Annotated in this window: 38 protein-coding genes and 3 rRNA genes (1 of these 41 only partly in view); 23 read left to right on the top strand and 18 right to left on the bottom strand. The window is 63.9% G+C overall.

Annotated features, from left to right (window positions below):
- The first annotated feature begins 35 nt into the window (after positions 1-35).
- The 10 genes from ACP3TD_RS19640 to ACP3TD_RS19595 all read left to right on the top strand — a co-directional run bounded on the left by ACP3TD_RS19640 (position 36) and on the right by ACP3TD_RS19595 (position 16,215).
- Positions 36-1,043: a LacI family DNA-binding transcriptional regulator gene (locus tag ACP3TD_RS19640; protein ID WP_426764725.1), complete on the top strand. Its 1,008-nt coding sequence runs from the start codon at positions 36-38 to the stop codon at positions 1,041-1,043.
- A 117-nt stretch (positions 1,044-1,160) separates the two neighbouring features.
- The gene (locus ACP3TD_RS19635) at positions 1,161-4,175 is read left to right on the top strand and encodes a glycoside hydrolase family 2 TIM barrel-domain containing protein (RefSeq protein ID WP_426764724.1); all 3,015 of its coding nucleotides are present in this window, start codon (positions 1,161-1,163) and stop codon (positions 4,173-4,175) included.
- A 562-nt stretch (positions 4,176-4,737) separates the two neighbouring features.
- Positions 4,738-6,258: ribosomal RNA gene (locus tag ACP3TD_RS19630) — 16S ribosomal RNA — on the top strand.
- A gap of 502 nt (positions 6,259-6,760) precedes the next feature.
- Positions 6,761-9,886, top strand: a 23S ribosomal RNA gene (locus ACP3TD_RS19625).
- Positions 9,887-10,040: 154 nt separating this feature from the next.
- Positions 10,041-10,157, top strand: a 5S ribosomal RNA gene (rrf, locus tag ACP3TD_RS19620).
- Together the 16S, 23S and 5S rRNA genes form the textbook arrangement of a ribosomal RNA operon.
- 410 nt (positions 10,158-10,567) lie before the next feature.
- Positions 10,568-10,855, top strand: a complete 288-nt coding sequence (locus ACP3TD_RS19615) for an HU family DNA-binding protein (protein WP_015938867.1) — start codon at positions 10,568-10,570, stop codon at positions 10,853-10,855.
- A gap of 131 nt (positions 10,856-10,986) precedes the next feature.
- Entirely contained in the window at positions 10,987-13,149 is a 2,163-nt protein-coding gene (locus tag ACP3TD_RS19610; protein WP_426767314.1) for a cytochrome c oxidase assembly protein, read from the top strand.
- Positions 13,149-15,173 (top strand): NHL domain-containing thioredoxin family protein, encoded by a 2,025-nt coding sequence (locus ACP3TD_RS19605; RefSeq protein WP_426764723.1) that lies wholly within the window; start codon positions 13,149-13,151, stop codon positions 15,171-15,173. The genes ACP3TD_RS19610 and ACP3TD_RS19605 overlap by 1 nt, the downstream gene beginning before the upstream one ends.
- 173 nt (positions 15,174-15,346) lie before the next feature.
- Complete coding sequence (locus ACP3TD_RS19600; protein ID WP_426764722.1) at positions 15,347-15,541, top strand: type IV toxin-antitoxin system AbiEi family antitoxin domain-containing protein; 195 nt, start codon at positions 15,347-15,349, stop codon at positions 15,539-15,541.
- Between the two features lie 185 nt (positions 15,542-15,726).
- Positions 15,727-16,215 carry an endonuclease domain-containing protein gene (locus tag ACP3TD_RS19595; RefSeq protein ID WP_426764721.1) on the top strand — a complete coding sequence of 163 codons (489 nt, stop codon included), beginning with the start codon at positions 15,727-15,729 and terminating at the stop codon, positions 16,213-16,215.
- A 78-nt stretch (positions 16,216-16,293) separates the two neighbouring features.
- Here the strand turns inward: ACP3TD_RS19595 and ACP3TD_RS19590 are convergent, their stop codons facing one another.
- The 4 genes from ACP3TD_RS19590 to ACP3TD_RS19575 all read right to left on the bottom strand — a co-directional run bounded on the left by ACP3TD_RS19590 (position 16,294) and on the right by ACP3TD_RS19575 (position 21,758).
- A complete protein-coding gene (locus tag ACP3TD_RS19590) occupies positions 16,294-17,286 on the bottom strand; it encodes a hypothetical protein (RefSeq protein WP_426764719.1) in 993 nt (330 codons plus the stop codon).
- Between the two features lie 195 nt (positions 17,287-17,481).
- Positions 17,482-19,197 carry a helicase HerA-like domain-containing protein gene (locus tag ACP3TD_RS19585; protein ID WP_426764718.1) on the bottom strand — a complete coding sequence of 572 codons (1,716 nt, stop codon included), beginning with the start codon at positions 19,195-19,197 and terminating at the stop codon, positions 17,482-17,484.
- Between the two features lie 48 nt (positions 19,198-19,245).
- Entirely contained in the window at positions 19,246-19,797 is a 552-nt protein-coding gene (locus ACP3TD_RS19580; protein WP_426764717.1) for a GNAT family N-acetyltransferase, read from the bottom strand.
- On the bottom strand, positions 19,794-21,758 hold the full coding sequence (locus ACP3TD_RS19575) for an FAD/NAD(P)-binding protein (protein ID WP_426764716.1): 1,965 nt from the start codon (positions 21,756-21,758) through the stop codon (positions 19,794-19,796). The genes ACP3TD_RS19580 and ACP3TD_RS19575 overlap by 4 nt, the downstream gene beginning before the upstream one ends.
- A 331-nt stretch (positions 21,759-22,089) precedes the next feature.
- Here ACP3TD_RS19575 and ACP3TD_RS19570 point away from each other — a divergent pair, with 331 nt between their 5' ends.
- The 11 genes from ACP3TD_RS19570 (at position 22,090) to ACP3TD_RS19520 (ending at position 32,663) form a co-directional block, all read left to right on the top strand.
- Positions 22,090-23,187, top strand: a complete 1,098-nt coding sequence (locus tag ACP3TD_RS19570; protein WP_426764715.1) for an amino acid ABC transporter permease — start codon at positions 22,090-22,092, stop codon at positions 23,185-23,187.
- Positions 23,187-23,993: an amino acid ABC transporter ATP-binding protein gene (locus ACP3TD_RS19565; RefSeq protein ID WP_426764714.1), complete on the top strand. Its 807-nt coding sequence runs from the start codon at positions 23,187-23,189 to the stop codon at positions 23,991-23,993. The genes ACP3TD_RS19570 and ACP3TD_RS19565 overlap by 1 nt, the downstream gene beginning before the upstream one ends.
- An 8-nt stretch (positions 23,994-24,001) precedes the next feature.
- Complete coding sequence (locus tag ACP3TD_RS19560; RefSeq protein ID WP_426764712.1) at positions 24,002-25,060, top strand: transporter substrate-binding domain-containing protein; 1,059 nt, start codon at positions 24,002-24,004, stop codon at positions 25,058-25,060.
- A complete protein-coding gene (locus ACP3TD_RS19555; protein WP_426764711.1) occupies positions 25,057-26,190 on the top strand; it encodes an LLM class flavin-dependent oxidoreductase in 1,134 nt (377 codons plus the stop codon). Before ACP3TD_RS19560 ends, ACP3TD_RS19555 begins: the two co-directional genes overlap by 4 nt.
- Positions 26,180-27,007, top strand: a complete 828-nt coding sequence (locus ACP3TD_RS19550) for a DUF1684 domain-containing protein (protein ID WP_426764710.1) — start codon at positions 26,180-26,182, stop codon at positions 27,005-27,007. Before ACP3TD_RS19555 ends, ACP3TD_RS19550 begins: the two co-directional genes overlap by 11 nt.
- Positions 27,004-28,074, top strand: coding sequence for an LLM class flavin-dependent oxidoreductase (locus ACP3TD_RS19545; protein ID WP_426764709.1), 1,071 nt, complete (start codon positions 27,004-27,006; stop codon positions 28,072-28,074). The genes ACP3TD_RS19550 and ACP3TD_RS19545 overlap by 4 nt, the downstream gene beginning before the upstream one ends.
- A gap of 9 nt (positions 28,075-28,083) precedes the next feature.
- A complete protein-coding gene (locus ACP3TD_RS19540; protein ID WP_426764708.1) occupies positions 28,084-29,457 on the top strand; it encodes an NtaA/DmoA family FMN-dependent monooxygenase in 1,374 nt (457 codons plus the stop codon).
- A complete protein-coding gene (locus ACP3TD_RS19535) occupies positions 29,457-29,618 on the top strand; it encodes a hypothetical protein (RefSeq protein WP_426764707.1) in 162 nt (53 codons plus the stop codon). Before ACP3TD_RS19540 ends, ACP3TD_RS19535 begins: the two co-directional genes overlap by 1 nt.
- 474 nt (positions 29,619-30,092) lie before the next feature.
- Positions 30,093-30,401, top strand: coding sequence for a heavy-metal-associated domain-containing protein (locus ACP3TD_RS19530; protein ID WP_426764706.1), 309 nt, complete (start codon positions 30,093-30,095; stop codon positions 30,399-30,401).
- Positions 30,402-30,734: 333 nt separating this feature from the next.
- Positions 30,735-32,180: an MFS transporter gene (locus ACP3TD_RS19525; protein WP_426764705.1), complete on the top strand. Its 1,446-nt coding sequence runs from the start codon at positions 30,735-30,737 to the stop codon at positions 32,178-32,180.
- 255 nt (positions 32,181-32,435) lie between these two features.
- The gene (locus ACP3TD_RS19520; protein WP_426764704.1) at positions 32,436-32,663 is read left to right on the top strand and encodes a carboxymuconolactone decarboxylase family protein; all 228 of its coding nucleotides are present in this window, start codon (positions 32,436-32,438) and stop codon (positions 32,661-32,663) included.
- Between the two features lie 202 nt (positions 32,664-32,865).
- On the opposite strand, the gene ACP3TD_RS19515 is transcribed toward ACP3TD_RS19520, so the two are convergent.
- The 4 genes from ACP3TD_RS19515 to ACP3TD_RS19500 form a co-directional block, all read right to left on the bottom strand.
- Positions 32,866-33,156 (bottom strand): hypothetical protein, encoded by a 291-nt coding sequence (locus tag ACP3TD_RS19515; RefSeq protein ID WP_426764703.1) that lies wholly within the window; start codon positions 33,154-33,156, stop codon positions 32,866-32,868.
- Positions 33,157-33,245: 89 nt separating this feature from the next.
- Positions 33,246-33,887 (bottom strand): RraA family protein, encoded by a 642-nt coding sequence (locus ACP3TD_RS19510; protein ID WP_426764702.1) that lies wholly within the window; start codon positions 33,885-33,887, stop codon positions 33,246-33,248.
- 31 nt (positions 33,888-33,918) lie between these two features.
- The gene (locus ACP3TD_RS19505) at positions 33,919-34,908 is read right to left on the bottom strand and encodes a hydroxyacid dehydrogenase (protein ID WP_426764701.1); all 990 of its coding nucleotides are present in this window, start codon (positions 34,906-34,908) and stop codon (positions 33,919-33,921) included.
- An 8-nt stretch (positions 34,909-34,916) separates the two neighbouring features.
- Positions 34,917-36,233, bottom strand: a complete 1,317-nt coding sequence (locus tag ACP3TD_RS19500) for an MFS transporter (RefSeq protein ID WP_426764699.1) — start codon at positions 36,231-36,233, stop codon at positions 34,917-34,919.
- Between the two features lie 158 nt (positions 36,234-36,391).
- Between ACP3TD_RS19500 and ACP3TD_RS19495 the strand changes: the two genes are divergently transcribed.
- Positions 36,392-37,987, top strand: a complete 1,596-nt coding sequence (locus ACP3TD_RS19495) for an IclR family transcriptional regulator (RefSeq protein WP_426764697.1) — start codon at positions 36,392-36,394, stop codon at positions 37,985-37,987.
- 189 nt (positions 37,988-38,176) lie between these two features.
- Here ACP3TD_RS19495 and ACP3TD_RS19490 read toward each other — a convergent pair whose 3' ends face one another.
- The 7 genes from ACP3TD_RS19490 to ACP3TD_RS19460 all read right to left on the bottom strand — a co-directional run bounded on the left by ACP3TD_RS19490 (position 38,177) and on the right by ACP3TD_RS19460 (position 47,324).
- Entirely contained in the window at positions 38,177-39,475 is a 1,299-nt protein-coding gene (locus ACP3TD_RS19490) for an MBL fold metallo-hydrolase (RefSeq protein WP_426764695.1), read from the bottom strand.
- A gap of 1,039 nt (positions 39,476-40,514) precedes the next feature.
- Positions 40,515-41,327 carry a thiazole synthase gene (locus tag ACP3TD_RS19485; RefSeq protein ID WP_426764693.1) on the bottom strand — a complete coding sequence of 271 codons (813 nt, stop codon included), beginning with the start codon at positions 41,325-41,327 and terminating at the stop codon, positions 40,515-40,517.
- A 5-nt stretch (positions 41,328-41,332) separates the two neighbouring features.
- Positions 41,333-41,569, bottom strand: coding sequence for a sulfur carrier protein ThiS (thiS, locus tag ACP3TD_RS19480; protein ID WP_426764691.1), 237 nt, complete (start codon positions 41,567-41,569; stop codon positions 41,333-41,335).
- Positions 41,570-42,081: 512 nt separating this feature from the next.
- Complete coding sequence (locus tag ACP3TD_RS19475; protein ID WP_426764690.1) at positions 42,082-43,206, bottom strand: zinc-binding dehydrogenase; 1,125 nt, start codon at positions 43,204-43,206, stop codon at positions 42,082-42,084.
- Between the two features lie 39 nt (positions 43,207-43,245).
- On the bottom strand, positions 43,246-44,706 hold the full coding sequence (locus ACP3TD_RS19470; RefSeq protein ID WP_426764688.1) for an aldehyde dehydrogenase: 1,461 nt from the start codon (positions 44,704-44,706) through the stop codon (positions 43,246-43,248).
- A gap of 43 nt (positions 44,707-44,749) precedes the next feature.
- A complete protein-coding gene (locus ACP3TD_RS19465) occupies positions 44,750-46,372 on the bottom strand; it encodes a flavin-containing monooxygenase (RefSeq protein WP_426764686.1) in 1,623 nt (540 codons plus the stop codon).
- Positions 46,373-46,382: 10 nt separating this feature from the next.
- A complete protein-coding gene (locus tag ACP3TD_RS19460; RefSeq protein ID WP_426764684.1) occupies positions 46,383-47,324 on the bottom strand; it encodes an alpha/beta hydrolase in 942 nt (313 codons plus the stop codon).
- Positions 47,325-47,498: 174 nt separating this feature from the next.
- Between ACP3TD_RS19460 and ACP3TD_RS19455 the strand changes: the two genes are divergently transcribed.
- Positions 47,499-48,215 carry a GntR family transcriptional regulator gene (locus ACP3TD_RS19455; RefSeq protein ID WP_426764682.1) on the top strand — a complete coding sequence of 239 codons (717 nt, stop codon included), beginning with the start codon at positions 47,499-47,501 and terminating at the stop codon, positions 48,213-48,215.
- Positions 48,216-48,316: 101 nt separating this feature from the next.
- On the opposite strand, the gene ACP3TD_RS19450 is transcribed toward ACP3TD_RS19455, so the two are convergent.
- The 3 genes from ACP3TD_RS19450 to ACP3TD_RS19440 form a co-directional block, all read right to left on the bottom strand.
- The gene (locus tag ACP3TD_RS19450) at positions 48,317-49,141 is read right to left on the bottom strand and encodes a sugar phosphate isomerase/epimerase family protein (RefSeq protein ID WP_426764680.1); all 825 of its coding nucleotides are present in this window, start codon (positions 49,139-49,141) and stop codon (positions 48,317-48,319) included.
- Between the two features lie 412 nt (positions 49,142-49,553).
- Positions 49,554-50,165, bottom strand: a complete 612-nt coding sequence (locus ACP3TD_RS19445) for a TetR/AcrR family transcriptional regulator (RefSeq protein ID WP_426764678.1) — start codon at positions 50,163-50,165, stop codon at positions 49,554-49,556.
- Positions 50,166-50,257: 92 nt separating this feature from the next.
- On the bottom strand, positions 50,258-51,052 hold the 3' portion of the coding sequence (locus ACP3TD_RS19440) for an MFS transporter (RefSeq protein WP_426764676.1). The gene runs 666 nt beyond the window's last position; the window shows 795 of its 1,461 coding nt (coding positions 667-1,461); its start codon lies beyond the right edge, outside the window; its stop codon occupies positions 50,258-50,260.

Here is a 51,052-nt window from a genome sequence, read left to right as displayed (position 1 = left end):
CCAACCCCCGCGCCAGCCGCATAGACTTACGGCCTATGAGTCCCCGATCCCCAGAGCCGCGACAGGGCCGCGCCACCATCCTCGATGTTGCCGCTGCGGCCGGCGTCTCACGGCAGACGGTCACCCGGGCCATGAACGATATGACCGGCATCAGCCAGGCCACTCGGGAACGCGTGCAGCTGATCGCGGCAGAGCTGGGCTACACGCCAAGCCGGTTTGCCAAGGGCCTGGTCCAGGGCGCGAGGACCTCGATAGGCCTGGCCATCCCCGACCTCACTAATCCGTACTTCCCCGCGTTTGCCTCCAGTGTCGTTGAGGCCGCTACGGAGCGGGGGTGGAACGTAGTGGTGGATGATTATGGCCACGGCACAGGTAACGCCCTGGACGCCGCTGCCCGGCTGGCACCCCAAGTGGACGCGCTGATCGGCTACCTCGGGGACCACTCAGTCGCGGCCCAGGCGATGTTGGGCCAGCGGCCTGTCGTTGGGCTCGACGACCCCCAGGCACAGGCAGCCGGCTCGATCTCCTTTGACTACGCCTACGCAGCCCGGCTGGGGCTTGAAAGGCTGGTGGCCCGCGGCTGCAGGAACATCGCTTTCCTGGATTCGGCCCAGGGCGGGAACGCCGCGGGCAGGGGGTCTGCTGTGGCCGCTGCCGCTGAGGAGCGCGGACTTCAGTTGCTGGAGTTTGCGGCGCAGCCCTCCGCAGTTCCTGCCCGGGAAGCCGTCAGCGCACTGCTGGCCGGTAAAGCCGAACTCGACGGACTCCTGGTCTTCAATGACCTGATGGCGGCAGGCGCATTGAAGGCCTTACAAGCCGCTGGACGGGGCGTTCCCCGTGATGTCGCAGTCATCGGGATGGACGGGATACCGCTCGGGGAGCTGGTGTCCCCAGAGCTGACCACGCTCTCCCTCGACCTGCGGTCCGTGGGCCGGGCCGCCGTCGGCCTCCTCGAAAGCCTCTTGTCCCGAGCAGTTGAACCGCACAGCAGTGACTCGGCCCTGGTCCTACGGCACGAACTGGTGGTGCGCCAGTCGGCCTAGGCCGGGCTGATGGGCAACCTCCCCCTACCCTTGAAGGGACCGAGCGGCTAGGCTTGTGGCTGCGCTGCGTGAACGTTCACGTGCGCACTACTTGCCCCCAGCCTTCAAGGAAGTCACATGCCTGTCCAGTCCTCCACAACGGTGTCGAACGCTGTTGCAAGTGATGCCTCCGACGCTGTCCCGCGCAGTTTTGAACTCGGTGCCGGAGGCGTTCTCGAGTTGTCGTCTGTGGCGCCGGGGCGGGGCACGCTCCCTCCCCGGGCCTATCTCGCCAGCGATGCCCCGCGGCTGTCCCTGAACGGCGACTGGCAGTTCCGCCTCAGCCCCGGCATCCGCAGCGCCCCCGCCGAGGGGTGGCAGCTGGGCCAGGATCTGGCCGGCTTCGTGACCCTGCCGGTTCCGTCCAGCTGGCCCATGCACGGGCACGGCGTGCCGGCCTACACAAACATCCAGTTTCCGTTTGCCGTTGAACCCCCGCATGTGCCGGAAGCCAACCCCATTGGCGACCACCTCCTGACGTTCCAGGTTGGCCCTGAGTTCTTCCCCAACGCGTTGCTGCGTTTCGACGGCATCGACTCTGCCGGCACGGTGTGGCTGAACGGCATCGAACTCGGCACCACCCGCGGCAGCCGCCTTGCCCACGAATTCGATGTCTCAGGAATCCTCAGGGAGGGCAGCAACACGCTTGCCGTGCGGGTGGCGCAGTTCTCGGCCGCCAGTTACGTGGAGGACCAGGACATGTGGTGGCTGCCGGGGATCTTCCGGGACGTCACCCTCCAAGCCCGCCCCGCGCACGGCATCGATGATATTTTCGTCCACGCCGACTACGACCCCCTCACGGGCGAAGGCGTCCTGCGTGTGGAGGCGAGCCGGGGCAGAGAGGCGATTGACGCCGTCGTACGCGTTCCCGAACTGGACGTGGAGCTTACGGCCGGCCAGGAGCATCGCTTGCCGGCCGTCGCACCCTGGTCTGCTGAGGTGCCCCGCCTGTATGACGCCACAGTCAGCACCCCGGCCGAAACAGTGTCCCTGCAACTGGGCTTCCGCAGCATCACCATTGAGGATGCGCAGTTCAAGGTGAACGGACAGCGGATTCTGCTCCGCGGGGTGAACCGCCACGAGCACCACCCCCGGCTGGGGCGCGTGGTTCCGCAGGAGGTGATGGAGGCTGAACTCAAGCTCATGAAGCAGCACAACATCAACGCCATCCGCACGTCCCACTATCCGCCGCATCCGGAATTCCTTGCCCTGGCTGACCGGCTCGGTTTCTACGTCGTGCTGGAGTGCGACCTGGAAACGCACGGGTTCGAGAGTGCCGGCTGGGCCCAGAATCCCAGCGATGATCCCCAATGGGAGGCCGCCCTGCTGGACAGAATGCAGCGGACGGTGGAGCGGGACAAGAACCATGCAGCCGTCGTGATGTGGTCGCTGGGCAACGAATCCGGGACCGGCCGGAACCTGGCCGCGATGTCCCGCTGGACCAAGGACCGCGACCCGTCACGCCCCATCCACTACGAGGGCGACTGGTCCTCCCCATACGTTGACGTGTACTCCCGGATGTACGCCAACCAGGCCGAGACTGCACTGATTGGGCAGGGAACGGAGCCGCCACTCGACGATCCGGAGCTGGATGCCCGGCGCCGCGCCATGCCCTTCGTGCTTTGCGAATACGTTCACGCCATGGGCAACGGCCCGGGAGGAATGACCGAGTACCAGGAGCTCTTTGACCGCCACCCCAGGTTGATGGGCGGCTTCGTGTGGGAGTGGCTGGAACACGGAATCACCGTCCCCACGCCCGGCGGCGGCGAGCACTTTGCCTACGGCGGCGATTTTGGTGAGGAAATTCATGACGGTAACTTCGTCACCGATGGACTGGTGGACGCCAACCGCAAGCCCCGGCCCGGCCTCCTCGACTTCAAGCGCGTCGTGGCGCCGCTGCGCATCCAGGTGGCGGGGGATTGGTCCGGCTTCAGCCTCCACAACGGGCAGGATTTCGCGGACACGTCCGCGTTTACCTTCCGGTATGCGGTGGAGGCCGACGGCGAAACGGTCGACGGCGGCACGGTGGAGGTTCCGGTCGTGGCGCCGCAGTCCGGTGCCACGATTCCGTTGCCCTCCAGCTTCCCGCACACGGACGGGCCGGCCGTCCTCACCGTCAGCGCCGTCCTCGCCGCCGCGACGTCCTGGGCCGGCGCCGGCCACGAGATCGCCTGGGGGCAATCGGTGCGTGGAGTCTCACGTGTTGCGGAGCCCCGTGCTGCTGAACTCGTGGCGGCCACTGACGATGAGCTGCGGCTGGGGCCGGCGGTGTTCAGCAGGCTGACCGGAATGCCCACGCGGATCGGTGGCATTGGCGTCGAAAAGCTGGGGCTCTCGCTGTGGTGGCCCCCCACTGACAATGACCTGGGCAGGGAATGGGGCGGCGCTGACCCGCGGCCCCTGGCCGCCCAGTGGCGGGATGCGGGGCTGGACCGGCTCCATGCACGGCTGCTTGGCATCAGCGCTGAACGCACTGCCGACGGCGGGGAGCAGCTCGTCACGAGGACCCGGGTGGGTGCCGCAGACAAGCAATTTGGGGTCCTCGTCGACTACACCTGGACCAGTGACGGGGAATCACTGGCTCTCCGCACGCAAGTGCGGCCGCAGGGATCCTGGGTCAACGCGGGCTTTGAAGTGGAGTGGGCCCGGATCGGCGTCGAACTGGTGCTGGACAGCGAAACGTCGGCGGTGACCTGGTTCGGGCAGGGGCCACACCAGGGATACCCGGATACGGGGCAAGGCACGCGCACAGGATGGTTTTCCATGCCCTTGGGTGACCTCGATGTGGAGTATGCGCGGCCCCAGGAATCCGGTGCGCGCGCCGCCGTCCGATCGGCAGCACTTGAGGTGGGAGGCGCCGCGTTGGACATCGCCGGCGAGCCCTTTGCCCTGACGGTGCGTCCCTACAGCCAGGCCGCACTTAACGAAGCAACGCACCGGCCTGATCTGGCAGCCGACGGGCGGACCTACATCTACATCGATAACGCCATGCGGGGTGTTGGTACCGGGGCCTGTGGCCCGGGCGTTCTCGAGCCGTACCGCCTGTCACCCCGGGATGCCGATTTCACCGTAGTGCTGCGGGTACGTCCGTAGGCCCCAGCGATATGTGAGCCACTGCATACCAGGCAGTTCCGGCCGTTAGAGCGGTTGGGGAGTGCCGATGGCCCTCAGGATCCCCGTGGTTGCGGGGGTTTTGGGGGCCGTCTTTGTGGTTGGGGGGTGGATTTGCGGTGGGGTTGGTGGGCGTGTATTGTTTTCTGAGTCGCCGCCGCTGATGCGGAAAGAAAGCGACCGACCCCCTTCTGAACGGCCTGAAAAACGGTTCGCACTTTGGTGTGTTCCTGGCGGGTGGGGCTGATCATTGTGCGCTTCGTTTCGCTGGTAAGCGGATTTGCGAAGTGGCGAGTGATCGGGTAAGTTTGGAAAGTTGCTCCGGAGCGATCTTGGACCTTTGTGGGTTTGGGTGGTGCCGGGTGTGTCTGTTGTTTGAGAACTCAATAGTGTGCCAAGTTTGTTGATACCAATTGTTTTATTGATTGGTTGTTTTGGCTGTGTTGTCCACCCCGTGGATGGCATGGTTTTTGCAGCTGGTTTCAAATTTTGTGCAGCCTGGTTCCGCGTTATTTCCGTGGTTCTTGGTTGTGTCTGTTTTACTTCAACGGAGAGTTTGATCCTGGCTCAGGATGAACGCTGGCGGCGTGCTTAACACATGCAAGTCGAACGATGATGCCAGCTTGCTGGTGGATTAGTGGCGAACGGGTGAGTAACACGTGAGTAACCTGCCCTTGACTCTGGGATAAGCCTGGGAAACTGGGTCTAATACCGGATATGACTGATCATCGCATGGTGGTTGGTGGAAAGCTTTTGCGGTTTTGGATGGACTCGCGGCCTATCAGCTTGTTGGTGGGGTAATGGCCTACCAAGGCGACGACGGGTAGCCGGCCTGAGAGGGTGACCGGCCACACTGGGACTGAGACACGGCCCAGACTCCTACGGGAGGCAGCAGTGGGGAATATTGCACAATGGGCGAAAGCCTGATGCAGCGACGCCGCGTGAGGGATGACGGCCTTCGGGTTGTAAACCTCTTTCAGTAGGGAAGAAGCGTAAGTGACGGTACCTGCAGAAGAAGCGCCGGCTAACTACGTGCCAGCAGCCGCGGTAATACGTAGGGCGCAAGCGTTATCCGGAATTATTGGGCGTAAAGAGCTCGTAGGCGGTTTGTCGCGTCTGCCGTGAAAGTCCGGGGCTCAACTCCGGATCTGCGGTGGGTACGGGCAGACTAGAGTGATGTAGGGGAGACTGGAATTCCTGGTGTAGCGGTGAAATGCGCAGATATCAGGAGGAACACCGATGGCGAAGGCAGGTCTCTGGGCATTAACTGACGCTGAGGAGCGAAAGCATGGGGAGCGAACAGGATTAGATACCCTGGTAGTCCATGCCGTAAACGTTGGGCACTAGGTGTGGGGGACATTCCACGTTTTCCGCGCCGTAGCTAACGCATTAAGTGCCCCGCCTGGGGAGTACGGCCGCAAGGCTAAAACTCAAAGGAATTGACGGGGGCCCGCACAAGCGGCGGAGCATGCGGATTAATTCGATGCAACGCGAAGAACCTTACCAAGGCTTGACATGAACCGGAAACGCCTGGAAACAGGTGCCCCACTTGTGGTCGGTTTACAGGTGGTGCATGGTTGTCGTCAGCTCGTGTCGTGAGATGTTGGGTTAAGTCCCGCAACGAGCGCAACCCTCGTTCTATGTTGCCAGCACGTGATGGTGGGGACTCATAGGAGACTGCCGGGGTCAACTCGGAGGAAGGTGGGGACGACGTCAAATCATCATGCCCCTTATGTCTTGGGCTTCACGCATGCTACAATGGCCGGTACAAAGGGTTGCGATACTGTGAGGTGGAGCTAATCCCAAAAAGCCGGTCTCAGTTCGGATTGGGGTCTGCAACTCGACCCCATGAAGTCGGAGTCGCTAGTAATCGCAGATCAGCAACGCTGCGGTGAATACGTTCCCGGGCCTTGTACACACCGCCCGTCAAGTCACGAAAGTTGGTAACACCCGAAGCCGGTGGCCTAACCCTTTTGGGGGGGAGCCGTCGAAGGTGGGACTGGCGATTGGGACTAAGTCGTAACAAGGTAGCCGTACCGGAAGGTGCGGCTGGATCACCTCCTTTCTAAGGAGCACCTACGGTTGCTGTCCTGGATGTATGTCCGGTGGTGGTGGTTGTCAGGAGTAATGCCCGTTGCACGGACGAATGTTTCGTGGCGGGTGCTCAAGGGTGGAATATCAACAAATAGCGGCCGCGTGTTTCTTTGTCCTGTTCAGTACGGATCTGCCTTTGGGTGGTCTTGGAACGGTGGGGCGGGGGAGTGGGTGGTTTAGTGTTTGGCACACTGTTGGGTCCTGAGGCAACAGGACCGGGGAGGGCCCTTGTGGGGTTCTTGTCGGTACTTTGTTTCTGGTTTCCCTGCTGCATCGATCATGCATGGTGATCCCTTTGGGGGTTGTGTGTGGGGTGTGTGGTGTGGGGTTGTTGTTTGAGAACTACATAGTGGACGCGAGCATCTTGTATAAGAAGCAATTTCCAAGAATATGAACCTGGATCTGGTTCGTGCGCCTTTGGGTGTGCGGGACGGTTTCTGTGGTTCTCTCGTGAAGTAGTTTTTGATCTTTGTGGTCAAGTTTTTAAGAGCACACGGTGGATGCCTTGGCATTAGGAGCCGAAGAAGGACGTAGGAATCTGCGATAAGCCTGGGGGAGTCGATAACCGGACTGTGATCCCAGGGTGTCCGAATGGGGAAACCCCGCTGAGCGCGCGAGTGACTCGGTGACCCGCATCTGAACACATAGGGTGCGTGGAGGGAACGCGGGGAAGTGAAACATCTCAGTACCCGCAGGAAGAGAAAACAATAGTGATTCCGTTAGTAGTGGCGAGCGAACGCGGATCAGGCTAAACCGTTCCATGTGTGATAGCCGGCGGGCGTTGCATGGTCGGGGTTGTGGGACATTACGTGTCAGTTCTGCCGGGCTGACGGGGTGTGGGTGTGCGTATAGGTGAACGGTCTTGAAAGGCCGGCCAGAGAGGGTGTTAGTCCCGTAACTGTAATGCGTTGCACCGCCTTGTTGATGTATCCCAAGTAGTACGGGGCCCGAGAAATCCCGTGCGAATCTGTCAGGACCACCTGATAAGCCTAAATACTCCCTAATGACCGATAGCGGACCAGTACCGTGAGGGAAAGGTGAAAAGTACCCCGGGAGGGGAGTGAAACAGTACCTGAAACCGTGTGCTTACAATCCGTCGGAGCAGCCTTGTAGTTGTGACGGCGTGCCTTTTGAAGAATGAGCCTGCGAGTTAGTGTTACGTCGCGAGGTTAACCCGTGTGGGGCAGCCGTAGCGAAAGCGAGTCTGAATAGGGCGTTTGAGTGGCGTGATCTAGACCCGAAGCGAAGTGATCTACCCATGGCCAGGTTGAAGCGACGGTAAGACGTCGTGGAGGACCGAACCCACTTCAGTTGAAAATGGAGGGGATGAGCTGTGGGTAGGGGTGAAAGGCCAATCAAACTTCGTGATAGCTGGTTCTCCCCGAAATGCATTTAGGTGCAGCGTTGCGTGTTTCTTACCGGAGGTAGAGCTACTGGATGGCTAATGGGCCCTACAAGGTTACTGACGTCAGCCAAACTCCGAATGCCGGTAAGTGAGAGCGTAGCAGTGAGACTGTGGGGGATAAGCTTCATAGTCGAGAGGGAAACAGCCCAGACCACCAACTAAGGCCCCTAAGCGTGTGCTAAGTGGGAAAGGATGTGGAGTTGCGAAGACAACCAGGAGGTTGGCTTAGAAGCAGCCATCCTTAAAAGAGTGCGTAATAGCTCACTGGTCAAGTGATTCCGCGCCGACAATGTAGCGGGGCTCAAGTACACCGCCGAAGTTGTGGCATTCAAATATTAGCTAAGCCCTTGTGGTTCAGGCGTTTGGATGGGTAGGGGAGCGTCGTGTGGGCAGTGAAGTCGCGGTGGAAACCAGCGGTGGAGCCTACACGAGTGAGAATGCAGGCATGAGTAGCGAAAGACGGGTGAGAAACCCGTCCGCCGAATGATCAAGGGTTCCAGGGTCAAGCTAATCTGCCCTGGGTAAGTCGGGACCTAAGGCGAGGCCGACAGGCGTAGTCGATGGACAACGGGTTGATATTCCCGTACCGGCGAAAAACCGCCCATGTTGAACAGGGGATACTAACTGCCCGAGACCTGCCCGACCGTCCTTTGGACGGAAGGGTTTTGGTGGAGCGCAGGACCTGATCCTGGGAGGCAAGCGTATTAACAGGTGTGACGCAGGAAGGTAGCCGAGCCGGGCGATGGTTGTCCCGGTCTAAGGATGTAGGGCGAGTGGTAGGCAAATCCGCCACTCATGATGCCTGAGATCTGATGGGACCCCCGTTTGGGGGGATTTGGTGATCCTATGCTGCCGAGAAAAGCATCGACGCGAGGTTTTAGCCGCCCGTACCCCAAACCGACACAGGTGATCAGGTAGAGAATACTAAGGCGATCGAGAGAATTATGGTTAAGGAACTCGGCAAAATGCCCCCGTAACTTCGGGAGAAGGGGGGCCCCAACCTTGATGGACACTTGCTGTCCGGAGGGGATCGGGGCCGCAGAGACCAGGGGGAAGCGACTGTTTACTAAAAACACAGGTCCGTGCGAAGTCGCAAGACGATGTATACGGACTGACTCCTGCCCGGTGCTGGAAGGTTAAGAGGACCGGTTAGCCTCACGGCGAAGCTGAGAATTTAAGCCCCAGTAAACGGCGGTGGTAACTATAACCATCCTAAGGTAGCGAAATTCCTTGTCGGGTAAGTTCCGACCTGCACGAATGGAGTAACGACTTCCCCGCTGTCTCAACCATAAACTCGGCGAAATTGCAGTACGAGTAAAGATGCTCGTTACGCGCAGCAGGACGGAAAGACCCCGAGACCTTTACTATAGTTTGGTATTGGTGTTCGGAGTGGCTTGTGTAGGATAGGTGGGAGACGTTGAAGCCCGGACGCCAGTTCGGGTGGAGTCATCGTTGAAATACCACTCTGGTCACTTTGGACATCTAACTTCGGCCCGTAATCCGGGTCAGGGACAGTGCCTGATGGGTAGTTTAACTGGGGCGGTTGCCTCCTAAAAAGTAACGGAGGCGCCCAAAGGTTCCCTCAGCCTGGTTGGCAATCAGGTGTCGAGTGTAAGTGCACAAGGGAGCTTGACTGTGAGAGAGACATCTCGAGCAGGGACGAAAGTCGGGACTAGTGATCCGGCGGTACATTGTGGAATGGCCGTCGCTCAACGGATAAAAGGTACCTCGGGGATAACAGGCTGATCTTGCCCAAGAGTCCATATCGACGGCATGGTTTGGCACCTCGATGTCGGCTCGTCGCATCCTGGGGCTGGAGTAGGTCCCAAGGGTTGGGCTGTTCGCCCATTAAAGCGGTACGCGAGCTGGGTTTAGAACGTCGTGAGACAGTTCGGTCCCTATCCGCTGCGCGCGCAGGAAATTTGAGAAGGGCTGTCCTTAGTACGAGAGGACCGGGACGGACGAACCTCTGGTGTGTCAGTTGTACTGCCAAGTGCACCGCTGATTAGCTACGTTCGGATGGGATAACCGCTGAAAGCATCTAAGCGGGAAGCTCGCTTCGAGATGAGATTTCCATACACTTTATGTGTGAGAGGCCCCCAGCCAGACCACTGGGTTGATAGGCCGGATGTGGAAGCGAGGACTAACGACTCGTGAAGCTGACCGGTACTAATAGGCCAACAACTTACACCACACAGAAAAACACATTCTGCTTGCGTCCACTATGTGGTTCCCAACCAACAACCCCGTTGGCCGGAACCCACAACTGAATAACAACACCACAATGTTGTAACCACACCAGACTTCCCACACCACCCCCAAACAGGGTTGGTGACGGGTCAAAGGGTTACGGCGGTCATAGCGTGGGGGAAACGCCCGGTCCCATTCCGAACCCGGAAGCTAAGACCCACAGCGCCGATGGTACTGCACCCGGGAGGGTGTGGGAGAGTAGGACACCGCCGGACAACCATTACGTAGGGCCCTGACAAAGGAACGTCAGGGCCCTACGACTTTAACCACCACACACCCACCGCGGCACCCACTAGGGAAACCTTCCGGATGCGCCATCAGATAACGCACCTAACACCCCCTGTTAGGTGCACTACCTGATAGGACAACGGCGGTGATTAGGGGGTCCGGCGGGCCGAGGCTGGAAGGTGCCCGCCGGCGTCGTGAGTATCTCAATGCCGCAACGTGACCTGCCAGACTCCGCTGAGGGCGAAAAACCCCCCAATATGCGGTGATTAACCTCAAAAAGTGGCGGAAACACGCGGAATTTGCGGTCCCGAGGGGCGGTAGCTGGTAAGTTTTCGAACAGTGGCCTGCGCGCACACCGCGTGCGGGCTCCGTAACCAGACCGTCCAGGAGGACATCAATGGCTAAGAACCGTAGTGAACTTGTTGCAGAGGTAGCGGGCAAGGCCGGCACCAGCCAGGCAGCCGTCAACACCGTCCTTGACGCACTGTTCGAGGTTTTCGAGACTTCTGTCGCCGCTGGCGAGAAGATCACCATCCCGGGCTGGCTGGCAGTGGAGCGCACCGACCGTGCAGCTCGCACCGGCCGCAACCCGCAGACGGGTGAGACCATCCAGATCGCAGCAGGCCACAGCGTCAAGCTGACCGCCGGCTCCAAGCTGAAGGCTGCCGTCTCCAACAAGAAGTAGGCTTCTTCGCCCGGCGCAACGCCGGAGCAGCTCTGGGAGCGGTGACCTGTGGGTCACCGCTCCTCTTGCTTTAATCCCGTCCCGGACCCACCAGCCGATTCGCCGCACAGCCTGGCGTGGCGGACAATGAAGTGGTGTCTTCTGCCGCAAAACCACGTTCCGCCACGCCTCAGCCCGCTCCCGGGAACGGAGCGAAGGGGATGGGCGGCAATGCCCTGGGAATACCGAAAGGCTGGCAGCTCGCCGGCCTCGCCGCGGTGTTCCTGGCCCTCGTCGCAGCACTGATCTTCTCCGGCGCTGCAGTGACCCGCGGCGTCTCCGATCCCGGCGCACTGGTGCGCTGGGGGCTTCCGATCAGCAAGGCGCTGCACAACGTGGCCGTGGCCACTGTCATCGGCGGCCTGATCTTCGCCGTAGGGATTCTCCCCAAGAGCCTGTCAAAGCGAAGCCGGGACAAAGGCGACGCCGGAGACAAGGACGGCCCGGAACACCCAGCCTTCAGCCGGGCCCTCGCCGTAGCAGCCGCCGCAGGTGCGGTGTGGACCCTGTCCGCTATCGCCGTGCTGGTCCTGACCTACGCGGATGTGGCCGGACAACCACTTTCCGGTGACGCCGAATTCACCCAGGCGCTCGTCTACTTCATGACGGACATCGAGACCGGACGGGCCTGGCTGGCGGTAACGATCATCGCTGCCGTCGTCACTACGGCACTGTTCGGAGTCCGGTCCCTGGGCGGCCTGGCCCTCACCTTGATCCTGGCACTGATCGGCCTCGTTCCCACCGCCCTGATCGGCCACTCGTCCAGTTCCTCGGACCATGAAGGGGCCATCAACTCTCTCGGACTCCACCTGGTGGGTGTGAGCACCTGGGTGGGCGGCATCATCCTGCTGGCATTACTGTCCGGGATCCTCACCGGCCCCAAGGCCGGTGCATCAACGGACATCACCGAGCCCACGCTGCGCCGGTTCTCTACCCTTGCCGGTTTCGCCTTCTTCCTGGTCTTCGCTTCCGGTGTCATTAATGCCAGCATCCGGATCACCAGCTGGGGAGACCTCTTCGGCTCGTCATACGGACAGCTGATCCTTGCCAAGTCCGCCGCCACCCTGGTCCTGGGCGGCATCGGGTTCATGCACCGGCAGTGGGTCATCCCGCAGCTGGGCCGCAAGGGATCCACCATGTCCTCCCGGCGCGTGCTCTGGCAACTGCTCCTCGCCGAACTCCTGGTGATGGGCGCAACCTCAGGTATCGCCGTCGCGCTGGGCCGTTCAGCGCCCCCGCAGCCCACCACGTTTGCACCCGACGCGTCCCCGGCCTTCATCCTGACCGGCTACGAGCTCCCCCCGGAACTGAACGCCAGCCGGTGGCTCACCGAGTGGCGCCTGGACTGGCTGTGGATCGCTGTAGCCCTGTTCGGCCTCGTGGCCTACGTCCTGGGCGTCGCCAAGGTCCACCGCCGCGGGGACAAGTGGCACTGGTTCCGCACCGTCAACTGGATCATCGGCCTCATAGTCCTCACCTACATCACGTCAGGGCCGCCTGCGGTGTACGGCCGCATCCTCTTCTCGGCACACATGGTGGACCACATGGCACTGACCATGGTGGCGCCCATCTTCCTGGTACTCGGGGCACCGGTGACGCTTGCCCTGCGCGCGCTGCCCGCCCGCGGTGACGGCTCGCGGGGCGCCCGCGAATGGATCCTGGTGTTCGTGCACTCGAAGTTCTCCCAGCTGGTCACGCATCCGCTGTTCGCCGCGGCCAACTTTGCGGGCTCGATCGTGATCTTCTACTTCTCCGACCTGTTCGGCTACGCCATGCGCGAGCACGTGGGGCACGAGTTGATGAACCTGCACTTCCTCCTCACCGGGTACATCTTCGTGCTCACCATGATCGGCACCGATCCCCTGCCGCGCCGGGCCCCGTACCCCATGCGGCTGCTGCTGCTCCTCGCCACCATGGGCTTCCACGCGTTCTTCGGCGTCTCCATCATGGGCGGCACCGGGCTGCTCGCAGCGGACTACTTCGGCAACCTGGGCCGCACGTGGGGCCAGTCCGCGCTGGCCGACCAGCAGACCGGCGGAGCGGTGGCCTGGGGCATCGGTGAGGTGCCCACGCTCCTGGTGGCAATCGGCGTCGCGATCATGTGGTCCCGCTCGGACCAGCGGGAGACCAAACGGGTGGACCGCGCGGCGGACAGGAATAACGACGCCGATCTTGCCGCTTACAACGATATGTTTGCCAAATTGGCTGAACGCGATGCCAGGCTGGCTGACCGCAACAAGCTGGAAGGACGCTGATGAGCGAAACCGTACGCACCCATGCCCGTGTCCGGGCCTCCGAACTGTTGGGCCGCAACTGGCTGAACACCGGCGGCAAGACCCTGGACCTCGAAGCCCTCCGCGGCAAGATCGTCCTGCTCGATTTCTGGACCTTCTGCTGCATCAACTGCCTGCACGTCCTGGACGAGCTGCGGCCGCTGGAGGAGCAGTACTCGGACGTCCTGGTGACGGTGGGTGTCCACTCGCCCAAGTTCGAGCACGAGGCCGATCCCGTGGCCCTCGCCGCCGCCGTGGAGCGCTACGAGATCCACCACCCCGTCCTGGACGATCCTGAACTGGACACCTGGAAGGCCTACACCGCCCGCGCCTGGCCCACCCTGGTGGTCATCGACCCCGAGGGCTACATCGTGGCGCACCTGTCCGGTGAAGGCCACGCGGACGGCCTGGCCGTGCTGATTCCCGAGCTGATCGCCGAACACGAGGCCAAGGGCACGCTGCACCGCGGCTCCGGCCCGTACGTGGCCCCCGAGGCCACCTCCGGCACCCTGCGCTTCCCCGGCAAGGCGCTCTTCCTCCCGGCAGGCCGCGGGTCCACGGCTGGGGAGGAAGCGTCCGACGGCGGCGCGGCAGCGGGTGCCGCAGCCAGCGGTTCCGGCGGCAAGGGTTCCTGGCTGGTCACCGATACCGGCCACCACCGCCTCGTGGAACTCGGCACGGACTTCGAAACTGTCCTTGCCACCTACGGCTCGGGCACCAAGGGATACTCCGACGGTCCTGCCGCCGGGGAAGACGCCACCGCACAGTTCAACGAGCCCCAAGGCCTGGTCCTGCTGCCGGAAGACGTGGCAGCTAAGGCGGGCTACGACGTCGTTATTGCCGACTCGGTCAACCACCGCCTGCGTGGACTCTCGCTCACGGACGGCAAGGCACTGACCCTTGCGGGCAATGGCGTGCAGCGGCTCCTGGAAACCGGGCCCGCCCGCGTGGACGAGGACGGTGCCGGCTTCAGCGGGTCCCTGGGCAACGACCCCCTGGACGTCTCGCTGAGCTCTCCCTGGGACGTTGTGTGGTCGCGCAAGCTGAACGCCGTGGTGGTGGCCATGGCCGGCACACACCAGATCTTCAGCTTCGACCCCCTCACCGGCGGCGTGGCCATCGTGGCCGGCAACGGACTGGAAGGGCTGCTGGACGGGCCCGCCCACGAGTCCTGGTTCGCACAGTCCTCAGGCCTGGCCGAGGACGCCGACGGGAACATCTGGGTTGCCGACTCTGAAACGTCGGCGCTGCGTACGCTGGTGATCGACGACGCCGGGACGGTGACCGTGAAGACCGCCGTGGGCAAGGGCCTGTTCGATTTCGGCTTCCGCGACGGTCCTGCGGCCGAGGCCCGGCTGCAGCACCCGCTGGGCGTCACGGTCCTCCCGGATGGCTCCGTGGCCATCGCTGACACCTACAACGGCACCGTCCGCCGGTATGACCCCGCCAACGGCACAGTGTCCACACTGGCCCGCGGACTTGCCGAGCCGTCCGACGTGATTGTGGACGCCACCGGGGCTGCCGGCGCCGAGCCGCTGCTGGTGGTGGTGGAGGCGAACAAGCACCAGCTGGTGTACGTGCCCATTCCCAAGGAAGCGCAGCAGGTGGATGAGGGCGCCTCCCAGACGCAGCGGCCCAAGAGCCCCGTGGCTCCGGGACCGCTGGAACTGACGGTCCGCTTCACCGCCCCCACCGGGCAGAAGCTCGACGACCGCTGGGGTGACCCCACCCAGCTGAAGATCTCCTCCACGCCGCCCGAGCTGCTGGTGTCCGGCGGCGGCACCTCCGTGGGGCTGCTGCGCACGCTGGAGCTCGCCCCGGACGTTCCCGAGGGCGTGCTGCATATTACCGCCCGCGCCGCGGCCTGCGACGGGCCGGAGACCGAGGACGGCGAGATCCCGGACCACGCCGCCTGCCACCTGTACCAGCAGGACTGGGGCATCCCGGTGCTGCTTCAGGCCGACGGCGACACCGAGCTGGTCCTGGACCTCCGCGGCATGGACTGACGCGCCGCCGTCGTCCGTGCCAAAGTGGCCCGGCTTTCGCTCCTGAAGAGCGTAAGCCGGGCCCTTTCCGTTGGACTGGGCTGTGATAGCTGGGCCACTTTGGGAGGGCCGATTGTCCACATAGCTGCGGCAGCACCTCCCCCAGGGGCCGCGGAAGCGGACATCGTTGCCTGATGGATCCTGCGGAAATCCTTCGATCAGGTGGCGGAGTGCTGTTGAGGCGCGACGTGCTGGCGGCCGGCGCTACGGATGTGGACCTGCGCAGGGCGGTGCGGACGGGCCAGGTGGTCCGGCTTGAACGCGGTTTGCTGGCTGTGCCCGATGCTGACAGCGAGCTGGTTTGGCCGGACAGGCCCACGGGCTCCTGACCTGTGTGTCCGCAGCGCGGATGTACGGACTCTGGCAGCTCCAGGCTCCCGCGCGTCCGCACTACTGGCACAGCAACGGGCGAAGTTCTGTGGGCTGTGTCAGCCACCGGCTTTCCCTGATCCAAAATCCCCGCTATCGAACTCTCGCGGCACTTCCTGATGTCCTCCTTCATGCGCTGCTGTGTTTGCCCGAGCTGGAGTCGCTGGTGATGGTGGAGAGTGCATACAACCGTGGAGACATCGACCTTGCCAGCCTCTTCCGGCACCTTGAAGGAAGTCGCTGTGGAACGGCCCGGAACGTGCTGTCCAAAGTGGAACGGGGCGCTGACTCCCTCCTGGAAACCTTGGCGAGGGTGCTGTTCAGGGAAGCTGGCATAGCCACAGAGACCCAGGTGTGGATCAACGGCGTCGGACGCGTCGACTTCCTGCTGGAGGGTTTCCTTATTGTGGAAATCGACGGAATCGCCTTCCATCTGGAGTCACGGCAATTCAAGAAGGACCGCCGCCGGGATAACTCCGCAATCGTTCAGGGCCTGCCCGTGCTCAGGTTCTTCTATGATGACGTGGTTTTTGCGCCCGAGTCCGTCCTGGCCCAGGTCCGGTTGGTGCTGTCACGAGGTTCGCTGCGGTGGCCCCTGCCAAACCAGCCCAGCTTTCGGCGGGATTGGGCATAGGAGTACAGGCAAACTCTGGAGGCAGGCTCTAAAGGTGGGCCAGTGTGGTCGGGCGCCAACCAAAACAGGCAGGTGATCCTAGAAGCTCAGCTGGGGAGTGACCTTCACAGTGTCGCCGGAGACGTCCAGGCGGGTGGTGAAGCTGAAGTCCACCTCTTCGTCGAGCGGGTACCAGACGCCCGTGAAGGAGTTTTGCTGCAGTGCCTCCACCTTGGCTTTTCCGTCCAGCGGCGAGACCACCCAGCGGCCGTCAAAGGGCTCGATGGAGACGTTTGGGTACTCGGTCACGGACCACTTAATGCTGCCGTCCTGCACCCTGTTGTTGCTGGCGTAGTAGAAGGGGCAGTCGGGCTGCAGCCGCTGCTCCTTCTGGGCTTCGGCGGCGCAGCCGTCCAGGAATTCCCGGACCTTGGCGGACACGTCCTCCTTGAGCTTGCCGGTGGCCTGGGTCAGCAGGTTCAGGGGAGCCACGGGGGTGTCCCGCCCGGTCACCGTGGCGCGGCTGGCGGGGGCGGAGAAGTACTGGCCATCCAGCGACGCCTCGTATTCGCCGGGGTAGAACACGGCGAAGGAGTTCCGGCCGTTGGGCATGTTCACGGGGACGCCGTTGATGTTCGCTTCGCTGCCGTTCACCACGGTGATGTCCACCGTGGGCAGCCTTGACGGGACAAAGGCCCAGGTGTTGAAGAAGATCCATTCGGTGCCGGTCTTCTGGAGCACGAATTCGGTGCTGAGCCGGCTTCCGTCAATGGTGTAGTCCATCGGCACTGCCACGCGGTTGTCCGGACGTTCTTCCGGCTCGCCGATCTGGACGTTGGAGAGCCTCGACGCAGCTGTCTGCAGGGCCGTGCCGTCCAGCATGGCGGCGTTGCTTGGGGGAACAGTGGCCCGCAGGAGGCCCAGGGCCTTGCCGCCGTTCCCGCTTTGCAGGGCGTCAATGTACTCGCGCACCGGCTGCTGCGGGCTGGCCACTGTGCTGTTGACCAGGTTGATGGCCACAATGGCTCCGGCCACGGCAAGCATGAGGCCCAGCAGCCATCCGGCCGCTATCCTCACCAACGCTTGACTCATCTGCACGTTTATTACAGTAACGTCAGTACGTTGGCACACTAAAGTCGGCGCCTCCCCTAATTCCCGCCGCAGCCCGGCGTTGACACCAGGGACAGCGCCCGACGACGCCGGCACGGAGAGTGCCCGGCCGCACCTTTGATCCGGCCCGGCCCGGCCCTGGCGGGGTCCGCGGGTCCCCGCGCCGGGGCCCCGGGGTCAGCGGCGGCGACGCCGGGAGGACGTGCCGAACATGCCGCGCAGCAGCTCACGGCCCAGCTGGGTGCCCACGGACCGGGCCATGCTTTTCAGCCCGCCACCCAGGGCGCCGCCCAGCACACCGCCCAGGTCGCCCATGATTCCGCCGCCGGGCTGGGGCTCGGGTGCACGGGGTGCCCGCTGAGCCTGGACGCTGCCAGCCCTTTCAGCGGCCCCGTCCCTGCCGGAACTGGTACCCGACGGCCGGCTGCTGGGCCGGCCCAGGATCTCCTCTTCAATGCGCCTTGCCTCGGCGTCGACGTCGTTGTGCTGCGAAGCCCCATCCGGTGTCCCGGCGGAAGCCGCAGGACCGGTAGGTGCTGCCGTCTTGCCGGTGAGCTTCTCGTACGCGGACGGGTTGTCCACCGCTGTGCCGTACTTGCCCAGCAGCGCGGACCCGGCCACGGTGCTCCGGACCAGGGCCTCGTCGCTGGGGCCCATGACCGATTCGGGGGCCCGCAGCCGGGTGAGGGCCACCGGGGTGGGGGCGCCCTTGTCGTTCATGACGGTGATGACCGCTTCACCGATGCCGGCCGACGTGAGCGTCTCTTCCAGGTCGTAGTCGCTGAGCGGGAACGTGGACACGGTGGCCTTGAGGGCTTTGGCGTCCTCCGGAGTGAAGGCCCGCAGGGCGTGCTGGACCCGGTTGGCCAGCTGGCCGAGGACGTCGGCGGGGACATCCTTGGGGGTCTGGGTGACGAAGAAGATGCCCACGCCCTTGGACCGGATCAGCCGGACGGTGGAGGTAATGGCGGCCAGGAAAGCCTTGGAGGCGCCGTTGAAGAGCAGGTGCGCTTCGTCGAGGAAGAAGACCAGCTTGGGCTTGTCCAGGTCGCCAGCTTCGGGGAGGTCTTCGAACAGGTCGGCGAGCAGCCACATGAGGAACGTGGAGAACAGCATGGGCTTGCTCTGCAGCGTGGGCAGTTCCAGGCAGGTGACCACGCCGCGGCCATCCGGCGCGGTGCGCAGCAGTTCGGCGGTATCAAACTCCGGTTCGCCGAAGAACTTCTCCAGGCCCTGGGCTTCGAGGGTGACCAGCTCGCGCAGGATCACCCCGGCGGTCGCTTTCGAGAGCCCGCCGAGCTGCTCGAGCTCGTCCTTGCCTTCATCGGACGTCAGGAATTGGATGACCGCCCGGAGGTCCTTGAGGTCGATCAGTTCCAGGCCGTTCTTGTCGGCGAAGTAGAAGACCAGCTGCAGGCTGGATTCCTGGGTGTCGTTGAGCTCCATGATCCGCGAAAGCAGGATGGGCCCGAACGAGGTCACCGTGGCCCGGACGGGGATGCCGTTGCCGTCGCCTCCCAGCGCCAGGAATTCCACCGGGAAGGTCTTGCCGTGCCAGTCCTGGCCAATACTCCGGGTGCGGGACAGGAGCTTCTCGCTGCCGGCCGCGGCCGTGGCGAGTCCGGAGAGGTCACCCTTGATGTCCGCCAGGAAGACGGGCACGCCGGCGGTGGAAAGCTGTTCGGCCATCATGTGCAGGGTGACGGTCTTGCCGGTACCCGTGGCTCCGGCCACCAGGCCGTGCCGGTTCATCATGGCCAGCGGCAGCCGCACCGGCGCGTCCTTGTGGAGTTCACCGTCGATCAGGGCGGCCCCCAGCTCGATGGTGGCGCCTTCCAGGGCGTAGCCCTTCTGGATAGTGGCAAGCTTCTCTGCTGTGGTTTTGTTCGCCATGGCGCTAGCTTAGCGGCGGCCGGTGCATCTGCCGAGGTGCCCGGAAGGTCAGTCCTGCGCCGTACCGGTGCCGGCGTCGGTCAGGCGCTTGGTGAACGCCAGCGCCCCGATGGTCTCGGGGTCCGCAGCCAGGTCGAACTGTGCCTCGTAACCCGTGCTCAGGTACAGGTGTTTGGCCTCGGGCTGCCGCGGGCCGGTGGTCAGGTACAGGCCGGTGTATCCGCGCGCAGCTGCCAGGGCCTCCAGTTCGGCGAGCACCAGCTTGGCCAGGCCGCGACGGCGGTGGGCGGAATGGGTCCAGATCCGCTTCAGTTCCGCCGTGGTGGCGTCATACCGGCGGAACGCGCCGCCGGCGATGGATTCGCCGTCTTCCTGGATGATGAGCAGCGCGCCGGAGGGGCCCTCGAACTCCGCCGCCGGGTACCGGTTCAGTTCTTCGGCCGCAGCGCCGCTGCCGAACAGGTCCCCGTAACGGGTGTCGTATTCGACGGCGAGTTCGTCCAGGAGCGGCCGGACCCGGGGATCGTGCATGGGCAGGATGAGGACTTCCAGGGCGGCGCGGTCCAGGGGACGGGGGTGGACTTCTGGTTCTGCTGTCACCGGTGGTTCCTTGTCAGGGTCTGGTTCCGTCCGGCAGCGGCCGGCTCTGGGGATATTGTGGCGGACGTTTCGCCGGCAAGGTCACGGGCCGTGCCGAGGATGGTCCGGGCCAGGGCATCGTTTTCGCGGAACGGGGCAGCATTGGTGCGCGGCCGGGCAAACGCCCCGGCGCCCCAGCCGGACGTTCCGGGGCCGACTCCGAACACGGTGTCCTGCGGGGTGCCGTCCCGCCCCACCAGCCGGTGCTGCGGGGTCACCAGCAGCTTGCCGGTGGAGTGGATCCCTTCCGCGGTCAGCAGCTGCTGCTCGGTTCCAAGCCCGCTGCCGTTCAGGGAAGCCAGCACGGGGTTGAGCGACCGGACCACCGACGTGGCCGGCAACCTTGCCTCGATGAACGCCCGCGCCGAAACCACCGCATCGGATTGCGGCGACGCGGCCACGAAAGCCCCGGTTGCTTCGTCGGTGGTGACCTCCACACCGGGTCCAAGGAACTGCAGCAGCCCGGCACGGTGCAGGGCCAGCATCTGCCGCAGGCGGTGGGGCGGCGGCCCGGAATCGACGAAGCTGAAGAAGCCGTGCCACCAACCATGGACGGTCTGCTGGGACCGGGCGTTCAGCCGGTCCGCGGGGACCACACGGCCCACCTCCATGTACACGTGCAGCAGGGCCAGGAACAGGGCGAGTGTCTCGGGGTGGTCCGGGGTGTCACGGAGGGCGAGGTCGTGTTCGATGTATCCGGCCACGGCATCCTGCACGGCACGGTGGTCCGCGAAGCGGCGCCCGTCGAAGGGCCGGTCCAGCCGTTCGAGGTCCAGGTGCAGGGCGTCGTCGGGAACGGCGGCGGCCACGAGGTCCGCGCGCTCGCTGCCGTACCAGTCCAGGGCTGCATAGCGTGCAGCGAATTCGTCCCAGCCCATGGCAGCCCGTTCGGGGCTTCCGGTCAGGAGCTCGCGATAGTAGTAGTACCCGGCCTCCTTGGCCACCAGCGGCCAGAGGTGCTGGTGGAAGTCCAGTTCCCCGTGGCTCTGGAGCAGTGATTCGACAGCCGCAGGGGTGAAGAACCGCAGGGGTCCGGGTGCTTCGCCGCGGAGGGTGGCGGAGATCTTGGAGTGGTAGGGCACGCCGCGGCGCGACCCGGCCCACAGCCGCGGTTCCCGTCCGGACGGAAGGTAGCGCAGCCCGCCGTCGGGCGCTTCCGCGAACCGGCCGCCGCGGCCCTCCATCAGGATGACCAGCAGGTCCACGAAGGCCAGGCCCATGCCGGAGACGATGACGTCCTGCCCCGGGGCAATGCCTGAGTAGTCGACGTCGGTGGTGTAGCTGGGTGCCGCATGGTAGCCGCCGTGCCGGGCGGCGAACCCGGCGTAGCCCGCGGAAGCGGCGTCAGGCAGCGAATCGGTGTGGCCCAGAGCGGTCACCAGGATGTCCGCGTGCAGCGCCCTGCCGTTGGCCAGCGCGACTTCGTGCCCGCCGTCCGCCAGGGGTGAGATCCCGACGGCGGTGCTCCGGTGGGTGGTGACGCTGCGGTTCAATGCCCTGGCGGCCCGGCGGAAGAACCACTCGAGGTACTGGCTCTGCAGCTGGCGGGTGGGGAATGTGGTGCCGTTGAGTGCCCGGAGCTGGTCCTGCAGGTGCTGCGGGAAGTCCGGCACATCGGTGATGAACCCGTCCAGGACACCGGCGGTCCACTCCACCAGTCCGGGGCCGGAAGCGGCTGGGCCGTCGCAGGCCACGGACTCGTCGGTGAACATGGTGATGTCCGCGGCCATGGAGTTCAGGAGCAGGCCCGGGTCCTGGTCGTACCGCCAGATGCGGCCCGAGCCCGGAACGTGCGGCTCCACCACATGGATCTCCAGCGGACCGGCAAAAACATCCGGCCGGTTGGCGGCGATCCGCTCCAGGACGCCGGCCGTGCGCGGTCCGCCGCCGATAAACACGACGGCCGGAATCTTCGCTGGCATGGGGGCTCCTGACGGGCGGATGGGCTGATGGGCGTGCTGGTGGGAGGTGCAGCGGCGCGTTGGCAGCCGCCGGAGTGCCCATGCTAGGCAGCGGTGACGACGCCGGTCGAGCGGCCGGTCACGCCCGTTAACTCCGCGTCACAACAGGTCAAAAGACGCAAGAAACCGACTCATGACGCAGTGCGAAGCCCGGTGAACTAATGCAACTTCCGGTGTTGCCGCCCCGTTTGGGCCGGTCCTAGATTTGCAGCCAGCAACCGGGGCAAAAGCCCAAGCCGGGGCGCCCGCTCCGGTCCGAACACCAGGACCAGGACAAGAAGCGAGGTGGCACATGAGTTCAGCAACATCGAGGGTGGCGCAGGCACGGCCGGCACCCACGGGAGAGCCGGCAGCGACGGCGGAGACCGAAACGGCGGCAGCCGCTCCCGGACAGGCGGCCACCGAATCCGCTTCTGCAACGGGCAGCAACCTGCCGTCAGGCGGGGGCTTGCCGCCCGAAGGAACAGCGCGCACTGCCGCTGACTATTCGTCATACCGCGTGGTGGCTGCCAAGCATCCGTGGCGCTGGGTGGGAACTGCCGCCGTGGCGCTCGGCGTCCTGGCCGTGGCCTGGTCGCTGGCCACCAACCCGCGCTGGGAGTGGGGTGTGGTGGCGCAGTGGTTTACCGCGCAGTCCGTGGTCAACGGCCTGGTGGAAACCTTGAAGCTCACCGCCATCTCCGGCATCCTCGGCTTCGTGTTGGGCTTCATCCTGGCCCTCATGCGGTTGTCCGCATCGCCGCTGCTGGTGTCCGTCTCCTGGACGTTCTCCTGGATCTTCCGGTCCACGCCGCTGCTGGTCCAGCTGCTCCTCTGGTACAACCTGGGCTACCTCTACGAAAAGGTCAGCCTGGGCATCCCGTTCACGGACGTGCGGTTCTTCGAGGTGCAGACCACCACGCTGATCAGCCAGTTCGCCGCGGCAGTGCTGGGCCTGACCCTGAACCAGGCCGCCTACTCCGCGGAAATCATCCGCGGCGGCATCCTCTCCGTAGACCAGGGCCAGCTGGAGGCCGCCGCCGCCCTGGGCATCCCGGCCTGGCGCCGCTCCACCCGGATCGTCCTGCCGCAGGCCATGCGCGCCATCCTGCCCACCGCCTTCAACGAGATCATCGGCCTGGTCAAGGGCACCTCGATCGTCTACGTGCTGGCCTACTCGGAGCTGTTCTACACCGTGCAGGTGATCTACAACCGCACCCAGCAGGTCCTGCCGCTGCTGTTGGTGGCCACCCTCTGGTACGTGGTGATCACCTCCGTGCTCAGCGTCTTCCAGTACTACATCGAACGCCACTACTCCAAGGGTGCCGTGCGCAACCTGCCCCTGACGCCACTGCAGAAGGCCCGCAAGTTCTTCGCCACCCACGCCGTCACCAACCGGAAGAGCCTCTGATGACCGCCACCCTTTCAGCCCCCGCCACCCGCGGGCTCGTCGAAATCACTGGCGTCCGCAAGTCCTTCGGCGCCACCGAGGTGCTCAAAGGCGTCAACCTCACTGTGGAACCGGGCGGCGTGGCCGTGATCGTCGGCCCGTCCGGTTCCGGCAAATCCACCCTGCTGCGCACTATCAACCACCTCGAAAAGGTGGACGGCGGCCACATCTCCATCGACGGCAAGCTGGTGGGCTACGAAATCCGCGGCCAGAAACTCCACGAGCTGCGCGAGAAGGACATCCTCAAGCAGCGCACCGAGATCGGCATGGTGTTCCAGAACTTCAACCTCTTCCCGCACCTCACCGCCCTGGAAAACGTGGCGGAAGCACCTGTCGTGGCCCAGGGCCGTTCCAAGGAGGAAGCCCGCCGCCGCGGCCTCGAACTGCTGGACCGCGTAGGGCTCAAGGACCGCGCCGGCGCCTACCCCCGGCAGCTTTCCGGCGGACAGCAGCAGCGCGTCGCCATCGCCCGGGCCCTGGCGCTGGACCCCAAGATCCTGCTGTTCGACGAACCCACCTCCGCGCTGGACCCGGAACTTGTCAACGAAGTGCTGGACGTCATCCGGGAACTGGCCAAGTCCGGCACCACCCTGATCATCGTCACCCACGAAATGGGCTTCGCCCGCGATGTGGCGGACACCGTGGTGTTCATGGACCAGGGCCAGATCGTGGAACAGGGCACCCCGCAGCAGATTTTCACCAACCCCCAGGAACCGCGCACCCGGAGCTTCTTCTCCAAGGTGCTCGAACCGGCTTTCAACATCTAAGGACCATCATGGCTCTCTCCACCCCGCGCTTCCGTACGCGCCGTTCACTGGCAGCACTGCCCGCCGTCGTCCTCCTGGGAACGGCCGCGCTGTCCGCCTGCGCGGACCCCGGCGCTTCGGCCTCCGGTGATGCCTCCGGCGCGGCGCAGACGACGGCGGCACGCAACGGCGTGGTCTACAACACGTCCCCGGACCAGCAGCGGATCCGCGGCGAGAAGGACGCGGCGCTCGCCGCCAAGGTCCCCGGGCTGATCGGCAAGGACGGAAAGCTGACGGTGGCCACCACGGCCGGGTCCATCCCCCTGTCCTTCCACGCCACTGATGACAAGACGCCCATCGGCTCCGAGCTGGACATCGCCCAGCTGGTGGCGGACAAGCTGGGCCTGGAACTCGACGTCCAGGTCACCTCCTGGGAGAACTGGCCGCTGAAGACCCAGTCCGGCGACTTCGAGGTGGTTTTCTCCAACGTGGGCGTTAACAAGGACCGCGTGAAGCTGTTCGACTTCGCCAGTTATCGCGCCGCGTTCATGGGCTTTGAAGCCAAGAAATCGGCCACCTACGACATCAAGGGTGCGGACGACATCTCCGGACTGCGCGTCTCCGTCGGCTCCGGCACCAACCAGGAAAAGATCCTGCTGGCCTGGAACAAGGAGCTGGAGGATAAGGGCAAGGCGTCGGCCACCCTGCAGTATTACCAGTCCGAGGCGGACACCATCCTGGCGCTGTCCTCGGGCCGCACGGACCTCAATATCGCCCCCTACCCGTCCACCGTGTACCGGGAAAACACCCGTGACGACCTGAAAGTGGTGGGCAAGGTGAACGCCGGCTGGCCGTCAGAGACGCTGGTGGCCGCCACGTCGCTTAAGGGCAACGGGCTGGCTCCGGTGATCACCGAGGCCCTGAACTCCGCCATCAAGGACGGCTCCTACGGCAAGGTCCTGGAACGCTGGGGCCTGTCAGAGGAAGCGCTGCCGGAAGCCAAGACCATCACGGAGGACAACTACGCCGCCACCCAGGCCACGGCCACCGCCAGCGCATCAGCCGAAGCATCGAAGAAGTCCTCATGAAATTCCAGGTCCTGGACATCATTCCGCACCTGAAGAACCCGCTCACCGGGGAGATCGTCTCCACGGCGGACCGGCTGAACCAGGTAGTGGAAACGGCCCGCCGGGCAGAAGCCCTGGGGTTCGACAGCTTTTCGGTGGGGGAGCGGCACGCCGGTGAGTTCATCTCTTCCTCTCCCACCACCGTGCTGGCGGCCATCGCAGCCGTGACGGACCGGATCCGGCTGCACACCGGCGTCACGGTGCTGTCCGTGCTGGACCCGGTGCGGGTGGCCGAGGACTACGCCACCATTGACCAGCTCAGCCGCGGCCGCCTGGAGGTCACCATCGGCAAGGGCAACGAGGTGCTGCAATACCCGCTCTTCGGCTTGGACCTGGCGGACCAGTGGGACCTGCTGGCCGAAAAGTATGAGCTGCTGCGCCGGCTGTGGCGTGAAGAAGGCGTCACCTGGTCCGGCAGGTTCCGGTCTCCGCTGACCGAGCCGGCCACCACCACGCCGCGCCCCTTCGACGGTCCGCCGCGTATTTGGCATGGTTCTGCTACAACACTGACTTCGGCTGCCCTGGCCGGCAAATGGGGCGATCCCCTGTTCACGGCCAACGCCATCCAGCCGCGGGAAAACTATGCCGTGCTGATCGATCACTACCGCGAAGAGTACAGCCGCCACGGCCACGACCCCCGCCACCAGTACGTGGGCTCGGGCTGCGGCGCCGGCGGCGTGTTCATCGCCGACACCACCCGGGAGGCGGTGCGCCAGTTCGGACCCGTCTACGAGGCCCTGACGGCCAACCGCAACGTGCCGGGCAACAACTCGCCCTTCCGGGACATCCAGCACGCCGTGGCCGAGGGGCCCGCGCTGGTGGGCAGCCCGGAGCAGGTGATCGACAAGATCCTGAGCTACCACCAGCTCTACCGCCACGACCTGCAGTCCATCTCCCTGCCCACCACCCTGCCTTTCGAACAGCAGCTGGAAATCCTCGAGCGCTTCGCCCTTGAGGTGATCCCGGCCGTCCGGGCCGCGGCACCCACCACGCTGTGGGAAGCCGGAGACCCCTACGGCAGCCGCCCCGAATTCACGCGATCCAACCCGTCCGCCAACGCCAGCAGGAGTGAGAACGCCCTTGTCCACTGAAACAGCCCTCGAAACCTTCGACGCCGACTGGCAGGAGTGGCATGCGGCGCATGAGCGCCACCGCGCCCACCCGCACGGCTTCCTCGCCGTGACCCACCTCCACTGGCTCAGCAACGACGCCGCCGCGCTGGAAGGCGCCCCGGGCACCTGGAGTGCGGAGGCCGACGTCGTCCGCGTTGTCCTGCAGCCGGGTGAGAGCCTGCAGCAGGACGGCAGGGAACTGAACACCGAAGCCGGCGCAACCCTGGACTTCGGACCCATCGCCGAACGCGGCGGGATCAACCTTGTGTCCGGCGAGACCGTCATCGAGGTGGCCAAGCGCGGCGGCGAGTACATCGTGCGGCCGCGGAACCCGGAGAACGGGCTACTCCGCCAGTACCAGGGCACGCCCGCCTACTCGCCCGATGCCGCCTACGCCGTCCGCGGAACGTTCGTTCCGTTCGAGGCGCCGCGGCCCACCACGGTGGGCGCCGCCGTCGAGGGCATCCAGCACGTTTACGCGGCCCCGGGCGAGATCCGTTTCAAACTGGCCGGCCAGGAACTGGCGCTGACCGCGTTCAACGGCCACACCCCGGGCTCCCTATCGGTGCTGTTCACGGACCAAACCTCCGGTGCCACCACCTACGCGGCCAACCGCTCGCTGTCCGTGGTGCCCGCAGCGGACGGCTCCGTGGTGCTGGACTTCAACCGGGCGGTCAACCTGCCGTGCGCCTACACGGACCTCGCCACCTGCCCGCTGCCCCCGGCCGAAAACCGGCTGCCCGTGGCCATCGAGGCCGGCGAAAAGATTCCCTACGAACGTCAGGACCAGAAGTGAGCAACACCCATACCCCTTCGGCCGAAGGAAGCCAGGCCGGGTTCCTGGCCATCGAGCTCGACGGCGCCGGCTGGGACGGGGCGGACATCTCCCGTGCGGTGCTGGCCGCCGAGTCCGCCGGCTTCCACGCGGCCACGTTCACGGACGCGCCGGTTCCCGGCCGTGCCAACGCACTGCAGCGGGCAGCGTTCGCCGGCCCGGTTACCAGGTCGATTGCACTGGTGCCCGAAGTGGACACCGTTTACACCGAGCCGTTCCATGTTTCCACCCAGCTGGCCAGCCTCGACTACGTCTCCGGCGGCCGGGCCGGATGGATCGTCACCGCCGCCGAATCGCCTGAGGCTGCTGCCGCCGTCGGGCGTTCTTCCGTCACCGGCGCCGCACTGGGCCAGGAAGCCGCCGCGTCCATCGAGGTATCCCGGCGGCTCTGGGACTCGTGGGAGGACGACGCCGTGATCCGCGACGTCCCCACCGGGCGGTACATCGACGTGGACAAGCTCCACTATGCCGATTTTGAGACGCCTGACGGCTTCGCCGGCGCGGGCTATTCGGTGAAGGGTCCGTCCATCATTCCGCGTCCGCTGCAGGGGCAGCTCCCCGTACTGGTTCCTGCTTCGCTGCTTGGCGAGGTGCCGGCCGACGCCGTGGACGCTGTGCTGGTGTCGGCGCCAACCCCCGAACTGCTGGCTGCGGAGGTCCTCGACGTGCGTTCCCGCGTGGGTGGGTTCGTGGCGGTGATCGCCGAGCTCGACGTCGTCCTCGATTCGCGCGGGCAGGCTGCGGCCTCGCGCGAAACACCGTTCGACGGCGGCCGGGCAGCCTTCGCGGGCACCGCCGCCGCCCTGGCGGACTTTCTGGAGTCGCTGCTGGCCGACGCCGACGGCGTGCGCCTCCACCCGGCGTCGCTCGCCCTGGACCTCGACGAACTGGGACGCCTGGTCCTGCCCGAGTTGCGCCGCCGCGGAGCGCTCCGCCCCGTGCTGCAGGACGGCACCTTCCGCGACCTGCTGGGCCTGGAACGCCCGGCCAGCCGCTATGCACCTGCCGCCGCCGGCACCGGAAAGTAAGGAAAAACCATGACACAGCACAACCGTGCTACATCCGATGTCTTCCAGCCCACCGGCCAGATCCAGTTCGGTATTTTCTTCCAAGGCGTCAACTCCGGCACCATCTGGAAGGCGGCAGAATCCGGCTCGCAGACCGACTTCGAATCCTTCCGCCGCATCGCCCAAACCGCCGAACGCGGACTGTTCGCCGCCTTCTTCCTGGGCGAGGGACTGCGCCTGCGCGAGCACCTGGGCCGCCCGCATGCCCTGGACGTGGTGGGCCGCCCGGATGCGCAGACCATGCTCGCCGCCCTGGTGTCGGTGACCAACAACATCGGCCTGGTGGCCACCCAGAACACCACCTACAACGACCCCGCAGACCTGGCGCACCGGCTCGCCTCGCTGGACCTGATCTCCGGTGGCCGCGCCGCGTGGAACATCGTCACCACGGACAACGCCTGGACCGGCGCCAACTTCCGCCGCGGCGGATACCTGGACCACGCGGACCGCTACAAGCACGCAGAAGCGTTCGTGGAGACGGCCAAGCGGATCTGGGACTCCTGGGAGACGCCCGCCGGCCCCGCCCGCCGCGTGCTTCACGAAGGCCAGCACTACACGGTGGACGTGACACCGCGGCTGCCGCGGAGCGCCCAGTACCGGCCTGTCTTGTTCCAGGCCGGGGACTCGCCCGAAGGCCGCAACTTCGCCGCCCGCCAGGCTGACGTGATCTTCTCCGCCCACCCGAAGTTCGATGACGCCCAGGAGTTCCGCAAGGACCTCGTGGAGCGTTCGGTGGCGGCGGGCCGCGGCGCCAATGCCGTGCAGATCATGCCGGCCAGCGAGTTCATCCTCGCGGCCACCGCCGAAGAGGCCGCGGAAAAGAAGGAGTGGGTGCGGAGCCTGCAGATCGGCCCGCAGCAGGCTGTTGCCTACCTGGAGCAGTTCTGGGGCCGCGAACTGTCCGCCTATGATCCCGACGGTCCGCTGCCGGAGATCGACCCCGTGGTGGAGGAGACGTCCGAGACCCGCGGCAGCGGCTTCCACGGTGCCAAGGCCCGCCAGCTGGCGGACCAGTGGCGTGCCGAGGCCAAGGACAAGGGCCTGTCCATCCGCCAGTTCGTCACCTCCAAGACGGCGCGCATCGACGCCACGTTCACCGGCTCCTACACGGCCGTGGCGGACCATCTGGCCGAGTACGCCCGGACTGGCGCTGTGGACGGGTTCAACATCTCGCCGTGGCTGGTTCCCACCGGCCTGGATGACATCGTCAACCACCTGGTGCCGGAGCTGCAGGAGCGCGGCGTGTACCCCACCGAGTACCGCGGCAGCACCCTGCGCGAGAACCTCGGGCTGGAAACGCCGGTGCGCACGGCCGACGCGCCGTCCGGGGCAGTCCGCGCCTGATGCGTACCGCAGCCTGGTGGGGAGGGGCCGACGACGGCCGCGACGAGGGTGCCGTCGCGGGCCCTTCGCTGGGGGCTGCCTGGGCCGGGGCGTGGTCCGCGGATCCTGTTCCGGCGGGCACCGTCAAGCTGCAGCTGACGGTGTGGGAGCAGTGGGCCTAGTCCGGATCTGGTGACTGTCCGCGGCTCGCGCCCGGCCGGGTGTCAGGGTGGCACCCTGGACCCGCGCGAAGGCGGAGTACAAAAAGGCGTCAGGACCCTATCCTGACGCCTTTTTGTTTCGTGTCTGACGTCAGGTTGGGGTGTACCTCTACCTGGACGCGAAGCCATCTGAATAAGGGCGGTGCTCCCTGTCTGACAAGCGACGAGCGGCGGCTCAGGGACGCCCCGCGCAGCGAATCGCACCTACCTTGGCGAGACGCCTCCTCAAATTTCTGGAGTTACGAGACCTTTGGGGGCGCTTCGTCGAAGGGTTGCAGCTGATAGTTTTCACCCGTGCTTGCCTTCGATACCCCAGGGGGGTATATTTGAGTTGTTGTCAGTGACATGGTATGTCCCGGCCGGTGCCCTGCATCCGCGCCTTACAGCCGTCAACCCCAGCACCCATTGATGCTTCGTCAAGGAATGGAAACTGACGTGTTTGAATCTGAAAACCGCACCGCACTGCCCCTCGCCTCATCGGCTGGAGGGTGTGGCTGCTGCCCATCCGAACCCTCCTCGTCGCGCGTCGGCACTGGCGACGTTGAATTTTCTGTTGAAGGTCTAACCTGCGGGCACTGTGTCCAGACTGTTGAGAAGGCGGTATCGGCGCTTGAGGGTGTGGAATCTGCCTCCATCGAGCTCGCCCCCGGTGGCCGTTCCCGTTTGGTTGTCAGCGGTCACGCCGACAGCGTTGCTGTCCGTGAGGCCGTCACCTCCGCGGGTTACACCTTTATCAACAATTGAGCCGGTAGTACTTCGCGCTTCCCCTGCACTCCGCCGCCCTCCCGTTTGCTGGAGTACGCGGGGCCGAAACAGGGGTGGCGGGCGGATGACTCCCGTGGCAGCAGCCGCGCCGCAGGCCGGGCACGCGGGAGCGTGCCAGCCCCTCCGGTGACGGCGACGGACGTGGTTCCGACCCATGACAGTGCCGCCAAAGGCGGCAACGGAGATCCTTCTTGCCCTTCACCCCGCTGGGCCTTGTCCCAAACCTCACGAGTCGGTACCCCACGCGGTAAGCGTGCAGACGCGAGTCACTGCTGGCCCCTCGCGACCCACCAAATTTTCGTAGGAGATGTTGTGACAGAAAAAATAGGACAGCGACGCGGGTTGATACCGCTGCTGGTGATAGCCGCCGCGCAGTTGATGCTGGTGCTGGACGACTCCATCGTGAACATTGCTTTGCCGAGCATCCAGCAGGAACTCGGGATAGACGCCGTGCATCTGCCTTGGATCGTGAACGCCTATATCCTCGCGTTCGGCGCCCTGCTGCTCCTGGGCGGGCGGATCGGCGACCTTTACGGGCGCCGGCGTGCCCTGCAAGTAGGCCTGGCTATCTTCGTGCTTGCGTCACTGGTCGGGGGTTTCGGCCTGAACAGTGCGGCGCTCATTGGCGCTCGGGCCGTTCAGGGGTTGGGGGCGGCGTTGGTCGCGCCGAATGCGCTGGCCTTGATCGCCACGACCTTTGCTGAGCGCAAGACGCGGGACGCCGCCCTGGCGCTGTACGGCGCGATGTCCGGTATTGGAATCGTGATCGGGCTGCTGCTCGGTGGCGTGTTGACCGGCACCCTGGGTTGGCGGTGGGTGTTCTTCATCAACATCCCCATTGGCATCCTGGTGCTACTTGGTAGCCGCACGCTTGTTGAAGCCGATCGTCATCCGGGCAGCCTTGATGTCAGGGGGGCAGTGCTGGGAACCGGCGGGATGGTGGCCCTGGTGTATGCCATCACCCGCTTTGGTGAGGGTGGCTTCACGGACCCGGTTGGGCTTGGGCTCGTCGGCGCCGCGGTGGTGATGCTGGCTGTGTTCCTCAAGACGCAGGCGCGCAGTCGCACACCTCTGGTTCCGCTGAGCTTGTTCCGGGATCGCGGCCGCGCCGGCGCGTACGCGTCCATGCTGTTGCTGGCCGTCGGGCCCATGGGCACGTTCTATGTGATCACCCTTTACCTCCAGCAGGTACAGCACTACAGCCCCTTGCAGACCGGCGCGGGCTGGCTCCCTTTCGCTGCCGGGATAGTCGTCGGAGCCGGTGGTGCTCCCAAACTGCTGAACAAGGTGGCTCCGCGCGTTATCGCCTCAGGGGGCGCTCTGCTCAGCGCGGCGGGGGCCTTCTGGTTCTCTTTTATCCAGGTAGACACGAGCTACTGGCTGCACCTTGCCCCGGCCATGTTCTTCCTTGCCCTCGGGTTCGGCCTCGGCGTCATTGCCCTGACCCAGGCCGCGGTCTACAACACGGCACCCCACGAGGCCGGCATTGCCTCCGCACTGCTCAACTCCGCGCAGCAGATCGGTGTGGCGCTGGGCCTGGCGGTTCTGGCCGGCATCGCCGCAACCGTCACCGGGACGTCCGAACCCGGCGCAACAGCAGCCGCTCAACTGGTCGCCGGGTACGGCAGTGCACTCGCCGTCGCCGCCGGCCTGCTGGCCGCTGCCGGAATCCTGGCAGCGGCCACCTTGCCCGCCAAACCAGAGGCACAAGCCGCTGGCAAGTCCGCTGTGGCTGCGGTCGACCAACCGAACCGCTAGCTGCAGAGACGAAGCGCAGGCATGCCCGCCCCGATCAGGGCGGGCATGCTGGTCATGCGAGCCCAAGCCGATCGCGGCGGCCGCATCCTGCCCCCATCCCATTACGGTGCCCCGAAACAAAATCGTGAAAGGCTACACCACCGCCCTGAGTAGGGGCCCTCATCCTTGCCGCCGCACTCATCGTCTCCCTCATGGTCAACGCCCGCCCACAACATCAGCAATAGCGGTACCCGGCACGCAACGAAAGGCTAACTAATGCAAGATCACCAGGCAGATGCCCAGTACATGAAGGATCTGAAGGAGAGCGCGCCGGAGATGGTCTCCGCGTTCTTCTGCATCGAAGATCACACCAAGCGTGCCGTCACCGCAGGAGCCTCCAAAGCTGACATTGCGGAGGCTGTTATGGTCGCTACCGCCCTGCGCGCCGGCGGTGGAGTGACCCACGGGTGGAAAGCGATGAGGAGCATCGCCGAAGGGCATTAAGTGGACATGTAGGCAGGCGCCACACCGGATACGTCGGTTAGCCTCGATAGCCAATTAAGGCCAGAAACCCGAGCCCGTCGACAGGTTCTGGTTCTGGCCGCAATCCCGGAGCCTACGGACGCGCCGCTGGCCAAAATCGACCTCGTCACCTCAGCCGCACAAGGCCGTAGCGTCGGGAAAAAAGCCAGATGCCGGCCGGGACCTATGTGCAGCTGGTGGGGTTCTGGCCGAAGATCTCTCTGGTTGTCATCCGGTAGCTGAGCTCGCCGGAGAGTGCTTGTGGCGTGACCCAGACCTGGTGGCCTTGGCACGCTTCGAACATCTGGCGTGGGTTGCTGCGGTCGGCCGCAAGCCAGAGTATGGAGGAGTCGGGCATGACGTCTTCGACGAACCCGGTTCTGATCACCTGGCCGTTTTGGCGGATTTCAACCCAAGCGTTGATCAGCAGGCTCCAGTCACCGTGTTTACGCGGCGTTGCTCGGTTCAGTGTCATGGGCTTTCCGGTTCAGGTCTAAAAGAGTGGCAGCGGCCCATACCGGGCCGCTGCCACTCTTGTCGGCGGGGAGGGAGCCGTGGTGGCCTCTAGGAGGCGACGGCTTCTTTAATCCGGTCGCGGATCTGGCGTTCGAGGTTTTCCTGGGCGGGGAGGGCCTGAAGAGTTTCGTTGAGTTCTGATTGCGGGATGACGACTATGCCGTCCTGGTCGCCGATGACGACATCACCTGGGTTGCAGACGACGTTGCCGCAGGCGACCGCTTTGCCGACGCACCCGGGTCCGTTTTTAGAGGGCCCGGCGGGTACTACGGCGCGGGCGAAGACGGCCAGGCCCATCTCGTTCATCTCTTCGATGTCTCGGACGGCTCCGTCGACGATCACGCCGGTGACGCCTTTATGGAGGCAGATTTCGGCGAGGATGCCGCCGAAGACGGACCGGTTGGTGACGCCGTTCCCGGAGATGACCAGGATGTCCCCGGGTTTTGCTTCATCGAGTCCGCGGTGGATGGCGAGGTTGTCGCCTTCCCAGATCTGGATGGGCAGGGCGGTCCCGGCCAGCCGGGCGCCGGGGGTGAGGCAGCGGATGTCCGCTGACATCATGTCCAGGCGTTTGCGTACGTCACCGATCAGCGCCGGGGGGTAGGCCGCGAGGGACCGGACGAGCTCCTGATCTGGGCGGCGCCATTCGGGGTAGACGGTGATGTTGTCGGCGGAGGCGTTGATGTACACGTTTGGTTCCTTGGCGTTTGGGGGTGCCGGGTCAGGCGGGGACTTTGCGGAGGTCGTTGGTGTTGACCGGGAAGGCAGGGGGTTCGCCTGCCAGGACGGCGCGGACTTCTGACCAGGATCGGGTGCCTGCTTCCTGGAATGCTTCCTGGGTCTGGCCGGCGATGTGGGGGGTGACGAGCAGGTTGGGCACTTTGTGCAGGGGCACGCTGTTGTGGGTGAGCGGGTCCTTCATGTCGATGCTTTCGGCTTCGAGGACGTCAAGGGCGGCGCCGGCGAGGGTGCCGTTGGTAAGGGCCGTGACCAGTGCGTCCTCATCGATCAGGCCACCGCGGGAGGTGTTGATGACAATGGCGCTGGTTTTCATCAGGGCCAGTTCGCGGGCCCCGATCATGTGGCGGGTGCCGGGCAGCAGCGGGGCGTGCAGGGTGATGATGTCCGCCCCGTCATACAGGGTGTCCAGTTCAACCAGGTCGGCGCCCGCGGCTGCGACGTCGGCTGAAGTGGCGATGGGGTCGGAGGCGAGCACCCGCATCCCGAAGCCCCGGGCAATGGCGGCAACGCTTTTGCCGATGGCTCCGAAGCCGACGATCCCGAGGGTGCGGCCGGAGAGTTCGAAACCGACCAGGTCTCCGCGGCCTTCGGCCCAGGTGCCGGCCAGGACACGGTTTGCGGCCGGGACGATTCGGCGGGTCAGGGAGAGGAGGAGGGCTAAGACGTGCTCGGCTACGGCGTTGCTGTTTGAGCCCGGGGTGTTGGTGACCCAGACGCCGTTTTCCGATGCTGCCGGGATGTCGACGTTGTCGGTGCCGACCCCGTGCCGGGCAATGATCTTCAGGCGGGGGGAGGCTTCGATCATCTCACGGGTGAAGGTTTCCGCCCGCAGGATGATTCCGTCAATGTTCTCGCTGATGTCGAGGTAGTTGACCTTGTCGGGGCCGTAGCCGACGTGCACGATGGCGTTCTTGCGGATGTCCGCCAGGACGTCCTCGTGGATGACGTCGGAGATGTAGATTTCGCTCACGGTGGGGCCTAACGGTAGAGATGCGAGGAGGGATCGGAGTTGGCCCGCACGGTGAGGCCGACAACCAGCAGTCCGAGGGCGCCGGCACCGACGAGGATGAAGGCGGGCACGAAGGTGTTGCCGGTCAGGTCAATAAGCCAGGTGGCGAGGTAGGGGCCTGCGCCGCCGCCGATGACGGCTCCAACGCTGTGTCCGAACGCGACGCCGGTGTGCCGGACGCGGGTGGGGTAGAACTCGAGCATGGCGCCGTAAGTTCCGGCCTGGCAGAGGGCGTAGGGGATGATGCCCAGGCCCAGGCCCAGCAGCGCCAGGACGAAGGAGTGCTGGTTCATCATGGCGAAGGACGGGATGGTGACGGCGACGTAGGCGACGTAGGACCAGAGCAGGACCTTCTTGCTGCCGATGCGGCTGCCGAGCTGGCCGGCCATGGGAATCAGCAGGGCCGCGAAGAGGACCGCTAGGAGGACGATGGTGGAGGCCTCGCCCTTGGTGAAGCCGAGGACTTCGCTGAAGTAGACGGCGACGAACACGGTGCCGATGTAGGTGCCGAGGTTTTGCACGAGGGAGATGGAGGTGACCTTGGCCAGTGCCTTGGGGTACTTGGTGAGGACTTCCTTGAACGGGGCCCGGGAAATACCTTCAGAGGTTTTGTTGAGGGCCTGGAATTCCGGGCTGTCTTCGACCTTTAGCCGCATGACCAGGCACAGGATGCCCAGGGGCAGGGCGAGGAGGAATGGGATGCGCCAGCCCCATGCTGCCAGGTCAGCTGCCGGCATCATGGCTGCTGCGAGGGCTGCCAGGCCGGCGGCCAGGCCTTTGCCGAGCTGGGCGATGCTGGGAATGAGTGAGACGAAGAGGGAGCGGCGGTTCGGGGCGGCCCATTCGTGGATGTAGGCGGCGGCGCCGCCGATTTCCCCACCGGTGGAGAAGCCCTGCAGCATGCGCAGCAGCACCAGCAGGATCGGGGCGAGCACACCGATCTGTGCGTAGCCCGGCAGCAGGCCGGTCAGGGTCGCGGCGACACCCATGCAGGTGATGCTTGCGATCAGGCTGGTTCGGCGGCCTTTACGGTCGCCCAGGCGGCCGAAGAAGACGGCGCCGAGCGGGCGGACGACAAACGCGGATCCGAACACCAGCAGGGTGTTCAGCAGGCCGATGACGGGGTCATCGCCGGGGAAAAAGACGATTGCCAGCGTCGCGGCGACGTAGCCGTAGACGCTGAAGTCGTAGTACTCGATGAAGGTACCGAAGGCAGCTACGCCGGTCGCCTTCTTTGCCTTGGTGCGCCGGGCAGCGTCGGGGACTGCCAGTGTGGGGATGGTCATCCGAAGACCTCTCTGTCTTTTGGCTTAGAAAAGTGGGACAGTGTCTCACTTGGGGGATTGATTCAAGAATGCCTGTGTCCCATGCCACTGTCAAGTAGCGGGTGAAAGCTGGGTTCACTCAAGGAGGAGGGCAGTTGGTGCCGTGGGATACTGCAAATATGGAGCAACTGGACCAGTCAGCACAGCGGGACGGCTCGAAAGAGGTCGTTGCCGTCATCGAGGCTGTCATCGGCCGAGCCGGCTACGGATGGGGCGTCCGGGAGCTGGCCGAGGAACTGAACGCCAGCCGAAGCACCGTAAACCGGATCCTCAGCCGGCTCGTCGAGGAACGCCTGGTGACCAGGGACGCCAGCGGCGCCTACATCGTCGGACCACGGCTGAAGGTCCTGTCCGCAGCGCTCCAGGAAAGCCATCCACTCTTTGCCGAGGGGACAAAAATTCTTGCGCGCCTAAGCCGGGCGTCCGGGGCAACAGCCCTGATGGCCGTCGAAAGCGGCAACCCGGAGCAATGCTTCGTCCTGGCCTCCGTGGAACCAGACGCGCCCGTCAGGTACACGCTGCCGGCAGGTACAAACCTGCCAACCCATGCCGGTGCCCTTGGAATGGCTATCCTCACCCGCCGCGGAACGGCAGGACTGCCGGAAGAACTGAAGAAGTACACCGAAGCGTCCATTGACAGCAGGACCCGTATAGAGAATGCCCTGCAGAGCTATGCCACGACGGGCGCTGTCGTCAGCATCGGCCAGCACATTCCCGACGCCGCCGGCATCGGTGTGCCATTCACCGTCAACGACCGGCTGTTCGGGTCACTGTCGCTGTCCCGGCCACGGAACGAATTCAAGGAATCAGACATCGAAGCCGGCGTCGAACTGCTCCGCGAAGCTGCCCGGGAACTCGAATCCCTCCTCACCGACCGCCCCAGCAACCGGAGGCCGGGGGAGGTTCTGCCTGAGGCCGAATCATCCGCACTCATACAACGGATCGCCGCCATCATCACGGCGTTCTGCTCCGAACCGCTGGCCGAACTGACGCTGCAGGACCTTTCGAGTTTGTGGGGGACCCGGTCCGTGGCTACCCGCCGACTTGCTGAATCCGCCCGGGATGTGGGGCTGATAACCAGGCTGGACAACAAAACCTGGACATCAGGCCCGACGCTGCTTCGCTGGTCATCCTCGCTCGGCTCCGGCCACGATCTTCCTCGCTTAGTGGACGAGGATCTGCGCGGACTCAGCGCACAAACGGGCGAAACCACCACCCTGGCCCTCTACGACGCGGAAACCGAAGTAGTCCACATAGGACGAACAATCGCCGGAGCACGGAATGTCCGCTACGTCCTGGAAGAAGGCGAAGAAATTCCATTGACGGCCGGAGCTGCGGGCAAAGCCATCCTCGCCCACCTGCCCCGGCATGTGAGCGCCACGATAGGCAAAGAAGCTGGAGTTCAGGGACAGGAGCTCGCATTCATCCGCGCCCAAGGCTGGGCCGCCACCGACAGCGAAAGAGTCCCCGACGCCCACGGCATCGCCGCACCATTCTTCGTCAACGGAACTATTCGCGGATCGGTCACCGTCACCGTCCCCAACCACCGCGTAGCCGGAACGCCGCCGACAGAGCTCCCCAGCGCCGTAGTCTCCACGGCGCAAAGCCTCACACGACTGCTCACCGTCAAAAACTCAGGGCTTCCTGCCCGTGAAAGCAATTCCAAGGAGCAGGAATCCACCGACCACGGCGTCGCCTTCGCTGCAGCACAATAAGGCCCAGCCCGGGTGCGGAGGGCAGCCTTTTGGGTAATCGCAATTTCCCGGCCTGCACCGTAAATCCTGAGATTGGTGTTCATCCCGAAGTGAGACGACAGGGCCGACCTCACCAGTAGATGCAGACGAATGGGCCGCAGTCTGGTACCCGCACCCCATCCGCCTGTCACGTGTCCAACCACTGGCTCCTTATCGTTGCACGGCGACCCGCGAGGACGTTGTGGGAAGGTTCACGTAGTCCTGACCCTCATTTCCTTCGAACGTCGCCGTGACCTCCTGGTGGGGCCGGATCGGCTTGTCGCTCTTACACTCGGCCACGCCGCTCTTATCGGTCACAGCAGCACACGCAACTTCAGTGCCGGCACGGAAGGTGACAACCTGGCCAACCACTGGGCCCCAGGGACTGTCCAGAGTTGCGGTGAGTTGCCTTGCAAGGGGCTTACGCCCGGGAAGCGCGACGGTAGTGGCCCGCCAGACTGGAATGTCGACCGACGGGTCCAGTTCCGTTATTCGAGCAGCTGCGCACTCGCGCCAGATGGCTGCGGCCTGCAGGGTCCGCTCCTTGCCGAGGATGAAATTCGGATCGCCTGCACCGGTTGCGTTTACTGAGTCGATTTGGCGTCGTGATCCGTCAGAGAGGGGGTGTGTGTGAATTGTTCCAGTTGCTCCCAACGTGCGTGCCGCGTTGTACTGCAGTTCAGTGCCCGCCAGATACTGAAGTGCAGCATCGATGGTCTGTGGAACGGCGGAGCGGCCGTTCACTAACAGCAGTTCGCTCTCCCCGTCGTGCTCCACGGGCACGAAGGGGACCAGGTTACCCGTCGTGTGGCCGGGCGTTGGTTGCGCGTACATACGCGTTCCGCCGATGGTCACTTCCTTGATATCTGGAGTCGCGGTGTCGATTAGCGTCGGCCCGTAGGTTTTGCCCGTTGCATCCCCGGAGCCGAGGTAAATGGGAAGGTCGGGCCCAAAGTGAGCGCGGAGGGCAGGAGCACCGCCGTCGTGGTCAAAGTGGCCGTGCGAGATGAGTACGCCTTCTAGAGGCTTGGTGTCACTCAGGCCGAGCGACTCAAGAGCGGGGAGCGTATAGGTCTCAAACTCGCTGCTGTTGTTAAGGGTGTCAATAAGGGCAAAGCCACCAGTAGCCGTCTCCAGGATGTATTGACCCACATAGCCATCTCCGATGTACCAGAGCCCGTCCAGCAGTTTGGTGAGCGGTACCCGCTGGCCGCTGCCGGCCCGGTATTCGTTCCGGATGGCGGGGTCTTCGACCTCGAAGCAGGAGTACTTGCGGTAGGTGTCGATGAGGTGCTGATCCCCGAATGCGTTCTTCGTAGCTGCTTCCAGATGAGCCTCCACCGAAGTGGATGACCCGGGTGAGGCGTCACTGGAATCCAACGCTACTGAAGGGGCAGCCGTCGCGGAGACAGCGCCTAACGCCACGATTCCGGCGGTAAGCAATTTCCCGACGTGAAACTTTCTTGCCATGTTCATACTCCCTTGTTTGATCATGTTCGTCGTGGGCGGGCACAGTCCTACCCGACAACAACGCCAAGCTGGATTCGATAAATGGGACAGTGTCCTTAATGTCGAACTTAGCCAGTCTGCGAGGGGTAGGAGGCGCTGTCAATACCGAGGCAGATTTCTAGTCCTGGAGGAGCTGCGTATTACGCATGGCCCGTGAGCAGACTCCAGCTATGGATTACCGGGTCAATCTCAGTTGTGCGGTTAAGCAGGATTTCGTGTTTCCCGATGTGCCAACACGATCATGTCCTATGACCATAAGGACGACCCCGGCATTCGCCGCAGCCCAGTAATCATCTCTGATGGAAGGGATCAGCCTTGGGCTTCCGGACGGCTTTACCGTAGACACGGACGGTCCATTGGAATCCTGGGGCGCCGAAGCAGTTATGCAGGCACTCCCCCAGTTATTTCCAAAGGCCGATAATAATAAAGATTCCGTCAAGCTGCGGGGCTGACACATGCAGGCCTTTAGGGGCAGCAACCAAAGCCGTCTTCGTGCGTTGGCGTCAGAATAGTGCGAAATTCCGTTTCATTGACAGCCGCTCATCATGTCCTCAGACCCCAACGTGACAGTCCCCGGGGGAGGAAAACGGGCTGGGAAGCTAGCGAATAGTCGAGATAGTCCGAAAGAACCTGGACCGGATGAGGTCCGAGTTGGGTAGTGGACGACCACTCACTTGTTGTGATGAGTCGGAGCGTCCGAGAACAAGTGGGAGCTCCACCCTCAGGCAAAGTCTTCCCTTGTCAGACGGTCTAGACGTCAAGTTTGGGTGTACTTTAATCCGTCACTATGTCTAGGAGACCTCGCAAGGCTTGGGTTTGCATTTGAGCATCGCCGACACGCCTCGCGTACTGTCCCGACATCTCACTCCGCCCAGTGGTCGGCCGTCCCGCAGGTAACTAACTGCTTCGCGATTCAAAGCGTCCTTGGAAACCTTCACGCAAGTTGTGGAGCCGCACATTTCTTCTGGAGCCCACCGGATCTGCGCATGTGTCTAAGCTCCTAGAGGAACTCAGCCCGGCCTTCCATTGCAGAAGACGCCAGCGCATGCTCGCGGCGCGGGATTCGCCCGGCCGCCTTCGCCAGCCGACCGGCGAAAACGGCATGCTTGAAGGCTTCGCCCATCAGCGCGGGGTTCTGCGCCCGGGTGACGGCGGTGGCCAGCAGCACGGCGTCACAGCCCAGTTCCATCGCCAGCGCGGCGTCCGAGGCGGTACCGATGCCCGCGTCCAGCACCACAGGCACGGAGGCACGCGACACGATCAGCTCGATGTTGTGCGGGTTCAGGATGCCAAGTCCCGTCCCGATTGGAGCGCCAAGCGGCATCACGGCGGTGGCTCCCAGGTTCTCCAGACGCAGCGCCAGAATTGGATCGTCATTGGTGTACGCGAAGACTTTAAAGCCCCGGTTCACGAGTTGCTCGGTGGCATCGACAAGTTCCACCGCGTCAGGCAGGAGCGTTTGCTCATCGGCAATGACTTCCAGTTTCACCCAGTCCGTCTCCAGCGCCTCACGGGCCAGCTCCGCCGTCATGACCGCATCCCTTGCCGTGAAGCATCCGGCGGTGTTCGGCAGGACACGGATGTTATTGTCGACGAGCAGCTGGAACAGTGAACCCGCCTGGGCAGGCGAATAACGTCGTATGGCAACCGTGGTTAGCTCCGCGCCGGAGGCCAGGAGCGCCGCACCGAGCCCGTCGAAGCTGGGCGCTCCGCCCGTGCCCATAATGAGCCGGGAGCTCAATTCCACTCCGTCGATGACCAGGCGGTCGGTGTCTGTTCCGGGTAGGGCTGGAGGGGCAGTTGTTTCCGTCATCGTCCTCATCCTCCCTGAACTGCCGTCACGAGCTCTATGTCATCGCCCTCAGCGAGCGACGTATCGTGCCACTGGCTGCGGGGCACCACGCCTGAGTTGCGCGCTACCGCCACACCTAACCTCTGGCCGTCAGCGGCCTGCCCATTGGAGGCAACATTCCACCCCGTGATCTGAGTGACGAGCGTCGCCACGGAAGCTGCTGGCCCCACGGCGTGGGATTTGCCGTTCACTGTGATGTTCATGCTGATTCCTTGTTCTGGTCAATATGCAGTAGTACAGCATTCGGTTGAGTGTTCCTGACGTTCGTCACCCCACCAGTCCCGTAGCCGGGTCGTTAGACGCTGCCGCACGTTTCTTGTTACCCATGTGGATCGCCACGTCCACGTGGACCAGTGGCAGAGCCGCTCTTGCGACGGCGATGAACAAGGCCAACGTGTATTGGCCCGTCAGGCTTTGTCTCAGTCACCACAATGGCGCTCCGATCAGGCCAGCGCGGTGACCGTTAGTACGGCGTGAATGCCCGCCTTGTTGTTGACGAACCCAAGGATTGGGGGAGAGGGGATGATGCAGAACGAAAAGACCCGACCCGCGCCTCAGGCCAGCCGTTGCGGAGAAGCAATACGACACGACGAGGTTGGACGCCAGGCGGGTTTGATGTCGGGCGCTTGTTTCCTTTTGGGCTGTTCCAGTCCGGGGTGCCTCCCCTGTTCGAGAGATCCCCCGGACCGGAAGCTGGTGATGCCTCGGGCTGGGGTTATGCCTTGAACGTGATGACGCTTCGGGCTACGCCGCTTTGCCCGAGTGCCGCGTATCCGTCGTTGATGTCATCGAGTTCAATGGTGTTGGAGACGAGGCCGTCCAGGTTGTATCTGTTCTGCAGGTACAGCTCGGCGAAGTAGGGCACGTCGATCTTGAAGTTGGTGGAGCCCATGTTGACGCCGCGCAGTCCCTGCTCGAAAGCGATGTGCGCGGTGCTGAAGGCGTCCACTTCCCAATCCAGTTTTGCGCCCGGCTTCTGCATGCCCACGATGTACACCTTGCCGCGCCGGCCCAGCATCGCGGCGGCCTGCTTCAGGGGCACCGCTCCTCCGGTCACCTCGAAGGCATGATGCACTCCCTGTCCGCCGGTGATGGCCATGACCTGGGCGACGGGGTCTCCGTCTGCCGGGTTCACTGTGTGGGTGGCTCCGAATCGTTTGGCCAGGGCGAGCTTGTCCTCCTGGAGGTCCACGGCGATGACCTTCCGCGCTCCCACCAGCTCTGCGGTCTGGATGGCGTTCAGCCCCACCCCGCCGGCACCGATGACCACAACCGTATCGCCGGCACTGACTGCCGCGCTGCGCAGTACCGCACCTCCCCCTGTCACGACTGCACAACCCAGGAGCGCTGCACGGTCCAGCGGCACCGAGGCGTCCACCGGGACCAGTTGGCTCTCATGGACCAGGATGTGGTCTGCAAAGCCGCCGATCCCGAAGAACTGGGTGACAGGTTCTCCTCCTGCCGTGATGCGCGGCGGTTCACCGGCTGCGCGGGAGGCGGCCTCCGGGTGCAGGCAATTGACGCGGTAACCCTGCAGGCACTCGTCGCATCTGCCGCACGATGCCACGGTGCAGGCGACCACGTGGTCGCCGAGGGCTGTCTCGGTGACGTCCGGGCCGACGCCGATGACGACGCCGGCGGCTTCGTGGCCAAGGACCATCGGAAGCGGGATGCCGACGTCGTTAGTGGCGAAGTTCTCGTCACTGTGGCACAGGCCTGAGCCCTTGACCTGGACGAGTACTTCACGCCCGCGCGGCTCGTCCAGCAGCACGTCCTCGATGACGTACGGCTTTCCAAACTCGCGGATGACTGCGGCTCTCGCCTTGGTCTGGTTCGACATGTTGGCTCCTTTATCTGGTGGGGTTGGTTGGCCTGGTGGTCAGTGCGCTGCCGGGAACTGGATCTGTTGGGTTTCGAAGTAGGCCTGGAGCCCTTCGGGGCCGCCTTCGCGGCCGACGCCCGAGTCCCCGAATCCGCCGAACGGCTGGGTCAGGCACGCTCCGAAGTTGTTGATGCTCACGGTGCCGCTGCGCAGGCGCGGGGCCAGTTCGACGGCACGGTCCATGTCGTTGGTGATGATGACGTTGGCCAGCCCGTAGGAAGTGTCGTTGGCCATGGCGACCGCTTCGTCCTCGGTGGAGTAGGACTGCAGGGTGATCACGGGGCCGAACACCTCTTCACGGACCACCCGCATGTCCCGGGTTACGTCGGTGACCAGGGTGGGTTCGATGTAGAAGCCGCGCTCCAGGTTCGCCGGCCGGCCGCCGCCGGTGAGTATGGTGGCGCCCTCTTCCCGGGCGGAGGCAATGTACTCCTCTACGGTGGCCCGCTGCTTCGCAGAGATCAGGGGGCCCACCAGGGTGTCTGCGTCGCGGGGATCGCCGACTTTGTAGGCGTTGAAGGTGTTTACCAGGGATGCCTTCCACTCTTCGTACCGTGACTCCGGCACGAGGAGTCGGCTGCTGGTGGTGCACACCTGACCGCTCTGGGACATGCTGCTGGGGTATATGAACGCTGCGGCATCTCCGGGGTTGATGTCGTTGAGGAAGATGGAGGCACCTTTGCCGCCGAGCTCGAGTGTGAGCCGGGCGAAATGCTCGGTGGCTGCCTTCGCGACCTCGCGTCCGACCTGGGTGCTCCCAGTGAACGACACGTGGGCGATGTCAGGATGCCGGGTGAGGTAGTCGCCCACTTCGCGGCCGCCGATGATGAGGCTGATAACGCCCGGCGGCAGTCCGAGTTCCGCGAAAATTTCTGCCATGACATAGGCTGCCAGCGGCGCTTCAGGGGCCATTTTCACCACCACGGGGCAGCCGGCCAGCAGCGCCGGGGCAATCTTGACGACGCCAAGGATCAGGGGAGCGTTCCATGGAACGCTCGCGAAGACCGGGCCGACGGGTAGTTCGTTGATGAGCACCCGTCCGCCAGGGATCTCGCGGGTTTGCGGGCCTTCCGGATAGGAGGCGCCCAGTTCGGCGTAGTAGCGGACAATGTTACTGGCCTGCTGGCCTATGAAGCCCGCGAAGCTGGCCAGGCCGCCCTGGTCGTTGATGTAGATGTCGGCGAACTCATCGAGCCTTGAGTCGATGAGGTCGGCCATCCGTGACAAGTATCCGGCGCGCTCTGCGAAGGTCAGCCCGGGCCAGGCGCCGTCCTTGAAGGCAGCCTGTGCTCCCTCGATAGCTGATTTGGCGTCGGCAAGCGTAGCCCGCTGGATGTGGGCGATCGTTTCTTCAGTGGAGGGATCCAGGACGGGAACCGATTCGCGGTCTGCGTCTTCGACCCATTCCCCGTTGATATAGAAGGTGTTGTACGTCTTGGTTGATACGTCTATGGACATGGTGATCTCCGGGTAGCTGCTTGTTGGTGAAAGAACGTGGGGTTCAGGCCGGTACGCGGCTGGCGTCGACGGCGGGCGCTGGACGGAAGTCAAAGCCCTCGTAGTCCTTGGCTGCTACGTCGTCGCACTTGGCCCGGTAGTCGCCGTGGCCTCCGACGTAGGGCATGAAGACGCGCGGTTTCCCCGGGACGTTGGCGCCCAGGTACCAGGAGTTGCCCTTCATGAAGAGGGTCGGGGCCGCGGCCTGGTTGACGTGTTCCACCCATTCGTCCTGCGCCGCGGGGTTGGCTTCGCTGACCAGCCCAGACGCCTCAAGATGTTCTACGTGATCGGAAATCCATTCGACGTGCTGTTCGATGGACATGACCATGTTGGTCAGCACAGACGGGCTGCCGGGTCCTGCCACGATGAACATGTTGGGAAATCCTGCCACCGAGAGTCCAAGGTATGTTCGGGGACCGGCCGCCCATGTGTCCTTCAGGGTTGCCCCGTCCTTGCCCGTGATGTGGATCCTGTCCAGGGATCCGGTTAGAGCGTCAAAGCCGGTGGCGAAGACCAGCACGTCAAGTTCTATTTCTTCATTTTGCGTTCGGACTCCGGCCGGTGTGATCCTCACGATGGGGTCACTCTTCACGTCCTTAAGGGTGACGTTCTCCCGGTTGAAGGTTATGTAGTAGTCCGAGTCCACGCAGACGCGCTTGGACCCCAGGGGGAATTCCTTGGGTTTGAGCCGTTCTGCCGTTGCCGGGTCTTGGACGAGTTCGTCTATTTTTGCCCGGACGAATGCGGCCGCAGTTTCGTTGGCCTCGGGGCTGATCATCAGATCCATGAAACTGGTCTGGATTGTCGGGCCGCCTTCCTGCCAGGCTTCCTCGTACCGTCGGTTACGGTCATCTGCGGGCACTTCCAGCGCAGACTGCGTTGGCATGCGTAGCGGCTGCCCGGCGGGCGAGAGCCTGGACTGCTCGCGCAGTTCGGCATAGGTGGCCTTCACCTGCCTAACCCAGCCGGGATCGAGGGGTTCGTTGTGGGCGGGAAGGCTGAAACTGGGTGTCCGCTGGAACACCGTCAGCTGCTCAGCTTCCCTGGCTATCAGGGGTATGGCCTGGATGCCGGAGGAACCTGTTCCGAGGACGCCTACCCGCTTTCCGGTGAAGTTCACAGTGCTCTGCGGCCATGACCCGGTGTGGTACGTTTCGCCGTTGAAGGAATCCAGTCCTTCGATGTCGGGCAGCCGCCCCGCAGACAGAGCTCCCGTAGCCATCACGAGGTACTTGGACCTGACCTGTTCGCCCGCGTCGGTGGTGACCGTCCAGGTGGCCGTGCCGGCGTCGTACTCGGCCGAGACGACAGAACTGTTCAGTGCGATACTGGGGCGAAGATCGAACCGGTCGGCGACGTGACTGAGATACTTCAGGATCTCGGGCTGGGTCGCGTATTTCTCGCTCCACTCCCACTCCTGCTCCAGTTCCTTGTCAAAGGAGTAGGAGTAGTAAACGCTTTGCACGTCGCAGCGGGCACCAGGGTAGCGGTTCCAGAACCAGGTGCCGCCGACGTCCGAGCCGCGCTCAAACAGCTGGACCGACAGGCCTTGGCCCCGCAGCTTGTAGAGGGAGTACAGGCCGCCGAAACCGGCGCCGACGACTACCGCGTCAACATGTCGCATAGCCAGCCCCCTATGCTTCGGCCGCTGCGAAGCGGCCCTGAAGTTGGCTGCCGATGGCGCGGACGGTTTCGTTTGCTGCCGGCAGGATATTGATCATCGAGATGAAGCCGTGCATTTGGCCGTCCACCAGGATCTCCTCCACGGGGACTTCTGCTTCCTGAAGCCGGCGCGCATATGCTTCCACTTCGTCCCGGAGGACATCGTGCTCAGCAACGAAGACGACGGCGGGCGGCAGGCCGGACAGATCGACGACCTGCAAGGGGGAAGCCTCAGGGTGATGCCGCTGGCTGGGATCGGGAACGTACTGATCCCAGAACCACTCCATCATGGTTTTGTTGAGCATGAGCTGGTTCTCAGGCGCCAGGTAGGACGCCCGCTCGAAATCGGCGTCGGTGACCGGGTACACCAGTACCTGGAGATCGATCTTCGGAGCCCCCGCCTCTCGGGCCCGATGGGTGGTGATGATGGTCAGGTTCCCTCCGGCGCTGTCCCCCGCGACGACCAGCGGGGCGTCGGGGCGGCCGGTGAGTTCTTCTTTTCGTTCGGCAGCCCACAGCAGCGCTGTCCATGCGTCATCAGCTGGGACGGGAAAGGGATTTTCGGGGGCCTTGCGGTAATTCACCATAACCACGGTGGATCCGGTTTCCGCGGTCAGATTCCGGGCGAGGACATCCTGTTCCGCGATGTCGCCGAGGACCCATCCCCCGCCGTGGAAGTAGACGAATACGCTGTTGGGCTCCGCCTGGGGGCTGTAGACGCGGACGTTGAACGGGCCGCCCCCGCCCTCAAGCTGGTGTTCCTCGATGGACTGGACCTCCGGGCCGGCCCCCTGCAGGGTGGCGAAGGCCGCGCCCGCTCCTCGGGCCTCCGCCAGAGAGACTTCCCACGGCGGCTTACCGCCTGCCTCGGCCGCCATCTGCAGGAAATTCTGGGTCGCTGAATCTAATGCCACTGCTACTCCTCATTGAATGCTCACTACTGCGACGTGGACCACCACAGCATAAGATGCAAGATGCATTCTTTTCTAGCTTTTTCGCAAAGTAGGTCGGCTTTTCATTCGCACCGTTCACGGGGGACAGCTCGACTAAGGTGGATGCAACAGCGTTGGCACGACGAGCATCTGGAGATGGACCTGAGCATTTTTGAGGCCCCCGGCACCCTCCGGGAAGCGATCGTGGGCCATCTCCGCGCCGAGATCATGAACGGCGGACTCCCCCCGGGTCATCCGATTAAGGACGCCGAGCTCGCCCGGCAGCTGAAGGTGAGCATCACACCGATTCGGGAGGCCGTCATGCAGCTGACGGCCGAGGGGTGGCTGGAAATCCTACCGAATAAGCGGAGGCGCGTCGCGGCTTTCACCCAACGTGACGCCATGGAGGCCATGGACGTGGAACTGGTCGTCATGCGTGCACTCATCGAACGAGCCGGGCCGAAGGTTTCCCTGCAGCATCACGCCGATCTGGACCGGGGCCTGGACATGTTTTGCCGTGCCCTCCCGGAACACGCTACAGCTGAATCGCGGCAGGGTTTCGGGTTGATTATGGACACTCTCCTTGGCGCCGCCGACCACAGGGAACTTGAGCAATTGGTGAAGTTTGCGATGGTACGCGCCTCGACGCGGCTGGTCACCTACCCTTCAGACCACCTCATCCAGAATTGGGTCAGCACCATGACGCAAATCGTCCACCGAATCGAGGCCGGCGAAACTGAAGGCGCCCTGGAGGTCCTGGATGCCCACACCCGGTTCGTCCTGTCGACCATGAGCCGTGACCGTGACGCAGGGGACTCCGTTCAACAAGCTGTCCCCGTTCAACAGGCTGTCCCCACGGGCCCGAAACCCTAATCAATCCGGCGAGCGGGGGGGCATGGGTCTGCACGCGTCTGCTGCGCCTGGCATGGGCATTCTGTCCGCTCCCACAGCCTTGCGGCTGCGGTGAGCGGCCGTTACGCGATGCTCGGCTCAGCCTCAGCAAGGAGCTCCACCAGCCGTCCGCGGCTGCGAAGCACCTCGGGAAACGGGTTGTAGCGCTCGGGCTCGTGCTCGATGCTGATCGGCTTGTCATAGCCGATTTCGCGGATCGCGCGGACGCACTCGTCGATCGGGACGATGCCATCGCCGTAGGCGCACGTGTCGTGGGCGCCCACGGCGCGCACATCCTTAAGGTGTACGTAGATGACGTTGCTGCCGAGTTCGCGGATCGCGCGGGCGGCGTCAAAACCCTGCGTCCCAAACCAGCCCGTGTCGACGGTGGCTCCGAGCACGCCGTCGTGCCCAGAGCCAATCTGCTCGAGGAGCTCGGCAGCGGTCTTCTCGTTGAGGTTCTCGAGGGCGAGGACATTACCGAACTCCTTCAGGATCGCAATGACGGAGGCGCGGTTTGAGAAGAGCAACGGAGTCTGCCCGCCGAGGATGTTCGTGCCGAGGGCTTTGGCGATTGCGTTTGCCCGATGGAACTTCTCGACAGTGTCGCCGAAGTCGCTGCCGTAACTCGCGACGTTCACCTGGTGCTTTTGCAGCACCCGCTGGGCTGCGGCGATGTGCTCGTCCGTCGCCCACTCGTAGTTGAGTTGCGGGTGCCAAACGTCCACGTTTGCGAAGCCGGCCTCGGCCACGCTCTGCACGAACACGCCAAAGCGTTCCTCAAAAGTCTCGATCGGGCGGTACCAGTCGTTCGCAGCAGTGTCGCCCTGATTCCAGCCCTCGGTCATGTTCCAGTCGAGTTGCTGGGCGACGAGGTTCGCGCCCATGAACGAGATATTCTTGTCCACTGTTCTCCTTCTACTCTTGTCTTCGGCTGAAAGGGATGCGAGCTAGAAGGGGTCCCCCAAAAGCACCATGCGCTGGACCTGTGACCGCGGACGCGAAACTTCGATCTTTCTCGCCTCGGCGACGACTTCGGGCATTGATAGGCGCGAGAGCCTGTTGCACGCTTTCTTGAGTGCTACATCCGACGATGGGGAGGCCCGGCGTCGGCTGAGCGGGGGGAGACTAACGGTCCCAGCAGGCCCGAAGTTGTTTGAGTGGAGCGGATCACGCGGGTCCGCGGATTTTCGATTCCCCTGGCTCTCACTGCTACGTCCATAGGATCTCGAATCAACCGGTCACGCGTCCTAAGCACTCAGCCCGGCATGGACACGGAAAGCCCCGGTAGATCTGACGATCGGCGGCACTTCCGCATTACTAAGAGGTTAGGGCGTTAAGACCCCGCAACTCGGCGAGCCAAATCTGCGCGAGGGCGGTAGCCATAACTGTGGACGGGGCTGGAGTAACGCCTTTGACCAGCAGGTTGTACATATAAATTTGTGTTTGAGATTGCAGGAGCGACAGTCTAACAATGGCCAGCTCTCTTGCAGAGCCTGTCAGCCCCGACAGATGGCGCTCAAAAACCAGCGCTTGTTCGAACTGGATCCGTTTGTCTTCGACCGCGAAATCATTGCTGGAGATGCTCGCTTTAGTTCCTACCTCGAGTGCCACGAGCTCGGAACGAAAATGTGCTGTCAACTCATGTAGCCAGTTCTCAACATCTGCGATGGATGGAGACTCCAAGTTATCGAGCTGTCTGAATATTTCATTGGTCCCAGCTAGGTGCCGAGTGCCGATGGCAACTGCGGCTTCTGCTTTGTCTTTGAAATGAAGGTAGAAGGTCCCCCGGCTGACTCCCGCTTGGTTGGCGATCTCTTCGACGGTCGCGTCCTGGTACCCGTGTTCCCGGAATACTGACGCAGCACCGGTGAGGATCATGTCCCGGGTTTCGAGACGCCGCCGTTCCGCGAGTTTAGGTTTTGCGACCATATATGTTTCCCTTCACAATCAAATCCAGTCTAGCGGCGCCGCACCGGCCTGGGGGTGCCACCCCTACGGGCGACACCCCCACGACCGCTTACTTAGTCCCTCTCAGTCTCGACCAGGCTGGGAACGGTGATGTGTCCCTCGGCATCGATGGTGTCAGTGGCAAGTTCCCGGCGGGCCTGGATCTCGTCAACCATTCCGTTGAAGGCCTTGCGGTCGAGTTTGTAGAACAGGAAGGGGATAGCCGTGGCAAGCGAGAGTATCGCGGGCACGATCGTCATCATGATGGCAATTGCTGCGAGGACTGCGCTGGACTGCCCGATATTTGGAATGTATCCGGTACCGGCGAGCACAAATCCAAGCGCGGCCGGGCCGGCCGCTCCACCCCATTTCATTGCCAGGGAGGTGAAAGCGTAATTGAAGCCTTCGCTGCGAATACCGCTTTTAACCTCGCCGTATTCAACCGTATCGGGGATCATGCCGAACATCATGGCGATGAATATTCCCGAGCCGATTCCCGCGAGACCTCCAAAGACAAAGAACCAGACAAGGTCGGTTCCTGCAACGAACATCAGGGCGAAGAACACTGCCTGGACAATCGAGGCGAAGATCACCACTTTTGCCTTGTTGCCGCTCGGAACAGCTTTCAAAAGCAGCGGAGCCAAGATGGCACCGATGACAGAAGCGCCTGTGGAGACGAGGTTGAAGATGCCAAACATCCCCGTGTCGCCGACGTTGTACTGAAAGTAGAATGCCATGATCGCGATTCGCCCGTACCCGATAAATCCGGTAAGGAAGAAACCGATGACGACGATTTTCAGGGGAGTATTCTTCACGACTGAGCCCCACAACTGCCGCATTTTCGGTTGGGCGGCGTTGACGGGCTGAAC

This window comes from Pseudarthrobacter sp. 1G09 (assembly GCF_050038305.1).
GTDB classification, from domain to species: Bacteria; Actinomycetota; Actinomycetes; order Actinomycetales; family Micrococcaceae; genus Arthrobacter; species Arthrobacter equi.
Note: the sequence above shows the minus strand (reverse complement) of the source record. Positions and strands in the feature narration are given on the sequence as shown.

Excerpts from the sequence above, each read along its gene's own strand:
- ACP3TD_RS19635 (WP_426764724.1), top strand. The coding sequence starts at position 1,161 with ATGCCTGTCCAGTCCTCCACAACGGTGTCGAACGCTGTTGCAAGTGAT.
- ACP3TD_RS19615 (WP_015938867.1), top strand. The coding sequence starts at position 10,568 with ATGGCTAAGAACCGTAGTGAACTTGTTGCAGAGGTAGCGGGCAAGGCC.
- ACP3TD_RS19475 (WP_426764690.1), bottom strand. The coding sequence starts at position 43,206 with ATGTCGAACCAGACCAAGGCGAGAGCCGCAGTCATCCGCGAGTTTGGA.
- ACP3TD_RS19555 (WP_426764711.1), top strand. The coding sequence starts at position 25,057 with ATGAAATTCCAGGTCCTGGACATCATTCCGCACCTGAAGAACCCGCTC.
- ACP3TD_RS19520 (WP_426764704.1), top strand. The coding sequence starts at position 32,436 with ATGCAAGATCACCAGGCAGATGCCCAGTACATGAAGGATCTGAAGGAG.
- ACP3TD_RS19570 (WP_426764715.1), top strand. The coding sequence starts at position 22,090 with ATGAGTTCAGCAACATCGAGGGTGGCGCAGGCACGGCCGGCACCCACG.
- ACP3TD_RS19485 (WP_426764693.1), bottom strand. The coding sequence starts at position 41,327 with ATGACGGAAACAACTGCCCCTCCAGCCCTACCCGGAACAGACACCGAC.
- ACP3TD_RS19605 (WP_426764723.1), top strand. The coding sequence starts at position 13,149 with ATGAGCGAAACCGTACGCACCCATGCCCGTGTCCGGGCCTCCGAACTG.
- ACP3TD_RS19575 (WP_426764716.1), bottom strand. The coding sequence starts at position 21,758 with ATGCCAGCGAAGATTCCGGCCGTCGTGTTTATCGGCGGCGGACCGCGC.
- ACP3TD_RS19445 (WP_426764678.1), bottom strand. The coding sequence starts at position 50,165 with ATGGTCGCAAAACCTAAACTCGCGGAACGGCGGCGTCTCGAAACCCGG.
- ACP3TD_RS19590 (WP_426764719.1), bottom strand. The coding sequence starts at position 17,286 with ATGAGTCAAGCGTTGGTGAGGATAGCGGCCGGATGGCTGCTGGGCCTC.
- thiS (WP_426764691.1), bottom strand. The coding sequence starts at position 41,569 with ATGAACATCACAGTGAACGGCAAATCCCACGCCGTGGGGCCAGCAGCT.
- ACP3TD_RS19500 (WP_426764699.1), bottom strand. The coding sequence starts at position 36,233 with ATGACCATCCCCACACTGGCAGTCCCCGACGCTGCCCGGCGCACCAAG.
- ACP3TD_RS19540 (WP_426764708.1), top strand. The coding sequence starts at position 28,084 with ATGACACAGCACAACCGTGCTACATCCGATGTCTTCCAGCCCACCGGC.
- ACP3TD_RS19535 (WP_426764707.1), top strand. The coding sequence starts at position 29,457 with ATGCGTACCGCAGCCTGGTGGGGAGGGGCCGACGACGGCCGCGACGAG.
- ACP3TD_RS19585 (WP_426764718.1), bottom strand. The coding sequence starts at position 19,197 with ATGGCGAACAAAACCACAGCAGAGAAGCTTGCCACTATCCAGAAGGGC.
- ACP3TD_RS19465 (WP_426764686.1), bottom strand. The coding sequence starts at position 46,372 with ATGCGACATGTTGACGCGGTAGTCGTCGGCGCCGGTTTCGGCGGCCTG.
- ACP3TD_RS19495 (WP_426764697.1), top strand. The coding sequence starts at position 36,392 with ATGGAGCAACTGGACCAGTCAGCACAGCGGGACGGCTCGAAAGAGGTC.
- ACP3TD_RS19640 (WP_426764725.1), top strand. The coding sequence starts at position 36 with ATGAGTCCCCGATCCCCAGAGCCGCGACAGGGCCGCGCCACCATCCTC.
- ACP3TD_RS19560 (WP_426764712.1), top strand. The coding sequence starts at position 24,002 with ATGGCTCTCTCCACCCCGCGCTTCCGTACGCGCCGTTCACTGGCAGCA.
- ACP3TD_RS19470 (WP_426764688.1), bottom strand. The coding sequence starts at position 44,706 with ATGTCCATAGACGTATCAACCAAGACGTACAACACCTTCTATATCAAC.
- ACP3TD_RS19565 (WP_426764714.1), top strand. The coding sequence starts at position 23,187 with ATGACCGCCACCCTTTCAGCCCCCGCCACCCGCGGGCTCGTCGAAATC.
- ACP3TD_RS19490 (WP_426764695.1), bottom strand. The coding sequence starts at position 39,475 with ATGGCAAGAAAGTTTCACGTCGGGAAATTGCTTACCGCCGGAATCGTG.
- ACP3TD_RS19515 (WP_426764703.1), bottom strand. The coding sequence starts at position 33,156 with ATGACACTGAACCGAGCAACGCCGCGTAAACACGGTGACTGGAGCCTG.
- ACP3TD_RS19600 (WP_426764722.1), top strand. The coding sequence starts at position 15,347 with ATGGATCCTGCGGAAATCCTTCGATCAGGTGGCGGAGTGCTGTTGAGG.
- ACP3TD_RS19455 (WP_426764682.1), top strand. The coding sequence starts at position 47,499 with ATGGACCTGAGCATTTTTGAGGCCCCCGGCACCCTCCGGGAAGCGATC.